57 protein-coding genes, 1 pseudogene and 1 riboswitch (1 of these 59 running past the window's edge) are annotated in these 53,771 nt (G+C 67.4%); of the genes and pseudogenes, 36 read left to right on the plus strand and 22 right to left on the minus strand.

The window, feature by feature from the left end; genetic code table 11:
• Positions 1–201 precede the first annotated feature (201 nt).
• Both H587_RS0115910 and H587_RS0115915 read right to left on the minus strand, forming a co-directional pair.
• On the minus strand, positions 202–1,401 hold the full coding sequence (locus H587_RS0115910; protein WP_027177071.1) for a sodium:calcium antiporter: 1,200 nt from the start codon (positions 1,399–1,401) through the stop codon (positions 202–204).
• A gap of 195 nt (positions 1,402–1,596) precedes the next feature.
• Positions 1,597–2,040 carry a DMT family transporter gene (locus tag H587_RS0115915; protein ID WP_027177072.1) on the minus strand — a complete coding sequence of 148 codons (444 nt, stop codon included), beginning with the start codon at positions 2,038–2,040 and terminating at the stop codon, positions 1,597–1,599.
• 160 nt (positions 2,041–2,200) lie between these two features.
• Here H587_RS0115915 and H587_RS0115920 point away from each other — a divergent pair, with 160 nt between their 5' ends.
• The 5 genes from H587_RS0115920 (at position 2,201) to H587_RS0115940 (ending at position 7,089) form a co-directional block, all read left to right on the plus strand.
• Positions 2,201–3,007 (plus strand): sugar phosphate isomerase/epimerase family protein, encoded by an 807-nt coding sequence (locus tag H587_RS0115920; protein ID WP_034609790.1) that lies wholly within the window; start codon positions 2,201–2,203, stop codon positions 3,005–3,007.
• Positions 3,004–3,432, plus strand: coding sequence for a PaaI family thioesterase (locus H587_RS0115925; RefSeq protein ID WP_027177074.1), 429 nt, complete (start codon positions 3,004–3,006; stop codon positions 3,430–3,432). Before H587_RS0115920 ends, H587_RS0115925 begins: the two co-directional genes overlap by 4 nt.
• A 409-nt stretch (positions 3,433–3,841) precedes the next feature.
• A complete protein-coding gene (locus H587_RS0115930; protein ID WP_245560905.1) occupies positions 3,842–4,282 on the plus strand; it encodes a cytochrome c family protein in 441 nt (146 codons plus the stop codon).
• A gap of 9 nt (positions 4,283–4,291) precedes the next feature.
• Complete coding sequence (locus tag H587_RS0115935; RefSeq protein WP_027177076.1) at positions 4,292–6,322, plus strand: methyl-accepting chemotaxis protein; 2,031 nt, start codon at positions 4,292–4,294, stop codon at positions 6,320–6,322.
• Between the two features lie 239 nt (positions 6,323–6,561).
• On the plus strand, positions 6,562–7,089 hold the full coding sequence (locus tag H587_RS0115940) for a diheme cytochrome c (RefSeq protein WP_027177077.1): 528 nt from the start codon (positions 6,562–6,564) through the stop codon (positions 7,087–7,089).
• A gap of 82 nt (positions 7,090–7,171) precedes the next feature.
• On the opposite strand, the gene H587_RS19265 is transcribed toward H587_RS0115940, so the two are convergent.
• Together H587_RS19265 and H587_RS0115950 are read right to left on the minus strand one after the other, a co-directional pair.
• Positions 7,172–8,713, minus strand: coding sequence for a hypothetical protein (locus tag H587_RS19265; RefSeq protein ID WP_051203059.1), 1,542 nt, complete (start codon positions 8,711–8,713; stop codon positions 7,172–7,174).
• A gap of 169 nt (positions 8,714–8,882) precedes the next feature.
• Positions 8,883–9,332 (minus strand): universal stress protein, encoded by a 450-nt coding sequence (locus tag H587_RS0115950; RefSeq protein ID WP_027177078.1) that lies wholly within the window; start codon positions 9,330–9,332, stop codon positions 8,883–8,885.
• 261 nt (positions 9,333–9,593) lie between these two features.
• Here H587_RS0115950 and H587_RS0115955 point away from each other — a divergent pair, with 261 nt between their 5' ends.
• The 3 genes from H587_RS0115955 (at position 9,594) to H587_RS0115965 (ending at position 12,031) form a co-directional block, all read left to right on the plus strand.
• Positions 9,594–10,451: a hypothetical protein gene (locus H587_RS0115955; protein ID WP_027177079.1), complete on the plus strand. Its 858-nt coding sequence runs from the start codon at positions 9,594–9,596 to the stop codon at positions 10,449–10,451.
• 120 nt (positions 10,452–10,571) lie between these two features.
• Positions 10,572–11,210, plus strand: coding sequence for a hypothetical protein (locus H587_RS0115960; protein WP_027177080.1), 639 nt, complete (start codon positions 10,572–10,574; stop codon positions 11,208–11,210).
• Between the two features lie 47 nt (positions 11,211–11,257).
• The gene (locus H587_RS0115965) at positions 11,258–12,031 is read left to right on the plus strand and encodes a hypothetical protein (protein ID WP_027177081.1); all 774 of its coding nucleotides are present in this window, start codon (positions 11,258–11,260) and stop codon (positions 12,029–12,031) included.
• Between the two features lie 92 nt (positions 12,032–12,123).
• Here H587_RS0115965 and H587_RS0115970 read toward each other — a convergent pair whose 3' ends face one another.
• The 4 genes from H587_RS0115970 to H587_RS0115985 are packed head-to-tail and all read right to left on the minus strand — an operon-like array spanning position 12,124 to position 14,534.
• Positions 12,124–12,498 carry a hypothetical protein gene (locus H587_RS0115970; RefSeq protein WP_027177082.1) on the minus strand — a complete coding sequence of 125 codons (375 nt, stop codon included), beginning with the start codon at positions 12,496–12,498 and terminating at the stop codon, positions 12,124–12,126.
• Positions 12,495–13,841, minus strand: a complete 1,347-nt coding sequence (locus H587_RS19270) for a terminase large subunit domain-containing protein (RefSeq protein ID WP_084630956.1) — start codon at positions 13,839–13,841, stop codon at positions 12,495–12,497. The genes H587_RS0115970 and H587_RS19270 overlap by 4 nt, the downstream gene beginning before the upstream one ends.
• 1 nt (position 13,842) lies before the next feature.
• Positions 13,843–14,130, minus strand: coding sequence for a hypothetical protein (locus H587_RS0115980; RefSeq protein ID WP_027177083.1), 288 nt, complete (start codon positions 14,128–14,130; stop codon positions 13,843–13,845).
• On the minus strand, positions 14,127–14,534 hold the full coding sequence (locus tag H587_RS0115985; protein WP_027177084.1) for a hypothetical protein: 408 nt from the start codon (positions 14,532–14,534) through the stop codon (positions 14,127–14,129). The genes H587_RS0115980 and H587_RS0115985 overlap by 4 nt, the downstream gene beginning before the upstream one ends.
• A gap of 197 nt (positions 14,535–14,731) precedes the next feature.
• On the opposite strand from H587_RS0115985, the gene H587_RS0115990 reads away from it, so the two are divergent.
• From H587_RS0115990 to H587_RS19995, 7 genes are all read left to right on the plus strand, one after another.
• A complete protein-coding gene (locus H587_RS0115990; RefSeq protein WP_027177085.1) occupies positions 14,732–15,199 on the plus strand; it encodes a hypothetical protein in 468 nt (155 codons plus the stop codon).
• 81 nt (positions 15,200–15,280) lie between these two features.
• Positions 15,281–15,601 (plus strand): hypothetical protein, encoded by a 321-nt coding sequence (locus tag H587_RS0115995; protein WP_027177086.1) that lies wholly within the window; start codon positions 15,281–15,283, stop codon positions 15,599–15,601.
• 634 nt (positions 15,602–16,235) lie between these two features.
• Positions 16,236–17,156, plus strand: coding sequence for a tlde1 domain-containing protein (locus H587_RS19990; RefSeq protein ID WP_051203061.1), 921 nt, complete (start codon positions 16,236–16,238; stop codon positions 17,154–17,156).
• Entirely contained in the window at positions 17,143–17,829 is a 687-nt protein-coding gene (locus tag H587_RS0116010; protein WP_027177089.1) for a hypothetical protein, read from the plus strand. Before H587_RS19990 ends, H587_RS0116010 begins: the two co-directional genes overlap by 14 nt.
• Positions 17,830–17,868: 39 nt before the next feature.
• Positions 17,869–18,300, plus strand: a complete 432-nt coding sequence (locus H587_RS0116015) for a hypothetical protein (RefSeq protein WP_027177090.1) — start codon at positions 17,869–17,871, stop codon at positions 18,298–18,300.
• A gap of 81 nt (positions 18,301–18,381) precedes the next feature.
• Positions 18,382–18,816, plus strand: a complete 435-nt coding sequence (locus tag H587_RS0116020) for a hypothetical protein (protein WP_027177091.1) — start codon at positions 18,382–18,384, stop codon at positions 18,814–18,816.
• Positions 18,817–18,836: 20 nt separating this feature from the next.
• The gene (locus H587_RS19995) at positions 18,837–19,256 is read left to right on the plus strand and encodes a hypothetical protein (protein ID WP_156904601.1); all 420 of its coding nucleotides are present in this window, start codon (positions 18,837–18,839) and stop codon (positions 19,254–19,256) included.
• 107 nt (positions 19,257–19,363) lie between these two features.
• On the opposite strand, the gene H587_RS0116030 is transcribed toward H587_RS19995, so the two are convergent.
• On the minus strand, positions 19,364–19,930 hold the full coding sequence (locus tag H587_RS0116030) for a hypothetical protein (protein ID WP_027177092.1): 567 nt from the start codon (positions 19,928–19,930) through the stop codon (positions 19,364–19,366).
• A 290-nt stretch (positions 19,931–20,220) separates the two neighbouring features.
• Between H587_RS0116030 and H587_RS0116035 the strand changes: the two genes are divergently transcribed.
• The 6 genes from H587_RS0116035 (at position 20,221) to H587_RS20000 (ending at position 28,990) form a co-directional block, all read left to right on the plus strand.
• A complete protein-coding gene (locus H587_RS0116035; protein WP_027177093.1) occupies positions 20,221–20,568 on the plus strand; it encodes a TraR/DksA family transcriptional regulator in 348 nt (115 codons plus the stop codon).
• A 24-nt stretch (positions 20,569–20,592) separates the two neighbouring features.
• A complete protein-coding gene (locus H587_RS0116040; protein ID WP_027177094.1) occupies positions 20,593–23,040 on the plus strand; it encodes a glycosyltransferase in 2,448 nt (815 codons plus the stop codon).
• Positions 23,041–23,168: 128 nt separating this feature from the next.
• Positions 23,169–23,630 carry a hypothetical protein gene (locus H587_RS0116045; RefSeq protein WP_027177095.1) on the plus strand — a complete coding sequence of 154 codons (462 nt, stop codon included), beginning with the start codon at positions 23,169–23,171 and terminating at the stop codon, positions 23,628–23,630.
• Positions 23,631–23,717: 87 nt separating this feature from the next.
• Complete coding sequence (locus H587_RS19280) at positions 23,718–24,497, plus strand: GGDEF domain-containing protein (protein ID WP_051203064.1); 780 nt, start codon at positions 23,718–23,720, stop codon at positions 24,495–24,497.
• Between the two features lie 16 nt (positions 24,498–24,513).
• A complete protein-coding gene (locus H587_RS21200; protein ID WP_027177096.1) occupies positions 24,514–26,097 on the plus strand; it encodes a sensor domain-containing diguanylate cyclase in 1,584 nt (527 codons plus the stop codon).
• A 223-nt stretch (positions 26,098–26,320) separates the two neighbouring features.
• Complete coding sequence (locus H587_RS20000) at positions 26,321–28,990, plus strand: PAS domain S-box protein (RefSeq protein ID WP_156904602.1); 2,670 nt, start codon at positions 26,321–26,323, stop codon at positions 28,988–28,990.
• A gap of 6 nt (positions 28,991–28,996) precedes the next feature.
• Here the strand turns inward: H587_RS20000 and H587_RS20730 are convergent, their stop codons facing one another.
• On the minus strand, positions 28,997–29,167 hold the full coding sequence (locus H587_RS20730) for a hypothetical protein (RefSeq protein ID WP_156904603.1): 171 nt from the start codon (positions 29,165–29,167) through the stop codon (positions 28,997–28,999).
• Positions 29,164–31,179 (minus strand): monovalent cation:proton antiporter family protein, encoded by a 2,016-nt coding sequence (locus tag H587_RS0116070; RefSeq protein ID WP_027177098.1) that lies wholly within the window; start codon positions 31,177–31,179, stop codon positions 29,164–29,166. Before H587_RS0116070 ends, H587_RS20730 begins: the two co-directional genes overlap by 4 nt.
• A gap of 132 nt (positions 31,180–31,311) precedes the next feature.
• Between H587_RS0116070 and H587_RS0116075 the strand changes: the two genes are divergently transcribed.
• Genes H587_RS0116075 through H587_RS0116085 form a run of 3 tightly spaced genes read left to right on the plus strand, consistent with a single transcriptional unit; the run spans position 31,312 to position 33,073 of the window.
• The gene (locus H587_RS0116075) at positions 31,312–32,001 is read left to right on the plus strand and encodes a DUF1538 domain-containing protein (RefSeq protein WP_051203069.1); all 690 of its coding nucleotides are present in this window, start codon (positions 31,312–31,314) and stop codon (positions 31,999–32,001) included.
• Positions 31,998–32,726: a DUF1538 domain-containing protein gene (locus H587_RS0116080; protein ID WP_027177100.1), complete on the plus strand. Its 729-nt coding sequence runs from the start codon at positions 31,998–32,000 to the stop codon at positions 32,724–32,726. The genes H587_RS0116075 and H587_RS0116080 overlap by 4 nt, the downstream gene beginning before the upstream one ends.
• A complete protein-coding gene (locus H587_RS0116085; RefSeq protein WP_034609799.1) occupies positions 32,723–33,073 on the plus strand; it encodes a P-II family nitrogen regulator in 351 nt (116 codons plus the stop codon). The genes H587_RS0116080 and H587_RS0116085 overlap by 4 nt, the downstream gene beginning before the upstream one ends.
• A 35-nt stretch (positions 33,074–33,108) precedes the next feature.
• Here the strand turns inward: H587_RS0116085 and H587_RS0116090 are convergent, their stop codons facing one another.
• From H587_RS0116090 to H587_RS0116100, 3 genes are all read right to left on the minus strand, one after another.
• The gene (locus H587_RS0116090; protein ID WP_051203072.1) at positions 33,109–33,750 is read right to left on the minus strand and encodes a class I SAM-dependent methyltransferase; all 642 of its coding nucleotides are present in this window, start codon (positions 33,748–33,750) and stop codon (positions 33,109–33,111) included.
• 67 nt (positions 33,751–33,817) lie between these two features.
• Positions 33,818–34,300, minus strand: a complete 483-nt coding sequence (locus H587_RS0116095) for an acyl-CoA thioesterase (RefSeq protein ID WP_027177103.1) — start codon at positions 34,298–34,300, stop codon at positions 33,818–33,820.
• 1 nt (position 34,301) lies between these two features.
• On the minus strand, positions 34,302–34,541 hold the full coding sequence (locus tag H587_RS0116100; protein WP_027177104.1) for a hypothetical protein: 240 nt from the start codon (positions 34,539–34,541) through the stop codon (positions 34,302–34,304).
• A 110-nt stretch (positions 34,542–34,651) separates the two neighbouring features.
• Here H587_RS0116100 and H587_RS0116105 point away from each other — a divergent pair, with 110 nt between their 5' ends.
• Positions 34,652–35,584, plus strand: a complete 933-nt coding sequence (locus H587_RS0116105; RefSeq protein WP_027177105.1) for a hypothetical protein — start codon at positions 34,652–34,654, stop codon at positions 35,582–35,584.
• Between the two features lie 19 nt (positions 35,585–35,603).
• Here H587_RS0116105 and H587_RS19285 read toward each other — a convergent pair whose 3' ends face one another.
• From H587_RS19285 to H587_RS0116120, 3 genes are all read right to left on the minus strand, one after another.
• Complete coding sequence (locus H587_RS19285; protein WP_051203073.1) at positions 35,604–37,118, minus strand: GGDEF domain-containing protein; 1,515 nt, start codon at positions 37,116–37,118, stop codon at positions 35,604–35,606.
• A gap of 140 nt (positions 37,119–37,258) precedes the next feature.
• Positions 37,259–38,023, minus strand: coding sequence for a bestrophin-like domain (locus H587_RS0116115; protein WP_027177106.1), 765 nt, complete (start codon positions 38,021–38,023; stop codon positions 37,259–37,261).
• Positions 38,020–38,409 carry a DnaJ family domain-containing protein gene (locus H587_RS0116120; RefSeq protein WP_027177107.1) on the minus strand — a complete coding sequence of 130 codons (390 nt, stop codon included), beginning with the start codon at positions 38,407–38,409 and terminating at the stop codon, positions 38,020–38,022. The genes H587_RS0116115 and H587_RS0116120 overlap by 4 nt, the downstream gene beginning before the upstream one ends.
• Before the next feature lie 159 nt (positions 38,410–38,568).
• Between H587_RS0116120 and H587_RS0116125 the strand changes: the two genes are divergently transcribed.
• On the plus strand, positions 38,569–39,021 hold the full coding sequence (locus H587_RS0116125) for a Fur family transcriptional regulator (protein ID WP_027177108.1): 453 nt from the start codon (positions 38,569–38,571) through the stop codon (positions 39,019–39,021).
• 111 nt (positions 39,022–39,132) lie between these two features.
• On the plus strand, positions 39,133–40,608 hold the full coding sequence (locus tag H587_RS0116130) for a catalase (RefSeq protein ID WP_027177109.1): 1,476 nt from the start codon (positions 39,133–39,135) through the stop codon (positions 40,606–40,608).
• 80 nt (positions 40,609–40,688) lie between these two features.
• Here the strand turns inward: H587_RS0116130 and H587_RS0116135 are convergent, their stop codons facing one another.
• The gene (locus H587_RS0116135) at positions 40,689–41,405 is read right to left on the minus strand and encodes a DUF3313 domain-containing protein (protein WP_027177110.1); all 717 of its coding nucleotides are present in this window, start codon (positions 41,403–41,405) and stop codon (positions 40,689–40,691) included.
• Positions 41,406–41,560: 155 nt separating this feature from the next.
• Between H587_RS0116135 and H587_RS0116140 the strand changes: the two genes are divergently transcribed.
• Both H587_RS0116140 and H587_RS0116145 read left to right on the plus strand, forming a co-directional pair.
• The gene (locus H587_RS0116140) at positions 41,561–42,973 is read left to right on the plus strand and encodes an MFS transporter (protein WP_027177111.1); all 1,413 of its coding nucleotides are present in this window, start codon (positions 41,561–41,563) and stop codon (positions 42,971–42,973) included.
• Between the two features lie 71 nt (positions 42,974–43,044).
• Positions 43,045–44,475 (plus strand): DUF1254 domain-containing protein, encoded by a 1,431-nt coding sequence (locus tag H587_RS0116145; RefSeq protein WP_051203074.1) that lies wholly within the window; start codon positions 43,045–43,047, stop codon positions 44,473–44,475.
• Between the two features lie 67 nt (positions 44,476–44,542).
• Here the strand turns inward: H587_RS0116145 and H587_RS19290 are convergent, their stop codons facing one another.
• The 4 genes from H587_RS19290 to H587_RS0116165 all read right to left on the minus strand — a co-directional run bounded on the left by H587_RS19290 (position 44,543) and on the right by H587_RS0116165 (position 48,150).
• Positions 44,543–44,992 carry a Ros/MucR family transcriptional regulator gene (locus tag H587_RS19290; RefSeq protein ID WP_051203075.1) on the minus strand — a complete coding sequence of 150 codons (450 nt, stop codon included), beginning with the start codon at positions 44,990–44,992 and terminating at the stop codon, positions 44,543–44,545.
• 209 nt (positions 44,993–45,201) lie between these two features.
• Entirely contained in the window at positions 45,202–45,621 is a 420-nt protein-coding gene (locus H587_RS20005) for a DUF3592 domain-containing protein (protein WP_051203076.1), read from the minus strand.
• A gap of 22 nt (positions 45,622–45,643) precedes the next feature.
• On the minus strand, positions 45,644–46,711 hold the full coding sequence (locus H587_RS0116160) for a hypothetical protein (protein WP_156904604.1): 1,068 nt from the start codon (positions 46,709–46,711) through the stop codon (positions 45,644–45,646).
• Positions 46,712–46,929: 218 nt separating this feature from the next.
• A complete protein-coding gene (locus H587_RS0116165; protein ID WP_051203077.1) occupies positions 46,930–48,150 on the minus strand; it encodes an MFS transporter in 1,221 nt (406 codons plus the stop codon).
• 80 nt (positions 48,151–48,230) lie between these two features.
• Positions 48,231–48,292, minus strand: a riboswitch (Fluoride riboswitch).
• Between the two features lie 350 nt (positions 48,293–48,642).
• On the opposite strand from H587_RS0116165, the gene H587_RS0116170 reads away from it, so the two are divergent.
• The 7 genes and pseudogenes from H587_RS0116170 to H587_RS0116195 form a co-directional block, all read left to right on the plus strand.
• Positions 48,643–49,635, plus strand: coding sequence for a hypothetical protein (locus tag H587_RS0116170; RefSeq protein ID WP_027177115.1), 993 nt, complete (start codon positions 48,643–48,645; stop codon positions 49,633–49,635).
• Between the two features lie 86 nt (positions 49,636–49,721).
• Entirely contained in the window at positions 49,722–50,180 is a 459-nt protein-coding gene (locus H587_RS0116175) for a HEPN family nuclease (RefSeq protein ID WP_027177116.1), read from the plus strand.
• 112 nt (positions 50,181–50,292) lie between these two features.
• A complete protein-coding gene (locus H587_RS0116180; protein ID WP_027177117.1) occupies positions 50,293–50,490 on the plus strand; it encodes a YodC family protein in 198 nt (65 codons plus the stop codon).
• On the plus strand, positions 50,487–50,756 hold the full coding sequence (locus tag H587_RS20395) for a DUF6953 family protein (protein WP_084630965.1): 270 nt from the start codon (positions 50,487–50,489) through the stop codon (positions 50,754–50,756). The genes H587_RS0116180 and H587_RS20395 overlap by 4 nt, the downstream gene beginning before the upstream one ends.
• A 291-nt stretch (positions 50,757–51,047) precedes the next feature.
• A pseudogene (locus tag H587_RS19300) lies at positions 51,048–51,898 on the plus strand (zinc metalloprotease HtpX).
• Between the two features lies 1 nt (position 51,899).
• Positions 51,900–53,243, plus strand: a complete 1,344-nt coding sequence (locus tag H587_RS0116190; protein WP_027177118.1) for a trypsin-like peptidase domain-containing protein — start codon at positions 51,900–51,902, stop codon at positions 53,241–53,243.
• A 149-nt stretch (positions 53,244–53,392) separates the two neighbouring features.
• Positions 53,393–53,771: the 5' portion of an XTP/dITP diphosphatase gene (locus H587_RS0116195; RefSeq protein ID WP_027177119.1), read on the plus strand. 221 nt of this gene lie beyond the right edge of the window; the window shows 379 of its 600 coding nt (coding positions 1–379); it begins with the start codon at positions 53,393–53,395; the stop codon falls past the right edge of the window.

A 53,771-nucleotide genomic window follows, 5' to 3' on the forward strand; every position in this document is an offset into this window, starting at 1 on the left:
GCCCCGCCCCCTTCGTCCGGCTTCGCCGGTTTCAAAAAAAGCAAGGGCCTTCGGCCCCCTTCGAAAAACAAAAGGCGGGAACCATGTCCCGCCTTTCCTTCTTCGTAAACCGAGAGCCTCCCCGCCTTTCTGTATACCGCCGAAGGCGGCCGACTTTCTGGGAACCGCCGAAGGCGGCGACGAAGGCGGCGACGAAGGCGGTTAGATGGTGAAGCCCCGTCGGAGTTCGAGGATTTCACGGCGGCGGTGGAAGGCCAGGACCGTGAACGAGGCCAGGTAGAGGGCGGAGAAGAACGGATGGGCCTGGCTCGGGGGAATGCCGATGTGGGCCTCGGCCAGGAACAGGGGCGAGACGAGCTGGCCCACGAAGAGGACGAAGAGCACGGCCGCCGCGCGCGGGCCCAGGGTCAGCCCGGCGAGCATGGCCACGGCCAGAAGCGACTGGGCCGCGGTGAGCAGCACCTCCTGCATCTGGAAATGGTCCAGGGGAATGGGCGAGAGCCCGCCGCTGCTCACGGCGTAGACCCAGGGGATCATGCCCACCAGCAGGGTCCACTGGTTGAGCTTGGCCGAAAGCAGGCTGCCCAGGGCCGTGGCCGCGTCGCCGCGCAGCACGAACATGATGGCCACGATGAACTCCGGGGCCTCGGAGGCGATGGGCGCCAGCCACTGGACCAGGAGGAACTCGTCCACGCCGAAAATCTTGCCCGAGGCCACGAGGCTTTCGCTGAAGGGCTCGGCGCAGGCCAGGATGACCCCGGCGGCGAAGAGGAACAGGGCGATGGTGGCGGCGCGGCGGCGGTTCTTGGGCAGACTGCCGATGAGGTCGGCGGTGCCGTGCAGTTCGCACTCCTCGCAGGGCCGCTTGCCCGCCAGGCGGATGTACCAGACATAGAGGCCCACGAGGACCATGCCGTCGTACCAGGTCAGGCTGCCCTTGAGGGGCACGAGCATGGCGTAGGCCGTGGCCAGGCCGAGGAAGAGCACCTCGGTGCGGCGTTCCGGGGCCAGGGTCACGCGGTTGCGGGTCTTGAGCCAGAAGAGTCCGGCCACGGCGGCCCAGGCCACGCCGATGAGCAGGCGGTTGGCCCCGGTCATGTTGGCGATGGCGTAGTGGGCGTAGCTGGACTCGGGATGCTGCCCGGCCATCCAGGTGAAGTACATGTCCACCGCGTACTCGGGGAGCACGGCGATGAAGGCCACCACGGCCAGGGCCAGGCTCTGGGGGATGTCCATCTGGGCCACGTCGCAGGCCCAAAGCAGCAGGAAGGACGCGGCCAGGATCGCCGTGCCCGCGACCAGGGCCATGACCGGCGCGGACGGATGGATCTCCAGCAGACGCAGGATCGGCCCGGGCAGGGCCAACAGAAGAGCCAGGGACAAGGGAAGATACTTGGACATGGTTCGGAACCTCCTCTCGGCCGGGGCGATAAAAAAAGCCTCCGGCATGAATGTTCATGCCGAAGGTCTCGCCAGCAGGTTCCGAACCCGCGACAGGGCCAGGCGGTGACGCCAGGATGTTGACCCTGCCCGATGCGGCTACTCCCCCTCGGGAAAGGTGATCCTGCCCCAAGGACGGGGCGCTGTCAAGACGGACTAGAAACGCTGGACCAGCACGGCCCCGGCCACGAGCAACGCCGCGCCCAGCATCCGCAGGGGGCTGGCCTCGCGCAGGGCGTAGCCCACGAGGCCGAAGTGGTCCAGGGCGATGGAGGCCGCCAGCTGCCCGGCGATGATCCAGGCCATCATGGTGGCCGCGCCCAGGCGCGGGGCGAGCATGACCGTCACGGCCACGAAGAAGGCCCCGAGCACGCCGCCGGTCCAGGACCACCAGGGGGCCTGGGACATCTCGGCGGCCGGGGGCCAGGGCAGACGCAGGATCAGGGCGTAGGCGGCCAGGGCCAGGGTGCCCACCGCGAAGGAGACCAGGGCGGCCTGCTCCGGCGTGCCGAGCGTCAGCCGCAGCCGGGCGTTGATCCCGGCCTGCACGGGCATCAGGGCCCCGGCCAGCAGGGCGAGGACGACCAGAATCTGCTTCATGCCTCCAGCCTTAGCCGGGGCGCGAGCGGTTGGCAAGCCCGCCCGGCTTCGCCGGTTCGTGCAAAGGTCACGAGGCTCTCGCCGCTCAATGAACCGGCGCAGCCGGACCGTTCGTCGAAAAGTCTGCCCAAAACCTCCGGTTTCGTGTCATGAGAGGATCATGGAAGTCGACGGACCCATGCTGCTCCTGTCCACGGGCTGCCTGTTCCAGCGTTCCCTGCCGGAGATCGCTGAAATCGCGGCCCAGGCCGGTTTCGGCGGCCTGGAGCTGATCATCAACGATCCGCTCATGGCCCCGGGGCCGGGCATGGACGCGGTGGACGCCATCCTGCCCGTCCGCAGCCTGCACGCGCCCTTCCGGGGACACGACCGCTGGGGCGGCTACGTGGAGTCCTGGCGCGCGGCCGTGGCCTTGGCCAATTCCCTGCCCCTGGCCGGGAACGTGACCCAGCACCCGCCGGGCAGGTCCGAGGCCGGGGCCGGACGCTGGTTCGCCCGGGCCGTGGACCTGCCGCTGCTGCTGGACGCCCGGGGCCGCGTGGGCCTGTCGCTGGAGAACCTGCCCTGGCCGCCGGACGCCTCGCCGTTCGGCCGCGACCCGTTGGACGAGCTGCTGGACGCCTGCCGTTCGCGCAACCTGTGGCTGACCCTGGACGTCTGCCACCTGGGCGTTTCCGGCCGCGATCCCCTGCGGGCCCTGGACCGCGTGCCCGCCGACCTCCTGGCCAACGTCCACTTCTCCGACGCCAGGGGATTCCAGGAACATCTCCTGCCCGGCCAGGGAAACCTGCCGCTGCATGGGATCCTGACCCGGCTTGCGGAGCGCGGCTACAGTCGTTACATCACCCTGGAAGTCCAGCCCGGCGCCCTGCCCCCCTCCAGCGTGGAGGCCGTGATCCGGCTCTCCGAACTGCGCGAATGGATGGAGCAATCCCTCACCGCCGGGCTACGGGAGGCCGCGTCATGAACGATCCCGCCGCTTACCTGGAAGCCGTGTCCCGGCCGGGCCAGAGCGTGAACAACCTCTTCAACTTCCTGGGCATCGAAGTGGTCGGCATGGACGACGAAAAGACCGTCCTGCGCCTCACGCCCCGGGCCGAGACCCTCCAGGGCGGCAGCGTCCTGGCCGGGGGGATCATGGCCACCCTCCTGGACGAGACCATGGCCCACGCCGTGCTGCGCACCCTCAAGCCGGGCCAGACCACGGCCACCGTGGAGATGAGCACCCGCTTCTTCAACCCGGTCACCGCCTCGGCCGTGGACGGACCGCCCCTCGTCTGCGAGGCCCAGGTGGTCCGCAAAGGCCAACGCATCGCTTTCGCCGAGGCCGAAATCCGCGACCACCAAGGCGCGGTCGTGGCCCGCTGCAGCGCCTGCTTCGTCATCCGCTAGCCCCCTTCGGGGGGTTATAGAAAGGCAAAGAGGCTCCCGGCTCTCTCCTCTTTCTCCTTTCACGGCGGCGTGAACATCCGTGGGGCCGGGGATGCCGCCTCCCTGTCTCATTGAAAACCGGCGAAGCCGGGCCGAAGGCCCCCCGGCTGCGCCGCCCGCCGCATCATGCCAAAAAAAACATTTCATCCAACCTCCCAGGTTTATGAAAGATTTTCCAACCCCTCGGCGACGTGCCACCATTCCTGCATTTCGTTACATTGACAGAACAACATCCACGCAATACGAGTCAATTTGAAGCGTTGTTCCTTTCGCGATTCTTCGTTTAAGAATGTGTGATCAAAGGCAGCGGCCGGAGACCAGCAAACGATGAATACTGGAGGAAGCCATGCACGAGATGAAATTCATCTTCATGTCTCTCCTTGCTGCTTCAATTCTTTTCCATTGCCAGGCAGAAGCCGCCGAACAAGCCTCTTACGTCGGTTCAAAGGTATGCTCCCAGTGTCACGAAAAAGAGCATTCCCGGTTCAGTAAATACTCCAAGAAGGCGCACTCCTGGAAATCCATCGCGGTGATGCGTAAAAAGCTCACCCCGCAGGAGTTGCAGGGCTGCTACGACTGTCATACCACCGGGCACCGCAAACCCGGCGGCTTCGTGAGCATCGAGCAGACCCCCGACCTCGCCGACGTGGGTTGCGAGACCTGCCACGGCCCCGGCTCGGTCCACGCCGCCTCCGGCGATCCCAAGGACATCCGCCGCACGCCCGAGTTGGCCGACTGCCAGACCTGCCACAACGCCGAGCGCGTGGCCGACTTCCGCTTCAAGCCCCTGATCGCCGCCGGCGCGCACTAGGAGGCCGGGATGAACATCCGCGATTCCATCAACGCCAAGCTGACTCTGCTCGTGGCCCTCATCGCCACCGCCGCCTTCGCCGGAGTGCTGCTCCAGAACTCCCTGGCCCAGCGTTCGCTCATGTCCTCCTCCATCAAGAAGGCCGCCGCCGAGGAGGCCGACGTGCTCTTCATGGGCATCGAAAAACCCATGGTCGTGGGCGACAGCGAGGGCACCACCAAGGAATTCCACGCCATCAAGGAGAAGTTCCCCCACGTGGCCGCCTACATGACCGCCTTTGACGGCAGCGTGACCTACGGCACGGACGAGGCGGCGCTGCGCCGCCCCGTGATCGAAGCCCTGCCCGACGCGGCCATCCGCCCTCTGCTGGAACGCGGACTCAAGCAGCCCATCCGCGAGTCCACATTCCTGGACAGCGGCGGCAGGCACCGCGTGGCCCGGGTCATCTCCATCCCCAACGCCCCGCGCTGCCACCACTGCCACGGCGCGAGCCAGCCCATCCTGGGCCAGATGGTCCTGCTCGCGGACGTGAGCGGCGAATGGGCGGCAATGAACCGCCAGGCCCTGACCTCCGCCGCCAGCGGCGCGGTGGGCCTGATTCTCCTGATCGCCGCCTCGGTGGTGGCCATCCGGCGCATCCTCATCTCCCGCTTCCAGTCCATCGCCGACGCCGCGGGCAAGGTCAGCTCCGGCGACTTCGACGTCCGCTTCGACGTCAAGGGTTCCGACGAACTGGCCAAGCTGGCCCACGACCTCGGCTCCATGGTCGGCCAGCTCAAGAACAAGCTCGGCTTCTCCGAGGGCGTGCTCAAGGGCATCCCCACCCCCTGCATGCTCGTGGGCCCCGAGGGAACCATCCTCTGGCTCAACCAGCTCATCTGCGACTTCCTGGAAAAGACCGGCCCGCTTGAGCAGTACGTGGGCCAGAAGCCCGGCGTGTTCCTCTGGAACGATCCCGTGCGCGTGACCCTGGCCGAGAAGGCCATCAAGGAACGCCGCCCGCTCAGCGGCGAACGCGAGTTCACCACTCCCTCCGGCAGGCGCGGCTACTCCAGCGCCCAGGCCACCCCCTTCTTCGACATGGACGGCGAACTCCTCGGCGCGATCTACTTCTGGAGCGACGTCACCGCGATCCGCACCCAGCAGAAGCGCATCGAAACCCAGCACGCCCTGCTGGCCCAGGCCGCGACCCGCGCCGACGAGATCTCCGACCGTCTGGCGACCGCCGCCGCACAGCTCTCGGCCCAGATCGAGGAGGCCAGCACCGGCTCCGGCCACCAGCGCGAACGGACCCAGGAGACCGCCGCGGCCATCGAGCAGATGAACGCCACGGTCCTGGAGGTGGCCCGCAACGCCGCCGACGCGGCGGGCAACGCCGATCAGGCCCGCGAACGCGCCCAGCAGGGCGAAACCATCGCCGACAAGGCGGTGGCCGCCATCGAGGCCGTGCGCGACGACACGGCCCGCATGGGCGAAAGCCTGCACGCCCTCGGCGATCAGGTGGAGGACATCGGCAAGGTCATCGAGATCATCACCGACATCGCGGACCAGACCAACCTCCTGGCCCTGAACGCGGCCATCGAGGCCGCCCGCGCGGGAGAGGCCGGACGCGGCTTCGCGGTCGTGGCCGACGAGGTCCGCAAGCTGGCCGAGAAGACCATGAACGCCACCAAGGAAGTCCACACGGCCATCGCCGGAATCCAGGACAGCGCCCGGGTCAACATCGAGCACATGGACCGGGCGGGCCAGGACGTGCAAAACGGAGCCGAGCTCGTGCGCCGCGCTGGCGACTCCCTCAAGTCCATCGTCGAGGTCTCCGTGGGCACCGCCGATCGCGTCCGCTCCATCGCCACCGCCGCCGAGGAGCAGTCCGCCGCCAGCGAGCAGATCACCCGTTCCGTGGACGAGATCAACCACATCGCGGAAGACACCGCCCACACCATGAGCCAGTCCGCCGAGGCCACCGCCGAGGTCGCCCGCATGGCCTCGGCCCTCAAGACCGTCATCGCGGACATGCGCACGGCGGGAGAAGACGAATAGCGGACAGGAAACCCCGGGGGCTCCCCGCCCCCGGACCCCTGGCCAGGGCACGGCCCTGGACCGGATAGTGGAGCGGGTTCCAGCGGGCTTTGCCCGCTGGAACCCGCTCCACGGTCGGCCCAAAAAGCAGAGAGTTTTCTTCCGTCTTTCTGAAACGGGGCGAAGCCCCACCGATCCGGTTGCCTCTTCCCCGGGCATGGTCTAGCGTAACGGGATCCCTCACCGGAAGGAGAACGCCCATGAACAAGCGGACTCTGCTCTCCCTGTGCGCGGCCCTGCTCCTCTGCGCCGCGTCTCCGACCTGGCTCCTGGCCGACGGCCACGGAAAGAACCGCGACCGCCGGAGCGAATGCGGAACCCTGCCCCGAAACGCGGCCTACGACGAAAGCTGCGGCGGCTGCCATTTCGCCTATCAGCCCTGGCTGTTGCCGTCCGGTTCCTGGAAGGCCGTCCTCGCGGGGCTGGACGACCACTTCGGCAATCCCGTGGTCCTGCCGGACGGCCGCGAGGCCGAGCTGGCCGCCTATCTTGAAGCCAACGCCGCCGACCGCTTCCCCTCCAGACGCGCCGAAAAGATCATGCGCGGCCTCGGCTCGACCACGCCCGCCCGGATCACCGACGTGCCCTACATCCTGCACAAGCACCATGAACTGGACGACGCCGTGCTCAAGCGGCCCTCGGTCGGCGGCCTCGCCAACTGTCCGGCCTGCCACACCACAGCGGCCCAGGGCGTCTACGACGACGACAACGTGATCATCCCCCGCTGACCGCCTTCGGCGGTTTTCAGAAAGGCGGGGAGGAATCTCTTCGCCTCTCCATGAACCGGCGAAGCCGGCCCCCTTCGGGGGTTTATGGAACGGCCGAGAGGCTCCCGCCGTTCGCCTTTCCATGCTCCGGCGAAGCCGTGCCGGAGCCTTCGCGCGAGTGTTTGCCCTTGAGGAAGTCCAGGCCCAGGGCGACGCCCAGGGCCTTGAGCGCGGAGGTTCCGCTTTTCGGCGTTCCTCCCGCGCCGCCCTCGTCCCAATACTGGGTGTGGCAGCACACGGTGCGCGACAGGAACCCGTCGGCGGGCGTGGCGGCCACGTCGCGGACGCCTCGGCCGAACACCGGGCCCAGCGGCCCGCCGATCATGTCCCCGAAGATGAGGCGATGGTAGGGGAAGTAGATGTTGGTCCAGCGCGTGGGCGCGAAGGGCGCGCCGTGGTGCAGGAGCCGCACGCTGCGCCGGACCGGCCCCTGCTCCGTCCCGATGTCGTAGTGCTGCTCGTAGCCCAGGGGCTCGTCGAGCACCGGCGGGCAGCAGGGGTATTCGTACTGCTCCTTCGTGGCCGCGAACTCCTCAGGCGTGCGGGCCATGAGCAGTTGCCCGTGGGCCAGGGGCGCGCCCAGGGTCACGAAGTCCGTCACCAGCCAGGGAACCCCCACGCCGACATTCTCGGCCCAGAGCCGGTGTTGGGCCTGCCGGTAGGCCTCGATCCCGGCCGGGCCCGAGTCGGCGTTCACCTTCTCCGCCTCCTTGCCGAATCCCTTGAGTTCCAGCTGCTTGCCCGGGTTGGGCGGGTCCGGCTTGCGCAGGTCCGTCCAGAGGTTGCGGATGATGTCGTAGCCGATCACCGAACCCAGGCTGTGGCCCACGATCACGATGCGCGTGTACTTTCCCGAGGCGTGCAGCGCCCGGAGGAGCTTCAGGCCCTCGGCGCGGATCGTGTTGCGCGCCGCGATGTTGCCCGGCGTGGGCGAGAGGTAGCGGGCCGCGTCCGCCACCACGCCGAGCACGACCTTCTTCAGCAGGATCGGCAGAACCAGCGAGGCCAGGCCGCTCAGGCCGGTCAGCAGGCCCGTGCTCCAGGTCGGAATGGGAATGAAGCGGAACAGGCTCAGGTCGACGATGCCGAGGGCGAACGCCAGCGCGGCCGCCAGCAGGGACCAGATCGCGTAATACGCGGGCCGCAGCGCTCCGGGCACCGAGGAGGGCCGCCGCCGGAGCAGCTCCCAGGCCCAGCCGAGCACGTGGCCGTAGGTCGAGCCCTCCATGTGGTGCGCCCAGTAGTATTCGTAGAAATCCGTCAGCGGCCGCCCGGCCCCGTGGTTGCGCGGAGCCTGGAGACAGCGGGTCTCCAGCAGCTCGTTCATGGCGTCGGGTTTGCTGCGGTACTTGCGCTTGTAGCGGGGATCGGGGTCCAGCACCGCCTCCACGAACCCGCGCAGGGTGTCCATGGGCCGCTGCTCGCCGACTCCGTGAATCACCACCACGGCCTGGCGCACCTTCCGGCTCTCGGCCGCGACCTCGCGGCTCCGCGCCGGACGTCCGCCCTCCTCGACCCCGGTCCGCTCTTCCCCGGCCTGCCCGGCCGACACCTCTTCCGGTTCCCCGGCGCGTTCGCTGGTCATGCGGCCTCCCATGGAGATGAGTCAGGACGTATGCATTGACGCATACCCCGTTCGGGGGATTATGGAAAGGCCGACATGTCCCCGCCTCTCGGTCTTTCTGAAAACCGGCGAAGCCGGTCCCCTTCGGGAGTTTATGGGAAGGCGGGGAGGGCGCTCGATTTCCGCCTTTCTATACCCCGGCGAAGCCGGTCTCCTTGACGATGAGCGTGGGGCAGGCGGTGTTGTGCAGGACGTAGTTGCTGACGCTGCCGAGCAGCAGGCCCGCCAGCCCGCCCAGGCCCCGGCGGCCCATGATCACCAGGGTGCAGCCGCGTTCCTTGGCCAGGGCGGACACGGCCGCGCCCGGGTCGCCGTGGAGCGTCTCCTCGGCCAGTTCGCCGGTGAAACCCTGGAACACGGCCCGGGCCTTCTCCATGACGACCTTGCCGTTCTCGTCCAGCTCGTTCAGCAGCAGCGGCGGCACGATGATGGCGTCGCCCACGAGATAGGCCGCGTTGGGCACCACGTGGACCAGCGTGACCCGGCCGCCGAAGGCTTCGGCCAGCGCGCGGGCGTGGCGGGCCGCCGTGAGCGAGGCGTCGGAGCCGTCCACGGGCACGAGGATGTCGTCGAAGGTCATGGTCCCCTCCTTTTTTCGGTTTGCGGCGCTTCCGCGCCACCTCCCTCATACCCCCTTCGGGGGTTTATTGAAAGGCGGAGAGCCGGAAGCCTTTCCCGCATTTCTATACTCCCCCGAAGGGGGCGAAGGCGGGGAGCCGGGGCTTGCTTCTCGTGGCACTTTTTTGCTAAGGAATCCGGTTTGGTGAGTTTCGGCTCGATTCCGCGCCATCGAGCGGATGCCGAGCGGTTCAGGTTTGCAACGCCGGGCTGTGAGGTATGTATGCTTGAGGACGCGTCGTCGGGCGGCACGCCGCCCCTGGGGCCGGAGTGCGCGGAACGCCTGAACGGGGAGATTCTCGCCCTGCGCGGCCCTGTCCGGGGCCTGTCGCTCCCCGCGCTGCGGGCCTTGCTCGGCCGGGTGAGCAACCGCGACCTGGCCATTCTCGTCCGCACCCCTCCCTTTGACCGCGATCTGCTCACATTCCTCGGCCGAGGCCTGGCCCCGGCGGCCTTCGACATGCTGCGCCGGGACTGCGACCGCTGGACCGGCTGCGCACCCGGGCACCTGGACGAGGCCGTCCGCGCCCTGACCGAGGCCCTCGACGCGGACGGCCTCCTGGCCCAGGCGCGCGACCGGCTGGCCGCCTACGACGAGTTCCATCCCCTGCCCCAGGGCGTGATCGACTTCATGAAGGAACTGGGAGCCGAGGAAGGCGACGACCTGCTCCGGGGTGGAGAGTCCAAGGCCCCCTTCGCGCTCTCGCCCGACGCCCCGCCGCCGGAACAGGCGGTGGAAATCCTGGCGATACGCCTGGCCTGCCGCCGAGCGGGGTTCCTGTTCATCGAGGAGCCCGCCAGAACCTCCGGCGGTTCCGCCCTGGCCGAGGTCGCGGACGTGGTGAACGCGGTGGAGGGCGGCGACCCGGACCGTCTCGCGCGCGCCCTGGCCGACGCGCAACGCCGGGGCGAGGCGGCCTTCGGGCTGCTGGAGACCGTGCTGGCGGCGGTCCTCTTCTCCACTCCCGAAAAACTCTTCCAGACCCTGAACGCGGCGGCCGCCGAACCGCTCGACCCCGGGCTGCTCCACGCCCCGCCTCCGGGCCGGTCCGCATGCGCGGACCGTGTCGCGGAGACGTAGGCGCGGGAAGCGGCGGCCGGGGGGACGCCGAGGATCCTCTCCCTCCCCCCTGGCCCGGTGGCCGGAACCGACCGGGCATGGCGGATGATGTTTCCCCACACGACAAACCTGGAGTGACTGATGCGTTCCCTGATCGTGTTCCTGTACCAGGAGGCGGAATCCGCCACCTTCATGCTCTTGGCGGCCCTGGGCCTGGCCCTGCTGGTCTGGCTCGTCGGCCTCCTCGTGATGTCCATCCGCAAGAGGGGCCGCCGCCTCCGCTTCGCGGCCTGGTGTCTCGGCGCGGTCCTGGCCCTGCTCGGCGCGGCGGGGTTCTTCCTGTACACGGACGCCCTGTACGAGAGTCATGAGGCGGGCCGCCTGGCCAGGCTGGACAGCCGGGTCCGGTCCATCTCCGCCCTTCCCGTGAGCATCGCCGACCTGGATGTGGACATGAAGTACTTCGCCGTCCGCATGGCCGACGAGCCCGGCTTCACCTTCGACGCGGTCCAGCCGGATCTGGCGGCGGAGTTGGAAAGACGGGGCCTGGCCCCGGACGAGGGCGAGAGCGTCTACGTCCTGTCCCGCACCGTGGACCGCTTCTTCGCCGGGCCCCACGAGTTCGTCACCGGCGGCTGGCTGCTGTATGTGCGCGACAAGGGCACCATCGACGACGGGTTCAATATCCGCGAGGCCGTGCGCTTCACCACCGGCGGCGACCTCCCGGATTGCGGGGACTGCCCCACGATCTACAGGTTCTTCCAGGCCCACCGGGAATAGTTCGGGCGGTCCCGACGAAACAATGCGATCCAAGGGGAAACGACGCCATGTGGAAACGCATCCTGCTGCTCATCGTCCTGGCCCTCGCGCTCGCGATCGCCGCGCTGTCCCTCCTCGAGCACCTGCATAACCTGGACGCGATCGTGTCCAACCGGGCCGGCGGCCTTGAAAACATCCCGAAAGCCGACGCCCCCCTGAAATCGGTCGCGCAGAAACTCGACTACAATCTGAAGTACATCGGGGAGGACGCCGCCAGGAATCCGTCCTTCTGGAATTTCCTGCGCTCCGAAAACGCGGAACTGACGCGCGCGTATCTCGTCGCGGCGGACGACTTCCTGCGGGCGCAGGGGGAGTTCGTGGACGTGCAGATGGGGATCGACGGATTCCTGGACACCATGCTCGCCGCCTCGAACGGCACGGACACCACCACCATCACGAGCAAGGAAACGTCCAGCGAAAACGAAATCTGCTGGCGCTCGCTGGCCCGCCACGCGCGGATCTGCGAGAACACCTCCGTGCGTGTGCGGCTCCTGGCCAAGGCGGCCGAGGACTACCAGGCCGCCGTGTCGAAGCTGGCGCCGCGCCTTAAGGCCCAGGGCCTCTCCGTCCCGGACCAGCGGGCCGGATACGCCAGGATGGAGGCTCTCCTGCGCGGCGAATGGGTGCGGCGGCGGGCGGACTTCCTCGTGCGCCACTTCCATGCCCCGGAACGCGGGGAAGCCGACCTGGTCCAGGTCAACGAGGATCTCCAGAAGGAACTCGACCGCATGGTGGAGTCATTCAAGAAACACGCCGCCGAGCAAGGCGTCTCCCTCGACTGACCCCCTTCGGGGGATTATAGAAAAGGCGAAAAGGCTTTCACCTCTTCGCCTTTCTGGAAACCGGCGAAGCACCGGGAGCCTCCTCCGCCTTTCTATGAACCGCCGAAGGCGGAGGCATCCAGCCGCGCCACCTGCACGACCGTCTGGCCGGTGAAGCCCATGAGGCGGGTAAACTTGGGCCAGCGGGGGTCGGGCCGGTCCAGGTCCGCGCGCAGGGCCAGGACGTGCGACTTGCCCAGCCGGGCGGCCTCGGCCCGCAGCCAGAGGGCGTCGCCTTGCAGGGAGCGCAGCACGCGCGGCCCGAAGCGCGACAGCTCCAGGTGGGCCTCCAGGTTGTCCGGCCCCTCGGCCAGGGCACCGAAGCCGTAAACGCCCCGGCCGTCGTAGAGCTCGAAGAAGCGGTAGCGATCCAGGTCCGGCAGATAGGCCAGGGCCGGGGGAATGTCGCGGCTCGCGCGGACGCTCATTTCTCCCTCCCGAAGGGGTTGAAGTCGTTGATGGTGCGCTGGGGCAGGCTGCCCGAGCGGGCCGGGCGGAAACCCACGGCCAGGTAGCGGAAGGCGTCCGTGGCGTGGCTCGTCCAGTCGTGCAGGGGCAGGGGCCGGAAGGCGTTCATCCGGTCCGAGTATTCGCGGCGGTAGTGGCGCAGGGCCTCCACGCCCTGCTCGCAGCGCCCGGCGTCGAAGCGGCAGCGCGGCAGCAGGGCGCGCACCGCGTTGATGCCGTCGGCCAGGGGAATGTTCGGGCAGACCTCGAAGCGCAGGCCCAGGCTTCGGGCCATCTCCAGCCGGGATTTGCCCGTGCCCAGCTCGCGCACGCGGATGTCGTGGGGCGCGATGTGGCTGCCGTAGGTATAGGGCTTGCCGTCCAGCACCTTGACGTAGTGGTCCAGGCCCATGCCGGAGTTCTCATAGTAGTCCACCAGCCGGATCTCGCCGCCGGGCGCGGCCTGGAAGAACCAGACCGCCGTGGAGTCGGACATGCCCAGGTCCCAGGCCGTGTGCACGGGCATGGCCGGGTCGTGGGGCGCCACGCCCAGGCGGCCGTCGCGCTCCAGGTCGGCCATGAGCCCGCCGAAGTAGGCCCCGCGCACCGCCGCCGTGAACGAACACTCGAATTCCTGTTCGTACTCCTCGGGGCTCATCTCCCGCTGGGCGGCGGCCAGCTCGTCCGGGTCCAGCAGGCCGGTGAAGCTCGCCCGGTAGAGCCCGGCGTACCAGTCCGGGTCGCGCTGGGCCCGGCGGAAGAGGTCGTGGAAGACGTTGCGGCCCTGGGGCGTGCCGATGAACAGGGCCCAGCCCTTGCGGTCGGCCAGGGCCGGGCGGATGACCTCGCTCCAGACCCGCAGCGGCATCTGGGCCATCTCGTCGAACACCGCGCCGTCCAGGTAGACCCCGCGCAGGGAGTCCGGATCGTTGGCCCCCAGCAGGCGGATGCGCGCACCGTTGGCCAAGTCCGCCCGCAGCTCGGACTCGCTGAAACGGGCCTCCACGCCGGAGTCCGGCCCGCAGTAGCGCTTGAGGTAGTCCCAGACCACGGTCTTGGCCTGCTTGCAGTAGGGCGCGATGTAGGCCCCGCGCCAGTCCGGCCGGTCCGTGGAGAGCGCCGCCGCGATGAGCCGGTTCACCGAGAGCACGGTCTTGCCGAAGCGGCGGTGGCAGACGAGCACGGAAAAACGTTTCAGCCGCGACTCGATCTCGGCCTGCCAGCGGTGCGGGGCGTAGAGCGCGGACGCCCTGGGCGCCGTTTCCGGGGCCGGAGCTTCAAGCGCCGGCACCGTCGAGGCCTTGGCCTTCTTCCTCGGGGCCATGTCAGCGGCCCTCCCGGCGGGTCTTGAGCTGGTCCTTGATCTCCTGGAGCATGGCCTGGATGCTCACGATCCGCTCTTCCACCCGCTCGACCTTGAGGGCCGTGGCCTGCCCCTCCTCCAGCCGCCGCTCCACGCGACAGATCTGATCCTCGGCGGCGCGCAGGCGCTCGCCCAGGCCGCTCACCAGGGCGGCGGCCACGGCCAGGGCCGAGGCCACGGAGAGCAGCGTGCCCAGGTCCAGGCGGCGCTCCAGCCGCCAGGTTCCAGACGGTTCGCGCGCGGGGGTCACTTGCCGCCTCCCAGGGCGTCGCGCACCCCGCGCACCGCGCCGGGCAGGTAGTCGCCCAGCTTCTTGACCCCGAGCACGGCGGCCACGATCCAGAAGGTGATCTCCAGGAACCAGTCCGGGAGCATCTCCCAGCTTCGCAGCACGCGCGCCGCGTCCTCGGGGCAGAACCCGCTCCAGACGAAGAACCCGATCCAGGCGAAGAACAGCACGTCGTCCTTCCAGCCCGCGTTCTCCAGCTGGCGCATCTCCCATTCGTGGTTGAACTCCGCGTCGGACTGGGCCAGGCGCATGCGGTTCTCCATGACCGCCTTCTTGAGGGCCTGGCGGTCCTTGAGATGGTCGGACACGCCGTTGACGATGGTGGTCAGCACCCCGGCCACGGCGCCGATCAGGGGAAAAGCCATGACGCAAACCTCCTCTGTTTGCGCCCAGCCTAGCCCCGGTTTCCGGCCCCCGCGAAGAAATGCAGCTGATTTGCAGGCGATTGCATCGAAAGAGCATCTTGACCGCCTTCGGCGGTTCATGAAAAGCCCCTTCCGAGGAACATGAAGAACCAGGGGGCCTTCGGCCCTTTTCAGGACGGAAAAAGGAGACGCCGTTCATGCCGCACCAGACAAAGAACACACCACTGCCGATCCGCCATCTCATGCTTCTGTGCCTGCTCATCCTGCCGTCCGCCCCGGCCTCGGCCCAGGACCTGTCGGGGAAATACTGCGTCGTCTCCGAATCGGAATGGACCCAATGCATTGAATTGAAGCCCGGCGGAAAATGCCTGATCATCAATGAGGCCTGGGATCCGACGGATGCGCCCGAAGCCCGCTATGGCCTGGAACGAAAGACCGTTGAGTGCGGCTACGCGATGCATGACGGCATGCTGGAGGTGACGTATGGCCGCGTCACCGATGTGTTCGCCCCGGGCGTGTATGACTGGCGGGAATTCGGCTGGAAGGGCTGGTCGCCGGGCCTGAAGCGGGCCGGTTCCGCTCCCGAGAAATCCATCCTGCACAAGACGTTGATCTACTGGCAAGAACCAATGGACGCCCTGCGCCTCGACGCCGATCCGCATTGACTCTCCCGGGGAGCTGCGGAAGGGTGTGCGTTCGCCACGAAGACACGGCGGTTGATATTCAAGAAAGAAGGCTTCGCTGAAATGAAAAAAGCCGCATCCCTCATCCTCTTCATGCTCATGGCAAGTCCGGCCCTCGCCCAGGATCTGCACGGCTCGTATTGCCTGGCCACTGAAACCGAGTGGAACGAGTGCATTGAGTTGGAACAAGGCGGCGCGTGCCGGATCGTCACCGAGGTTTGGGAGGCCACGGACGGCTCCGGGCCGCGCAAGGACCTGGAACGCAAGGGAAAGAAGTGCAATTACGAGGTTCAGGGCGATCAGGTGTTGCTGACCTACGAGGGACGGACGGAAACCCTGAAGGCCGCCTATTACGACTGGGCGGAGGAAATGTGGAAGGGCTAGGGGCCGGGCCTGAAGCCGGTGGAGCCCCGCGCCGGGCAGAGCGCACTGTATTCCCGGGTGTATTGGAAAGAACCCACGCACAAGCTGCGGGTCAGCGAGCCTCCGTGTCGATGACCGCGCGGATCGAAGGGAACGCCATCAGCTTCGACACCCCGGCGGAGTGGGATTATCCGGGGCATTTTCAGGGTATGATCTCCGCGCGGAAAGTAAGCGGCGTCTTGAGGCTCCAAAATGGCGTGGACGTGCCCTTGGACCTGCCCCGCCGGGCCGGCTATTGGGACGACCCGATTTCCCAATAATCGCCCGCCTACGCCCGCCTTCGTCCGCCTTCGGCGGGTTCTAGAAAGGCGGGGCCAGCGTCACCCTTTTGCAGAACGGGCCCCTCCGGGGCGTTACAGAAAGCCGCCTTCGGCGGTTCATGGAACAGCCAAGGAGCTCCCGTCTTCCCCCTTCGGGGGTTTATAAAAAGGCAGGGAGATTCCCGGCTTTCCGCCTTTCTGGAAACCCCCGAAGGGGGCAGGACGTGGCCTGTCAACGTGCGAATTCGCTGCAATGAGCTGCATATCCCCTGCTTTTCTTCTCCAGCCCCCAAAACGCCCCTTATGGTTCGTTGAAAACCTATAGGAGGCGGCATATGCTGCGGGACAGAAAAGGACGGAAATTGTGGATTCAGACGGAACGCGGGGAGTTTCAGCCCCTGGAGTCCTACGGGCAGATCAACGAACGCAGAAAGTCACAGTCCGGCCCGGACTGGTGGGTGGTGGCCAAGGAACCCGACTGGGCTCCGCCCAAGCGGCGGATGTCCCTGGTGGCGGGAGGCTTGAGCGGGCACACCAAGCCCAACTCCCACGGCGACCAGCAGCCCTACGATGAGCTGGGCCGCTACGCCGGGCCCGGAGAAGGGGCCTGGAGCGAGAAGCCCGAGGGGGAAAAGACCAGGGGCGGAAGCCTGCTTTCCGCCTTTCTGAAAACCTCCGAAGGGGGCGAAGCCGGTGGGGACATCCTGCTTGATGGGGGCGAGTTCCGAGCCGAGGCCCATTGGCTGGATGAGAATCCGCACTCGGCCAAGGCTCAATCGGGCAATCTGCCCAATGCCGGGCAAGCTCCGATGCGGGCGACGCCCGAGCCGCAAGAGGCGGATGAAAAGTCCTCGGAGAATGCGGCCCCCCAGCGCAAGCCGAAGATTTACATCTATGAACAATCCACTGGAAAGTTCTTCGACAGTGCTGGCAACTTGTTGGCCACAGAATATTCTGGAGCCGGGAAAGGAAAAAATAATCCTGACATGCAGCACGTGCCAAATATTGGCCCAACACCGCGTGGAGATTGGGAAGTGGTTGGCGTGGACCAGAAGAGGAAGGGGCATCGGCTCATTCTGCGGCCATTGCCAGGAAATACTGTATTTGAGACGGAACGTAGGCCAAAGACATTCCAAGTTCATGGCGATTTTTTGGACCCAGTGAAGCGCGGCACTGCGTCTCAGGGGTGCATTATCCTTCCGTCGCTGGTACGGCACCAACTCCAGCCAGGAGACATCATCCGTGTGGTTCGCTGAACTGTTCCGGGTCGTCCTGATAGCGGCCTGCATCCTGCTCCCGGTTGTTCCGGCCCGAGCCGATGAGACGTCGTTCGTCCTGGACGAGCAGCTCTTTCCACCCACCGGGGATGGGTTCAGCTTCGAAGGGAAGAGAGACACCCCGCTCGACGAACGGCTGTTCGTCCTGCCCTGGGTCACGCTGGAAAAGGACACCGAAGCGGACATCCTGCGCCGCTTCGGCAAGGCCCGATCCATCCCCGGCCTGGAGCGCTTCGCCTATTGCTACGAGGAGGCCGGTTCCGGCGTGGTGGCCGTGCTCTCGGGATTCCGCGGCGATGTGGTCCAGGTGATGCTGGCGGATTCCGCGCGAAGGCTGACGGACGCCCGGCTGTGCGCGCGCGTGCCCAAGGGGACCTTCACCACAGCCACGGCGGCCGGGCTGCGCCTGGGCATGACCCGCGACGAGGCCGTGCGGCTCCTGGGCGCGCCCATGCTGGAAACCCCGTCCCGGCTCTACTACGGCCAAACCCTGGAGATTCCCATGGACCCGGAGTCGCGGGAGCATTACAGCCGACTCCAGCCGAACTTCACGGACGATGACGCCTGGTTCTACGAAGAGCGCACCATCATCGTCCGTTTGGACAAGGGCCGGGTCTATTCCTTCACCCTCTGCCGGGTCACTTCCACCTGACCCCCTTCGGGGGTTCATGAAAAGGCAAAAGAGACGAACATGAAGTGCATCATGCTGGGTTCATTCCTGCTCATTGCGTCCACTGCCGCCTTGGCCCAGGACCTCTCCGGCGCCTATTGCGTGGTGACCGAATCCGAATGGGCGCAGTGCCTCGAGTTGCGGCACGGCGGCGAATGCCGGATCGTCACCCAGTTCTGGGACCCCACGGAAGGTTCCGGCCCCCGAAACAACATGACCCGCAAGGAGACCCCGTGCCGCTACGAGGTGAACGGCGACTTGGTGTCGCTGGCCTACGAAGGCCGCACGGAGGTGATGAAGGCCGCTGTTTACGACTGGGCGCAGTTTGCCGGACAGGGCTGGTCGCCGGGCCTGGAACTGGTCAATCCGACATACGAGAGAGGTTGGCTGGACCCCAGGGTTTATTGGAAGGAACCCAAGGACGCGTTGCGCCTCGACGCCGATCCGCATTGACTCTCCCGGGGAGCTGCGGAAGGGTGTGCGTTCGCCCCGAAGACGCGACGGTTGATATTCAAGAAAAAAGGCTTCGCTGAAATGAAAAAAGCCGCATCCCTCATCCTCTTCATGCTCATGGCAAGTCCGGCCCTCGCCCAGGACATGTTGGGAAAATACTGCGTGCTGACCGAGTCCGAGTGGAGCGAATGCATTGAGTTGAACACCGGCGGCGCGTGCCGGATCGTCACCGAGGTCTGGGAGGCCACGGACGGCTCCGGGCCGCGCAAGGATTACGACCGCAAGGAAACCACGTGCAGCTACGAGGTGAGGGGCGGTCAGGTGCTGCTCACGCACCACGGCGTCACGGAAGCCCTGAAGGCCGACTTCTACGACTGGAAGGAGGAGCTGCTGGACGGCTGGTCCCCGGGCCTGAAGCCGGTGGAGCCCCGCGCCGAAAAGAGCGTCCTGAGTTCCCGAGTGTATTGGAAGGAGCCCATGGACGAACTGCGGGTCAGCGAGCCTCCGCGTCGATGACCGCGCGGATCGAGGGGAACATGGGGAAAAGAATAGTCCTGCTTTTCATTCTGGCCCTGTTGTCGGCGGTCGCGGCCCATGCAGGATCGAAAGCGGCCGCCGGGAGCGGTTTCGCCGGGACGTATTCGACCATGTACTACAACAACGAGGGCGGCGACCTACTGGGCGAGGAGTTGCGCATCGTCCTCGGCAAGTCCGGCTACAAGGGAATCCTGCAATTCAGCGAAGGCCGCCCGAGCGATCCCGTGCTCATGGATGTGCGGATCGAAGGGAACGCCATCAGCTTCGACACCCCGGCGGAGTGGGATTATCCGGGGCATTTTCAGGGTACGATCTCCGCGCGGAAAGTAAGCGGCGTCTTGAGGCTCCAAAATGGCGTGGACGTGCCCTTGGACCTGCCCCGCCGGGCCGGCTATTGGGACGACCCGATTTCCCAATAAACCGCCCGCCGCCTTCGGCGGGTTCCAGAAAGGCGGGGGAGCCGGAAGAAGCAAAGGCGGAAGAGGCGCATGCCCCTTCCGCCTTTTTGCGTCCCTCGGAAGGATGGTCAGGAGGCGGCCCGGCGCAGGGCGGCTTGTCGCCGGTGCACGGCCTTGGGGTACCAGGTGGTGAAGACCAGGGTGCCGAGCAGCACGGCGTAGGTCAGGAACTCGTAGGCCAGGTCCGGCATGACCGGGGCCAGGGCCTTGTTCAGGGCGATTCCGGCGTTGACGGTGAAGACCAGGCCCCAGACCAGGCTGATGCGGGTGTTCGTGCGCAGGAACACCGGGTCGTTCCAGAGCGAGGGGTCGGTGTGGCCGCGGGCGTAGTCCAGGGAGAAGGGCTTGCCCATGCCGAGGGTGATCCAGACCCCCAGGCCCAGGGCCGCGTTGGCCAGCACGCCCATGAAGCGCACGGTCCACATGTTCTCGAAGACGAACACCGCGACCAGGGCGTAGCCGAAGAACAGCAGGCCCATCCAGAGGATCACGCCCCGATGCAGGCGCAGCACGCCCATGATCACCGTGAGCGCGAAGGCCGTGATCAGGCCGAGCTTGAGCCGGAACAGGCTGCCGTGGGCGATGAACAGAAAGGCCAGCCAGGGGGCGAATCCGAGCAGCAGCTTGAGGAACATGCGGGCTCCTTGCGGGTTGGGGGTCCGGTGTCGACGCGCTCCATTGCAACGACCATAGGCATATATGCCGCCCGCCCCCCGCAGTCCAGCCGCTTTCGCCCGCCTTCGTCCGCCTTCGGCGGTTTTCAGAAAGGCGGGAAGAGAAACGTTTCTCCGCCGTTCCATGACGTCCCGAAGGGACACGGAAACGTCACCGGATCGCGGCGATCCGTCACCGGCCTTCTGCTATTCCCTGCTCATTTGATGGACCCGGGAGGGTCCGCAACCGATCCGAGCAAGGAGGAACGGCCATGACCGAGCGGCAGAAGCGGCAGATTCGCGAACGGCTGAAGGAACGGGTCGCGGTGTTGACCATACGGGCGGAGCAGGCGGACCTGACCCTGGCCAACTGCCCGGACGAATCGGACCTGGCCACGGAGATCACCCGCCACAACCTGGACCTGGCCCTGCGCGAACGCGAGCACCGCGAACTCCGTGAGGCCGAGGAAGCCCTGAAACGGTTCGACGCTCCCGACTACGGCCTGTGCGAGGACTGCGGCGGCCCCATCGGCACGGCCCGGCTCCTGGCCCGGCCGAGCACGCGGCTGTGCGTCTGCTGCCAGGCCGAACGGGAAGAGCCCGCCCTGTCCGCCGCCTGACCGGCCGTTCCCGACGGAGGAAGCATGAGCGCCACGGGATTTCGCATCGACCTGCACGTGCATTCCAAGCACTCCACGCGGCCCTCGCAGTGGATCCTCCAGAAGCTCGGCTGCTCCGAGAGCTACACCGAGCCCCAGAATATCTACCGCCTGCTGCGCGCGCGGGGCATGGACCTCGTCACCATCACCGACCACAACACCCTCGCCGGAGCCCTGGAGATCGCCCACCTGCCGGGCGCGTTCGTCAGTGAGGAGATCACCACCTACTTCCCCGGCGACCGCTGCAAGCTGCACGTGCTCGTCTACGGCGTCACCGAGGCCCAGCACCGCGACTTCCAGGAGCTGCGCGAGAACGTCTTCGAGCTGCTGCCCTACCTGCGGGAGAACGGCATCGCCCACGTCCTGGCCCACCCCCTGTTCGCGGTCAACGAGCGGCTCACGCCCGAGCACTTCGAGCAGTGCCTCGTGCTCTTCAACACCTTCGAACTCAACGGCACCCGCGACGCCTTGCAGAACACGGTGCTCAAGGAGATCATCACCGGCCTGACCCGCCCCGGACTGGAGCGGCTGGCCGACAGGCACGGGCTCGAACCCTGGGGCGACACGCCCTGGGTCAAGGGCTTCACCGGCGGCTCGGACGACCACTCCGGCCTGAACGTGGCCCGGATGCACACGCGCTTCCCGGGCCCGGCCGACCTGGAGTCCGTGCTCGGCGGTCTGCGCGGCCGCCTGGGCGAGCCCCTGGGCACGGCCGCCACGCCCATGACCATGGCCCACAACATCTACAGCATCGCCTACCAGTTCTATAAAAACCGCGTGCCCATGCCCGGCGCGGCCGCCGACATCCCGGCCCTGCGTTTCGCGGACCAGGCCCTGGACCCATCCGAGGAGACTCCGGCCCCGGGCCTGCTGGCCCGCGTGCAGAGCTTCTTCAACCGCCGCAAATCGGCCCTCTACCTGCGCTGGGCCACGGGCGGCGAGGCCCACCAGGTGCTGCTCAAGGAGGCCGCCGCCATCGTGGGCGCGGACCAGGGCTTCCAGGCCGTGAGCCGGGGCGAGGTGCGCGACATGGCCCTCATGGAGAACGAGTGGTACCGCTTCGTGTCCCGGGCCACGGACCGCGTGCTCTCCCAGTTCGCGGACCGCATCCTGACCAGCCTGCTCCAGGCCCGGCTCTTCGACGTCTTCCACACCATCGGCTCGGCCGCCTCGCTCTACGCCCTGCTGGCGCCCTATTTCGTCTCCTTCGGCCTGTTCGCCTCGGAACGGGCCTTCTGCGACCGCTGCCTGGCGGCCTTCGGCGAAAAGCCCCGCCACCCCCGCAAGGAGGGGCTCGCGATCGCCCACTTCACGGACACCTTCCGAGAGGTCAACGGCGTGGCCCGGACGATCCGCCAGCAGCTCACCCTGGTGGGCAGGCACGACAAGCACATGCGGGTCATCACCTGCGGCCAGGACGCCCCGGCGGACATGGCGGGCGTGGCCGACTTCGAGCCCGTGGGGGCCTTCGAGATCCCGGTATACCCCCAGCTCCAACTCTTCTACCCGCCGTTCCTGAAGATGCTCGCGCACTGCTTCGAGGAGGACTTCGACCTCCTCCTGGCGGCCACGCCCGGGCCGGTCGGCCTGGCGGCCCTGGCCATCGCCCGCATCCTGAAGACCCCCATCCACGCCACCTACCACACGGCCTTCCCGCAGTACGTGGCCGCGCTGACCCGGGACACCAACCTGGAGGACGCGGCCTGGCGCTACATGCTCTGGTTCTACAACCAGATGGACGTGGTCTACGCCCCCTCGCGGGCCACGGTGGACGAACTGGTGGCCCGGGGCATCCCGGAACACAAGGTCAAGACCTATCCGCGCGGGGTGGACGTGACCCACTTCCACCCCTCCAAGCGCAACGGTTTCCTCAAGCGCTACGCCGCCGGGCCCGGCCTCAAGCTGCTCTACGTGGGCCGCGTGTCCAGGGAAAAGGACCTGCACGTGCTCACCGAGGCCTTCCGCAAGCTGCGGGCCATGCGCCGCGACCTGGAGCTGGTGGTGGTCGGAGACGGCCCCTACCTGGCCGAAATGAAGCAGGCCCTGCGCGGCCTGCCCGCCTGCTTCACCGGCGTGCTCGAGGGCGAGGATCTGGCCGCGGCCTACGCGAGTTCGGACATCTTCGTCTTCCCCTCGGCCACGGACACCTTCGGCAACGTGGTCCTGGAGGCCCAGGCCTCGGGCCTGCCGGTCATCGTCACCGACCGGGGCGGCCCCAGGGAGAACATCATCCCGGACCGCACCGGCCTGGTGGTGGCCGCCGGAGACCCGGACGCCCTGGTCCGCGCCGTGATCCACCTGGCCGACTCCCCCGAACGGCTTTCGCTCATGCGCGAGAACGCCCGGGCCGGCATGGAGCGCCGCACCTTCGACGAAACATTCCTCCAGACCTGGGACATCTACGGGTCGTCCCTGCGCGCCGGCGCGGCTTAGCGGCTTCGCCGCATTCCAGAAAGGCACGGGAGAGAGCCCCCCGGGAATCCACGCGCCCCGCCCATTCAATCAGGTCTTGAAATTCCCGCTTCAAGCTGTATCATCGGAGAAACATTGGAGTCCCGCCCATGCTTCCGCGTCTCGCCGCCCTCTCGGTCCTGCTCCTCGCCGCGTTCTGCGCCGTCGCCGCCCTGGCCGACGACCGCACGGGCTTCGCCGACAAGCCCGCGCCCACGGATTTCCGGGGCCTGCCCTTCGGCGCGGCCATCGCGGGCCTGCCCGGCCTGACCCCGGTGCCGAGCCAGAAGGATTCCTACTACCGCAAGGACGAGGAGCCGACCTACGGCAAGGCGAAGATCGTCTCCGTGGCCTACTACGCCCGCGAGGGCAAACTCTTCGCCGTGGGCATGGCCGTGGAGGGCGAGGCGAACATCTTTCTGGTCCAGGACCGGCTCATCCAGCAGTTCGGCCAGGGCAGCCAGAGGGGCGACCAGTACGGCTGGATCTGGCCTTCCTTCTCGGTGGTCCTCAAGCGCGTGAACAAGGACAAGGCGGCCGTGTACTTCACGCAGGAACGGGCCGGACGTTAGAAATCAACGCGGGGCGCTGGATTTTCCCCCAGGCCCTCGGGTAGACCGGATCAGGCCCGCCGCCGTCCGGGCGGGCGCGGAGGTTCCATGCAGCGCACCCGACCCGCCGTGTTCTACGGCCTCACCCTTCTGGGCCTGGCCCTGCTCTTCGCCCTGGGCTTCATGGGCTATTACGACCTGATCCTGAAGAACAAGGCCGAGACCGCGGCCTGGGCCGCCCAGGCCGGGCTCATCGTGGTGGGCGGCGGACTGCTCCTCTTGGCCCTGCAGGCCTTGATCGTGTTCCGCGCCTTCATCGGGCCGCTGGCCCGCGACGAGGAACGCCTGGACGAGCTGGACGAGGCCGTGCGCCGCCTCACCATCACCGACGAGCTGACCCACGTATACAACCGGGCCAAGCTGGAGGAATGCGTGCTGCGCGAGATCGAGCACGTGCGCCGCTACAAGGCCAAGGCCGCGGCCCTCATGCTCGACGTGGACGGCATGGGCGACATCAACCGGACCCAGGGCGACCGCGCCGGGGACCGGCTGCTGGCCGACCTGGCCCGCCTGCTCACCCGCCGGGTGCGCAAGAACGACCTCGTCTTCCGCTGGCGCGGCGACACCTTCGCCGTCCTCGCCCCGCACATCGACGGCCCCCAGGCCGAACGCTTCGCCCGCAAGCTGCGCGCCGAGATCGCGGCCACCGAATTCCAGGACGGCCTGCGCGTCAGCGTGAGCGTGTCCGCCGCCCAGATCGAGGCCGGGGACACCCCGGACGCCTTCCTGCTCCGGCTCAGGGAAGGCCTGGAACAGGCCACGGCGAAGCGGAACGAGGCTGGGGAGGAGTTCGAGCCCGCCGGAGAGTCCGGAGCGGTTCCGGCCTGACCGGCAACCTGACCGCATGACCTCCGGCCCCATCCCCTCCGGCTCGCGGCCGTGCGCCGGGCCTGGCCTGCCCGTGCGCTTCGCGGTTCTCTTCCTGCCGCTCTGCCTGCTCGTTCTCGGCGGGCTGTACGCCTACCGCTCCCTGGAGGCCGCCGGACGCGCCGAGACCGTGAAGGCCCGCCAGATGGGCCGCGTGAGTCAGGAGGTCCAGGTTCTGGAGACGGCCCTGGCGGCCAGCGCCGCCGACGCCGCCTTCCTGGCCGACATGACCTCCACCCTGCTGCGCGAGGCCGGGGAACGGGCCCCGGAAGACATCGCCGGGGTGCTCTGGTCCTTCGCCTTCGTCAACCGGGGCTACGCCCGCATCCAATACCTGGACGCTTCCGGCGTCGAGACCGCCAGGGTGAATCTCCACCCCCAGGGCCCGGAAATGGTCCCGGGCCCGCGTCTGGCCGACCGCTCCGACCTGCCCGATTTCCTGGAGGCCCGCGGCCTGCCCGGCGGCTCGGTGCGCGTCTCGCGCCTGGAGCTGAACGCCGAGGACGGCCGCCTGGACGCGCCGCCCACCCCGGTGCTGCGCTTCTCCTCCCCGGTCTTCGGCCCCGAGGGGGTCCGCGCCGGGGTCGTGGTCCTGGCCCTCAAGGGCGACCTGCCCCTCGAGCGGCTGCGGCTGGCCTCGGCCGTCCCCGGCGGCCCGTTCCTCATGGCCAACGCCCAGGGCTACTGGCTCCTGGGGCCCTCCCCGGACTCGGAATGGGCCTTCCAGCTCGATGGACGGCCGGAGGGCACCCTGAAGCAGCTCTGGCCCGACGCCTGGGAAGCCGCGCGCCGGGACGGGCAGGGGCAGATCCCGGTGGACGGGGGCCTGCTCACCTTCGACACCGTGACCCCGGGCCAAGGCTACACCCTGGGCGCGGACCTGCGCGTGCTGCCCGCCGAGGAATGGCTCCTGGCGGTGCACACCGCCGAGGACAGCTTCAACCCGCCGACCGGGCCGCTGTTCTGGTTCTTCACCGCCGGGCTGGCCGCGCTCCTGGCCGTGGTCTCCTGGTTCTGGGCCCAGGCCCGGCTGCGCCGCGACCAGGCCGAGGCCCGGCTGCGCGAGATGGCCACCATCGACGGCCTCACCCACCTCTTCAACCGCCGCCACTTCCTGGAGACCGGTCAGGCCGAGCTGGAACGCGCCCGGCGCTACGGCCGCGCCCTGAGCCTCGTCATGTTCGACGTGGACCACTTCAAGAAGGTCAACGACACCCACGGCCACGACGCGGGCGACGCCGTGCTCCGGGCCCTGGCCGACACGGCGCGCGCGGCCCTGCGCCAGGCCGACGTGCTCGGCCGCCTGGGCGGCGAGGAGTTCGCCGCCATCCTGCCCGAAACCGACCTCAAGGCCGGAATGGAGACCGCCGAGCGCCTGCGCCGGGCCGTGGAGAAACTCGAGGCGCCCCACGGCGGACGCGTCCTGCGGCTCACCGTGAGTCTGGGCGTGGCCCAGATCCGCGAGGGCGAAGACCTCGACGGCCTGCTCAAGCGCGCGGACCAGGCTCTCTACGAGGCCAAGAACTCCGGCCGCAACCGCTCCGGCTTCGCCGGTTCATAAAAAGGCGGGAGAGGCTTCCGCCTTTCTGAAAAGCCCCGAAGGGGCACGGCTTCGCCGGTTCATGGAAAGGCGGGGGAGGCTTTCGCCTTTCTGAAATGCCCCGAAGGGGCACGGCGTTCCGAAGAGCGGCGAAGCCCGGAAAACGCCCGGCTCCAAAGGCCGACATGAGGCTTGCTTCCTGTTCCTTATCCTGTGATACAATAGGAAAAAATTGGAAGCCGCCATGCCGCCCAAGACGAACACCACGCTCCAGCACTTCCTCGGCCTGTTCCTGCCGCTGGCGCTTCTGGTGTCGGGTGTCTCCTTCGCTTACTGGCTCCAGGACGGCAAAGCCCGCCTCGACGTCATCCAGAACCGCGAAATGGCCCGTGTGACCCGTGAGACCAAGATCATGGAGATCTCCCTGACCGCGCGGGCCGCCGACGCCGCCCTGCTGGCCATGCGTGTGGGCGCGGAGCTGGAGCACGGCGATGACCCCCAAAAAAACATAGAGGAACTGCTCCTCTCCTTCGCCGCCATCAAACGGGGTTTTCTGGTGGTCCGTTTCCTGGACACGTCAGGCATGGAGAAAGCCCGCGTGGACATCGGACCTGACGGGCCCAGCTGCGTCCCCAGGAACCTCCTCCAGGACAAGTCCGGGCGTCCGGCTTTTCGTCCAGCCCTGTCCCTGCCCTTCGGCCAGGTCCACGTATCGGAAATGGGCCTCATCGTCGAACAGGGCCGCATTGCGGAACCATTGACTCCGGCGCTGCACTACGCCAGCCCGGTGCGCGGCCCGGATGGCGACAAGGCCGGACTCATCGTCCTCAGCATGGACGGCAACGTGCCCCTGGACCGACTCCGCCAGGCGGAAGACGCATCCATAGGCCGTCCCCTGCTGGTGAATCACGACGGCTATTGGCTTTTAGGCCCCACCACGGAACAGGAATGGGGCTTCCTGCTCCCCGGACGCCCGAAGCCCACGGTGCGGGACACGTGGCCCGGGGCCTGGGATCGGATTCGCGGCCAGGGGCGGGGCCAGTTCCTGCTGAACGGCGCACTGTATACCTTCGATACGGTTGATCCCGGCGCCACCTCCGGCCTGCGTTCCGAAATCACGATGGTCCCCACGGAAAGATTCCTCCTGGTCTCGCGGGTTGGAGCCGGACAGCTCCGCCCCCCACAGAGCCTGACCTTCCTGGCCATGACCACCGCCCTGCTCACCTTGCTGGCCCTGTTCTCATGGATCTGGGCCCTGGCCCGAAGCCGCCGTGACCGCGCCCTGGATGATCTGCGGCGCAGCGAGGAGACGGCCCGGGCCATCCTGGACGCGCCCCAGGACGCGGCCTTCTTCCTCACGGATATGGACGGCCGCGTCCTCACCGCCAACGCCGTGGCCGAGGAACGTTTCCAATCCATTGCCCCTCTTGGGAACTCGGATATAAGCTTGTGGGATATTGGAACCTCGGAACTGATCGCGCGCCGCCGTGATCTGTTCGACTTCGCCGCCCGCACGGGCGAACCCATTCGCTTCGATGACGAGCGCCTGGGCATGATCCTGGACAATACCTTCTACCCCATAAGCGGGGAGGACGGGGCCACGCACCGGATGGTCATGCTCTCCCGCGACGTGACCGCCGAACGCCAGGCCCAGGAACGCCTGCTGACGCTCTCGCGGGCCGTGGAGCAGAGCCCGGCCATGGTCGTCATCACCGACGCCAAGGGCGACATCGAGTACGTCAACCCGAGCTTCACCGAGAAATACGGGTATTCGGCCGAGGAAGTCCTGGGTCAAAACCCCCGCATCCTCAAGTCCGGCCGCCACGACGCGGCGTTCTATCAGGCTCTCTGGCGAACCCTGGCCGAGGGCCAGGACTGGGTCGGGGAAATCTGCAACCGGACCAAGGACGGCCGGGAGATATGGGAAAAGGCGTCCATCTCGCCGGTGCTCGACGAGGCGGGCCAGACCACCCACTACGTGGCCGTGAAGGAGGACGTCACCGAGCAGCGCCGGGCCTTGCGGGCCCTGGCCGAGAGCGAGGAGAAGGTCCGGGCCATGAGCGAGGCCTCCCAGGACGGCATGGTCATGATCGACGACCAGGGTCGGGTGGCCTTCTGGAACCGCGCCGCCGAACGCATCTTCGGCTACTCCCGGCAGGAGATGCTCGGCCAGAAGCTGCACACCGTGGTGGCCATGGAGGAGGACGCGGGCAAGGCCCGCGAGGGCTTCCCGGACTTTTCCAGGACCGGCGCGGGCGCGGTGGTCGGGGTTCTCACGGAGCGCACCGCCCGGCGCAAGGACGGCTCCACCTTCCCGGCGGAACTCTCGGTAGCCGCCTTCCGGCTCCAGGACCGCTGGTGGGCCGTGGGCACGGTGCGCGACATCACCGAACGCAAGCGCGCCGAGGAACTGCTGCGCGAACTGGCCACCACCGACGGGCTCACCGGCCTGACCAACCGCCGCCACTTCCTGGAGCGCGGTCGGACCGAACTGGAGCGAGCCCGGCGCACCGGCCACCCCGTGAGCTGCATCATGTTCGACGTGGACCATTTCAAGAAGGTCAACGACACCTACGGCCACGACGCGGGCGACGCCGTGCTCAAGACCCTGGCCCGCACGGCCCGCGAAACCCTGCGCGGCATGGACGTGCTCGGCCGCATCGGCGGCGAGGAATTCGCCGCCATCCTGCCCGAAACGGACCTGGAGGCCGCCCTGCACGCCGCCGAGCGCCTGCGTCTGGCCGTGGCGTCCATGAACGTGGAACACGACGGCCGCCCCCTGCCCGTGACCGTGAGCCTGGGCGTGGCCCTGTCCTCCGGCCCGGACGAGTCCCTGGACGACCTGCTCCGGCGCGCGGACCAGGCCCTCTACCGCGCCAAGCAGGGCGGGCGGAACAAGGTGGTCGGGGAATAGGACCGCTCAGGAACGGCGCCGGTCGTCCCCGTCCCGCTCCCCCTCCCGGCCGCCGGGCTTCCCGCCGCTGTCGCCCGGGCGCCCGCCGTCCTCCGGGGCCTCGGTCCGCCCGCGCTCCCCGGGACCGCGCCGTTCCCCGCGCAGCACGCGCAGCAGCGTCTGAACCAGGATGCTCATGCCTCGACCCAGGCCCGCTTGCGGGCCAAAAACAGCCCGGCCTTGGCCGCGATGTCGGTTGAAGAACCGAAGACGTAGGCCACGTCCCCGGCCTCCAGGCGCAGGGTGCCGTCCGGGTTGGCCAGCATGTCCCCGCCCCGGCGCACGGCCACCACGGTGAGCCCGTGGGTCTTGCGCAGGCCGGTCGCCTCCAGGGTCAGGCCGTCGAGCATGCAGCCCTCCTCCACGGTCAGGCCGCTCACGTCGTAGCCCGTGAAGTAGCGGGACAGGGCGGCCAGGGGTTCGCTGGCGATGTTCACCTGGCGGAGCATGTCGTAGCTCTCGGAACGGATCTCCTCGGTAAAGCGCTCGATCTCCGCCCGGGGAACCATGTAGCGGGTCAGGGCGCGGGTGAATATCTCCACCGAGGTCTCGAACTCCTCGGGGATCACGTCGTTGGCCCCCAGGGCGCGCAGGGGCTCCACCTCGCTGACGAAGCGGGTGCGCACGATGATGTGGATCGACGGCTTGACGCGGTGCACGGTGTCGGTGATGCGCCGGATGGCCGCCGGATCCGAGACCACGACGACCACGACCCGGGCGTGTTGGATGCCCGCGTGCTCCAGCACGGCGGGCTGCGTGGCGTCGCCGTAGGCGATGGGCTCCCCGGCGGCCGAGGCCGTGCGCACGGTGTCCGGGTTCATCTCCAGGATGGTGTAGGGAATCCCGGCGGTCTTGGCGGCCCGGGCCAAGTGCCGTCCGCCCACGCCGAAGCCGATGATCACGATGTGGTCCCGGAGGTCGCAGCCCGCGTGGCAGACCTGCTCCATCTCGCGCTCGAAGGACCGCTTCCGCATCAGCGAAGGCAGCGGCAGGCGCAAGATGCGGTCCGCCGCCTGGGGCGAGATCGCGATGAGCAGGGGCGTCAGGGCCATGGTCAGGATGCTGGCCGAAAGGAACAGCTGGTAGGTGTCCGGGCTCAGAAGCCCGAAGCCCAGGCCGGTCTTGGCCAGGACGAAGGAGAACTCGCCCACCTGGCAGAGGGCCAGACCCACCAGGATGGCCGGCCGCAGGGGGTAGCCCAGGATGAAGGCCGCCAGCCCAGCCAGCAGGGCCTTGAGCAGGAGCACGGAAAGCGTGACTCCGGCCACCAGCAGCGGGTTGTCCAGCAGGAATTGAACGTTCAGGAGCATGCCCACGGAGATGAAGAAGATGCTCGTGAATACGTCCCGGAAGGGCAGGATGCCCTCGAGAGCGCTCAGCGAATACTCGGACTCGGACATGATCAGGCCGGCCATGAACGCGCCCAGGGAGAGCGAGAGGCCCATGCTGGACGTCAGCCAGGCGATGGACAGGCACAGGGCCAGGGTAGTCAGCAGGAAGAGTTCGCGGCTGCGGGTGCCGACAATGAGGCGCAGAATCCGGGGGACGATCTTGCGGGCCAGGAAGAAGACCAGAAGGATGAGGCCGCCGCCCTGGAGGGTCAGGTAGAGCAGGGAGGAGCCCAGGGCGGGCGTTTTCCCCGAGAGATAGGGCATGAGCAGCATCATCGGGACGATGATCAGATCCTGGAAGATGAGGATCGACAGGGAGACCCGGCCGTGCGGGCTGTTCATTTCGGCCCGCTGCTGGAGGATGCGCAGGACGATGGCCGTGGAGGAGAGGGCAACCAGGAAGCCGAAGAAGGTGGCCTGGCCCGGCTCGTAGCCCAGGGACACGGCCAGCCCGTCGAAAACGATGATGGTCAGGAGCACCTGGGCCGCGCCGCCCAGGAAGACCGGCTTCTTCAGCCGGGCCAGCTCGCCCAGGGACAGCTCCAGGCCGATGGTGAACAGGAGCAGGACCACGCCGATTTCGGCGATGGTCTCGACCTCATGCACGGCCTTGACCAGCCCGAAGCCGTAGGGACCGGCCAGCACTCCGGTGATCAGGAAACCGACGATGGGCGGAAGTTTGATCTTGTAACAGGAGTAGATGACCGCGATGGACAACCCGAAAATGATGACGAACTCGCGAAAAAAAGGTAGTTCCATGCAGGCTTTCATCCTCACCTCGGGGTCGTCTGTCAAGGGCTTTCTGTCTTTCACGACGTCCCGGCCCCGGGTCCAGCGCATACCACGACCGCCGGGAGCTCCGCCGGGCTCCGGCGCACGAGGGAGGTCAGCTTGGCGAAAATCCCCCGCGATTTCCTGGAAACGGCCGGTTCGCTGCTGCCCGTCACCCTGGTGGTGCTGCTGCTCCAGGCCGCCCTCGGCTTCCTGGACGCCGAGGGGCTGGCCCGCTATCTGGGCGGCACGATCCTGTCCACGGCCGGGCTGCTGCTCTTCCTGCGCGGCGTGAACATCTCCCTGCTGCCCTTGGGAGAGTTGGTCGGCGGACAGCTGCCGCGCGTGTCCTCGCTCTGGCTTCTGCTCTGCCTGGCCTTCATCGTGGGGGCCTCGGCCAACGCCGCCGATCCCTCGCTCCAGATCCTGGCCCAGCACATGAAGACCACCGCTGGCGAGGTAAACCCGGCGCTTCTCCTCCTGGTGGTGGTGGCTGGCATCGGAGTCTTCGTCAGCCTGGCCCTGCTGCGCATCGCCCTGGGCCTGCATCCGGCGCTGCTCCTGGGCCTGGGCTACGGGCTGGTGCTGGCGCTCTCCCTGGTCGTGCCCGAGGCCGCGGTGCCCATCGCCCTGGACGCCGGTGGCGTGGCCACCGGCCCGCTGACCGTGCCGTTCCTCATTTCCCTGGGGCTGGGCTTCGTCTCGGTCCTGGGCGGCCGGAACACCTCCTCGGACGGCTTCGGCCTGCTGGGCCTGGCGGCCCTGGGGCCGGTGCTCGGCGTCATGCTTCTGGGAACGGTGCTGGGATGAGCCTCCTGCTGGATTTCATCGACCTGCGGGGCACGGCCCGGGACGTGCTCCTGGGCTTGGCCCCCTTGGCGGCCATCGGGCTGATCTTCGGCCTGCGGGCCAAACTGCCGCGTGAACGCCTGCTGGCCATGGCCCGGGGCGCGGTGCTCGTCTTCGCCGGCTTGGTTCTCTTCCTCCAGGGCGTCAAGACCGGCTTCCTGCCCACGGGCGAACTGCTGGGCAAGGCCCTCGGAACCCCGGAACGGGCCGTCTGGCTCGCGCCGGTGGGCTTCGCCCTGGGTCTGGCCGTGGCCGTGGCCGAACCGGCGGTGCGCATTCTGGGCGACCAGGTGGAACGGGCTACCAGGGGCTCCATCCGCCGGAAGGTCATCATCGTGGCGCTCTGCCTGGGCGTGGCCCTGGCCGTGGGACTGGGCATGGGCCGCATGCTCCTGGGTCTGCCCATTCATTTCATCACCGTCCCGGGCTATCTGCTGGCCCTGGCCATGCTGCCGTTCTGCGGCCGGGTCTTCGCGCCCATCGCCTTCGACTCCAGCACCGTGGCCACCGGACCTCTCGTGGTCAGCTTCATCTCGGCCGTGGCCCTCGGCGCGGCCGAGGCCATGGATCACACGGACCCCCTGCTGGACGGCTTCGGCCTGGTGGCGGTGGTGGCCCTCGTTCCAGTGCTCTGCGTCATGGCGGCCGGAGTCGTCCACACATTGAAGACGAGGAGAACGTCATGAAACTCCGCAAGGATTTCGATCTGATCGTGACCATCGTGAACAAGGGCTGGAGCGACAGGGTGGTCGGCGCATCCAAGCGGGCCGGAGCCGAGGGCGGAACGATCATCTTCGGCCGGGGCACGGGCATCCGCGAAACCCAGACCTTCTTCGGCATTCCCATCGAGCCGGAAAAGGAGATCGTGCTCACGGCCGTGCCGGAGCGGCTCACCGAGCCGGTGCTGGAGGCCATCGTGGAGGCGGCCGACCTGGAGAAGCCGGGAACGGGAGTGGCCTTCGTGCTGCCGCTCAAGGCCGTGGCCGGAATCTGCCACCTCATGGGCGGTGAGGCCGCGCCGGGAGAGCGCTAGAAGACGCGCCCCGTCCGGGCGCCGGAGAACGGCTCCTAGGCCTTTTTCCGGAGCATCATCTGGAACACGTCGGATTCGTGGCCGTTCATCGTGCGGACAGCGACCTCCCGTTCCCACTCGACCTGGAAACCGGCGAGCAGCCGCCGCACCCAGGCCATGTCGTGGTGCCGGAACACGGCCCCCTCGGTGCGGAACATGCCGAACGTGCCCAGTTCCCGTTCGAATTCGCGGTACCGCGCCCTGTTCCTCTCGTCCCGCTGCAGGGGATAGTCGCTGACGAAGAGCAGGCCGCCCGGGGCCAGCAGCCGGTTGATCTCACGGATGACGCGTTCCTGGCCCGCGTCGGAGGGCACGCAGGTGAGAAGCGCCACCAGAAGGCAGGCGTCAAAGGAGCCGTCGCCGAAATCCGGCGACAGGCCGTCGAAGACGCGGAGGTCCAGGCCGTCGCCCAGGAGCTTTCCGCGCCGGACCATTTCCCCGGAGATGTCGATCCCGGTGACGTTGTCGTAGCCGAGGCCGGAAAGTTCGGAACAGACGCGGCCGTAGCCGCAGCCGTAATCCAATATCCGCGCCGAAACCGGAAGAAAGTCCCGAAAGACCAGGGTCGGGATGGGGTGGGAAAACGTCTTGGAAGAAGCGGCTTGGTCCCAATATTCCAGTTGGACATCCATGCTCATGCGGGTGCCTACCACTCCGCGCCCCGGGCCTCAACCCTCCGGTTCGCCCGGAGCGGGCCCATCCGGGTCAGCCCCGCTTCTTCTCCAGGCTCTTGGCCTCCTGGCGGAGCTTGCGGCGCATCTGGGCCTCGGACATGCGGCGGCGGTCCTCGTCGGTTTCCGGGACCATCGGCGGCACGGCGTGGGGCTTGCCGTCCTCGCCCATGCAGACGTAGGTCACGTAGGCCGAGTTCGTGTGGCGCACCTCGCCGGTCATGAGGTTCTCGGCCTCCACCCGCACGCCCACCTCCATGCTCGTCCGGCCGACCATGTTCAGGCTGGCCTTGAGGATGACCATCTCGCCCACATGCACCGGGGCCAGGAAGTCCGTGCGGTCCATGCTGGCCGTGACCACGTTCTTGCGGCAGTGGCGCTTGGCCACGATGGCCCCGCAGATGTCGATGTACTTGAGGACCACGCCGCCGTGGCAGTTGCCCGCCGGGTTGGCGTCCGAGGGCAGGATGAGGTGGGCCATGGTCACGGCGGTCTGGGCCGGGGTCTTGCCGTTCATGTCAGTCTCCCTTTGTTTTGCCGAACCGCACCCGGGCCTCCCAGACGAGCCGTCCCACGCGGCGGCCCAGGTCGGTCTCGCGGGTCTTGAGCAGGGCCTCGGCGGCCTGGCGGTTGCCCTGGGACTTGAGCAGGGTGGCGGACTCCAGGTCGCGCAGGTAGTTGGCGCATTCCCGGAGCACGGACGGCAGGTCCAGGGTCTCCAGTTCTCGCGGCACCCGCACCGATTTCACCTTGCGCATGACGAGCCTCCGGCGTTGTCGATCCGTATGACGCAATCGATGACAGACCGGCGCGCCCCCCGTCAAGTGCGGGACTGGCCTTTCGGCCCCCCCCGCGCTAGAATGGGGGAATGCATCGCCCTCTTTTCGTCCTCATCATCGCGTTGGCCGTGTTCGCCGTGGCCTCGGCCGGGCTCTCCGGCAAGGTGGAGCCCTTCTACACCTGGTACTGCTGCTTCGCCTGGTGGCCCGCCATCCTGGCCACCCAGGCGGCGGTCAAGCTCAAGGGCGGCCGGTCCACGCTCTTCGACGACCCGCGCCTGTTCGCCACCCTGCTCCCGCTCTCGCTGACCTTCTGGCTCGTGTTCGAGGCCTTCAACTTCCGCCTGGACAACTGGAGCTACCTCAACCTGCCCCAGGCCCTGCCCTGGCGCTGGCTGGGCTACGTCCTGTCCTTCTCCTCGGTGCTGCCCGCCCTGACCACGGCGGCGGACCTCCTGGAGCACACCGGACTCTTCGCCAAGTCGCGCGTCAGGCCCCTGGTCCGGCCCGACGGCCTGCGTCCCGTGCTCCTGTCCGCCGGAACGGCCTGCCTCGCGCTGCCGCTCATCGCGCCGACGCTTTTCTTCCCCCTGGTCTGGGGCGGCTTCGTGTTTCTGCTGGAGCCCTGGCTGTACAAGAACGGCGGGGATTCGCTGCTCGCGGACCTGGAGTCCGGACGGCCCCGGCGGCCGCTCCTGCTCATGACCTCCGGGCTCCTGTGCGGGTTCTTCTGGGAGCTGTGGAACTTCCGGGCCGGAGCGCGCTGGGTCTACGACATCCCGCTGGCCGCCGGGCCCAGGATCTTCGAGATGCCGCTGCTGGGGTTCCTAGGCTTCCCGGCCTTCGCCCTGGAGTGCTTCTGCCTGATGAGCGCCTTCTTCATCCTGCGCCGCCGCATCTCGGTCCTGCCCCCGGCAACGCGCAGGCTGGCCTGGGCCGCGCTCATCCTGGCGGCCGCGGCCTTCGACGTCTGGGTCATGCGGGGCATCGACCTCTGGACCGTGGCCACCGTGGCGGGGTGATCGGCCCGACCCTGAAGCCTCAAGCCCCGGCCGAAGCCTCGCCCTGCGATGGGCAGGCGTAGGCCACGGCCCGGTTGCGGCCCGCGCGTTTGGCCTCGTAGAGCGCGTGGTCGGCCCGGGACAGGGCCGCGTCCACGCCCTCTTCGCCCGGCAGCACCTCCGCCACCCCCACGCTGATGGTCATGGGACCGGCCAGACCCTCCAGCCGCATGCCCTCAACCCCGGCGCGCAGCCGTTCGGCCAGGACGAGCCCGCCCTCGCCGTCGGTTTCCGGCAGGAGCAGGCCGAACTCCTCGCCGCCCAGCCGGGCCGCCAGATCCTGGCCGCGCAGCAGCCCCCCGCACAGTCCGGCGAAGGCCCGCAGGGCCGCGTCGCCCACGTCGTGGCCGCAGGTGTCGTTGATCCGCTTGAAGTAGTCGATGTCGACCATGAGCACGGCCAGGGAGTGCCCGTTGCGCCGGGCGCGGCCGATCTCCCGCGCGGCCTCCTCGAAGAAGCGCGAGCGGTTGGCCAGCCCGGTGAGCGGGTCGGTGCTGGCCAGCCATTGCAGATGGACCTCCATCTCCTTGCGCCGGGTCACGTCCACGAGAATCGCCAGCACGGTCTCCCGGCCCCCGGCCACGGCCGTGGTCGCCACCAGGAGCATGTCCCGGGGCGGGCCATCCGGGGGAAAGACCCGAATCTCGTGCTCGGCCACCTCTCCGGCGGGCGGCAGGTCCGAGGTGAGCCGGGCGAAGTCCTCGGGCCGGAAGCAGGCCCGGATGGACGCGGCGTCGGAACAGGCCGCCTCGCCGAAGAAGCGGCGCGCGGCGGCGTTGGCCTGGAACAGCGCGCCGTGGCTGCGGGAGAGGACGAGCAGGGGCGCGGGCACGGCCTTCAAAAGCGTCTGGAGCATCCGCCGGTGTTCGTCGAGCTCCAGTCCGGCACGCTCGGCGGCCCGGGAGGCCGTCCATTCCTGGCGCTGGAGGCGGTTGGAACGGGAGAGCAGGAGCAGGAGCACGGCGTTCTCCGTGACCAGGGCCAGCAGCAGGCCCAGCTCCCAGGCGGCCCAGGGCTTGCCCGCGAGGTGAAAGGCCAGGGCCAGCCCGCTGCCCAGCAGGCTGACCACGGCGGCGGCGCGGAAGGCCAGGGGGAAACCCTGGGTGTAGATGATCGGCAGCACGAAGAGGAAGAACAGGGCCGCCTCGGTCTGGGGTGAAAGGAGCACGGCGCAGGCCGGAACGGCGGCCGCGCACCAGACCAGGCCCAGGGTGTGCAGTTCCCGGAATCCCCGCACCCGGCGCAGAAGCGCCAGACAGACCAGGGAGACGAACACCAGGATCGAGCGGGCCGTGACGGCCACGGCGAAATGGGGCGTGCCGAGGAAGCGCAGAAAGTCGTTGGCGTAGAACAGCGCATTGAGCAGCGCGGCCCAGAAGAAGGCCAGCCGGCAATAACGCAGCCATTCGGGCATGCGTTCCGCGCGGAACTCCGACTCGCGGGCCGGGTCCGCGAACTCGCCGCCAAGGGTGAAGATCGTCGTTTGGATCTGCATCGCCCCCCCCGGGAAACCGTCCGCGGCCTCCGCTCCGGCGGATGCCGCCGGAACCAAGGCGTGGTCAGGGCTACATCGGATCGGCCCGGGCCGCAAGGGGACGCCGCCGGAAACCCCGCCGCTCCGGGCTGCGCCCCGCCTCAGTGCGCGACCAAGGCCCTGATCCGTTCCAGGGATTCCAGGAAGCGTTCCGGCCCCAGGCGCAGGACGCCGCTGAAGGGCGTGTCCAGCTCCCGGATGAGCCAGATGTTGATGAGCACCATGAACAGCATCATGCCCATGTACCAGAGGTCGGCCAGCCCGTGGCCCAGGTCGGTGTAGAACAGCGCCACCAGGGTGAAGACGAAGCCCAGGTGGATGAGCAGCCAGAAGGGCCAGAGCAGGCTGCCGCGCACCTGTTCCAGCCGGGCGTGGCGCAGGCGCGAGAGGTCCTTGAGTTCCTCCAGCATGCGCACGTGGTAGACGGCCTTGGACCCGTCCTCGGGCCGGATGCGCTCCCATTCCCGCCAGAGCGCGTCGTAGCGTTCCTGGGTGGCCGGGCTGCGCTCGGCGCGGGCCATGGCCGCCCACTCCTCGCGGGCCACGGACTCCAGGTACCCTTCCAGGGCCTGGCGGAAGGGCTCGGAATGGGGCAGAAGCCGCGCCTCCCGGGCCAGGATCACGGCCGTGTAGGGCTCGTGGGCCAGATCCTCGGAGGTGTCGGTGAAATTGTTCCAGAGGGTGATGACCGCGAAGCTCAGGAAGAAGGTGTAGAGCGTGGCGAAATAGCCGATGTTCGTGGCCAGCAGGTTCTTCTGCATGGCGTCCAGGCCGTGGGGCCTGCGGCGGCGGATGACGAAGGCCCCCAGGGTTCCGGCCACGGCCGCGCAGACCAGGGCGATGATGTTCCAGGCCTCGGCGTTCACGCGCGCTCCTTCTCGCCCGTGGAGAGACGCTCCACGATGCGGTCGTGATAGAGTTCCGCCCGCTCGAAGGCCACGGGCCGCCCGCGGCGCATGTTCAGATCGCGGATCATGAAGTTCACCCGCCGGATCTGGCGGTAGCGCTCGCGCTCGTCGGGCATGGCCTTGAGCAGGTCCAGGGCCGTGTCGATCTCCCGGGCGCGCTCCAGCTCCGGCGGCAGGCAGCCCGCGTTCTTCAGGATGCGGTAGGCCATGCGCAGATCCTCGGGGATCATCGAGAGGTCTTCCTCCGGCAGGGGCCTGCCCTTGCCCTCGAGGTTCTCGAAGCCGCCCTCGCGCATGTGCTTCTGGATGGCCTCCTCGGCCAGACGCTCGATGAACAGAAACATCACGCCATTCTACTCCGCTCCCCCCTCCGCGCGCAATAGGGGGCCTTCGGCCCGTTCCAGAAAACGAAAAGGCGGGAACCGCCCCCGCCTTTTGTAGAGCTCGGCGAAGCCGACGAAGCCGGACTTGTGTCGGGGCCGCCTCGAAGGTAGAGAGGGGGCGTGAGCACGCATCCCGCCCATCTTCCCGAGACCCTTGCCGACATCCTGCGCGGCCGGGGTTTTCGCCTCACTCCCCAGCGCCTGGCCGTGATCCGCGCCCTGGGCCGGGACGGTTCGCACCCCTCGGCCGAGGAGGTCCACCGGCGGCTGCTGCCCGAGAACCCGACCATGAGCCTGGCCACGGTCTACAAGACCATCGCCCTGCTCAAGCAGGAGGGCCTGCTCCTGGAGATCGACTTCGGCGCGGCCGACAACCGCTACGACATCCTCCGGCCCTACCCCCACCCCCACGCCGTCTGCACCCGCTGCGGGGCCGTCGCCGACCCCGGCGACCCGGACATTTCCGAACTGGTCGCGCGCATGGCCCGGGACACCGGCTACGCCATCACCTCCCATCGTCTGGACTTCTTCGGTCTCTGCCCCAGGTGCCGCCGAAAAGCGGGCGGGAAATAATTTTTTTCGCTTGCAACGGAGAATGATTCTCCGTAAGGTTTCATTATCGAGAACTCGCCGGAACCGCGAGCCGGGCTCCGCGTTCTGCGGCGGCAAACCCGAGAGGTGCACATGGTCAAGAAGAACAAGCTCACCACCAACGCGGGCGCGCCCGTGGTCGACAACCAGAATTCGCTCACCGCCGGGAAACGAGGCCCCATGCTCCTGCAGGACGTCTGGTTCCTGGAGAAGCTGGCCCACTTCGACCGCGAGGTCATCCCGGAGCGGAGGATGCACGCCAAGGGCTCCGGGGCCTACGGCACGTTCACGGTGACCAGGGACATCACGAAATACACCAAGGCCGCGATCTTCTCCAAGGTCGGCAAGAAGACCGAACTCTTCGCCCGCTTCTCCACCGTGGCCGGAGAGCGCGGCGCCGCCGACGCCGAGCGCGACATCCGGGGCTTCGCCCTCAAGTTCTACACCGAGCAGGGCAACTGGGATCTGGTGGGCAACAACACCCCGGTGTTCTTCCTGCGCGACCCGCTGAAGTTCCCGGACCTGAACCACGTGGTCAAGCGCGACCCGCGCACGAACCTGCGCAGCGCCAAGAACAACTGGGACTTCTGGACCAGTCTGCCCGAGGCCCTGCACCAGGTCACGGTGGTCATGAGCGACCGGGGCATCCCGGCCACGTACCGCCACATGCACGGCTTCGGCAGCCACACCTTCAGCCTGATCAACGCCAAGAACCAGCGCTTCTGGGTCAAGTTCCACTTCAGAACCCAGCAGGGCATCAAGAACCTCACCGACACCGAGGCCGAGGCCGTCATCGGCAAGTGCCGCGAGAGCCACCAGCGCGACCTCTACGAGAGTCTGGAGCGCCGCGACTTCCCGCGCTGGGCCCTGTACGTCCAGGTCATGCCCGAGAAGGACGCCCTGAAGTGCCCCTACCACCCCTTCGACCTGACCAAGGTCTGGTACCACTCCGACTACCCGCTCATCGAGGTGGGCGAGCTGGAGCTGAACAGGAACCCGGAGAACTACTTCGCCGAGGTGGAGCAGTCGGCCTTCAACCCCGCCAACATCGTGCCCGGCATCGGCTTCTCCCCGGACAAGATGCTCCAGGGACGGCTCTTCTCCTACGGCGACGCCCAGCGCTACCGCCTGGGCGTGAACCACCACCTCATCCCGGTGAACAAGGCCCGCTGCCCGTTCCACAGCTACCACCGCGACGGGGCCATGCGCGTGGACGGCAACCACGGCGGCACCCTGGGCTACGAGCCGAACAGCTACGGCGAATGGCGGGAGCAGCCGGACTTCGCCGAACCGCCCCTGGCCATCGACGGCGCGGCCGACCGCTGGAACTTCCGCGAGGATGACGACGACTACTTCACCCAGCCGGGCAAGCTCTTCCGGCTCATGAGCCCGAAGCAGAAGGAGGCCCTTTTCGGCAACACCGCCCGGGCCCTGGGCGACGCGCCCGAGGAGATCAAGCTCCGGCACATCGGCAACTGCCTCAAGGCCGACCCCAAGTACGGCGAGGGCGTGGCCAAGGCCCTGGGACTGCCCGTTCCCGGCGGCAAGAAGGGCGGCAAGAAGAAGTAGGCGGCCCCTTCGGGGCTTTTCATCATTCGGCGAAGCCGTGCGCCTTCGGCGCGTTCCAGAAAACAAAAAGGCGGGAACCTCTATTTGGAGGCCACGGGCTTGGAGCCCCAGAGGACCAGAATGCGGCGCTGGATCAGGGCCGCCCAGTCGGTCATGGCCTTCTCGGCCTGGCCGGTCTCGGAGAAGTTGGCCGAGTCGTACTTGTCGCCCTGGCGGTCGTCGGAGAACAGGCCCATGGTCTTGCCGGAGGCCGCGTCGCTGAAGCGGATGGCCACGGAGCAGCCGCCCACGTTGGGGTCGCGGCCGATGGCCGCGCGTTCGCCGAGGGAGAGCAGGATGCCCACCGGCAGCACCGAGCTGATGCTGTTGCGCACCGGGTTGCTCGGCCGCACGTCGGTGACCGCCGCGCTGATGCGCAGCACGCCGGGGCCGGGCTTGTCGGCCAGGGGGAACTTGATGTCCGAGAGGGCCTTGGCCAGGGAGTTCTGGAAGAACCCGGCCAGGGCCTTCAACTCGTCGGGCTTGATCCCGCTGTCCTTGGCCATCTCGTCCAGGTTCCAGATCTGCACCTGGTCCACGATGATGGCCTTGTAGTTCTTGGGATTGAAGTCGGGATTGCGCCAGGCGCGCATGGGCTCGTGGCCCTGCACCGGGGCCAGGAGGGACTCCTCCTTGCCCAGGAAGCCGGATTCGGCGGTCCGGGCCAGGTCGTCGTCCTTGGAGGATTTGCCGCCGCAGGAGTTGAGAAGCAGACAAAGGGCCAGAATCGACAAGACGATACGCGCCAAGTTCCGCATGCGCTCCTCCCGGCGGGGGTTCGAAGTTCGCTCGCCCCTCTATGTCTCCATTCGCCCCCGGCTGTAAAGCCCGGAATGAAGGTTTTTTCATTTTCCGCAATCCGAAGCCTCCGCGGCGGCTTGCGCCCGGCGGCCTTTTGCGCGAAAATGACCCAATGTTCAAGCCTGCCGCCGGTTCTCCCGGGATGGTCCTGTTCACGGTCTGCATCGCCCAGTTCCTGGCCCCGTTCATGCTCACCTCCGTGGGCGTGGCCCTGCCCTCCCTGGGCCGGGAGCTGGGGGCCTCGGCCCTGCAGCTGAGCCTCGTGGAGCAGCTCTACGTCCTGTCCCTGGCCATGACCATGCTCACCTTCGGCCGCTGGGGCGACATCGTGGGCCGCCGCCGCATCTACCTGGCCGGACTCTCGCTCTACACGGTCATGACCTTCTCCCTGGGCTTCACCCAGGGCATCGGCTCGATCATGGCCCAGCGCTTCGTCCAGGGCCTGGGCGCGGCCATGTATCTCTCCGGCAGCCTGGCCCTGGTGGCCTCGGTCTACCCCCCGGAGGTGCGCGGCCGGGTCATCGGCGCGGTCTCGGCCGCCACCTATGTCGGACTCTCCCTGGGCCCGGTCATCGGCGGCTACGTCACCTCGCATTTCGGCTGGCGCAGCGTCTTCCTCATGGTCGTGCCCCTGGGGCTGGCGGCCGTGGCGGCCTGCCTGTTCGGCATGCGCGACGACGCCCACGAGGGCAGCGGCGAGCGCATGGACTGGACCGGCGCGCTGGTCTACGCCCTGGGCGTGGGCCTGTTCATGCTCGGCGCGGCCCACGCCGGGGAGATGCCCCTGGGCCCGGGCATGATCGCGGCCGGAATCGTGGTCCTGGCCCTCTTCCTGCGCCTGGAGGCGCGCGGAACGAGCCCGCTGCTGGACATGGCCCTGCTCCGCGGCGACCGCGCCTTCACCCTGGGCTGCCTGGCGGCCCTGGGCAACTACGCCGCCACCTTCGGGATCACCTTCCTGGCCAGCCTCTATCTCCAATACGTCAAGGGCCTCTCCCCGCGCGAGGCCGGGCTCGTGCTCCTGGCCATGCCCGTGATCCAGGTGGCCGTGACCCTGCAATCCGGCAGGCTGGCCGACCGCATGGACCCGGGGCGGCTGGCCACCATCGGCATGCTCATGAGCACCATCGGCCTGCTCCTGGCCGCCGCGACCTGCGGCCCGGACATGCCCCTCTGGCTCCTGGCCCTGGAGCTCATGCTCATCGGCGCGGGCTTCGGCGTGTTCGTCACGCCCAACTCCGCCTCGATCATGGGCAGCGTGGACCGGCGGCGCTTCGGGCTGGCCTCGGGCATGATCGCGGCCATGCGCACCCTGGGCATGGCCGCCAGCATGACCTCGGTGGCGCTCATCTTCTCCGTGTTCATGGGCCGGGCGGCCATCTCCCAGGAAACCCCGCCGGAGTTCCTGTCCGCCATGCGCGCGGGCCTGGCCCTCCTGGCGGCCTTCTCCTGCCTGGGGGTGCTCGTCTCGCTGGGCCGGATCGCCCGAGTCGGGCCGGAAAAGGGCCGACCCGGCGGGGAGTAGCCACGGGCCGCTCCCTGGGGTACTCTGCGCATATCGCGCCGCGCGGCGCGAAACCGTGAGGAGGTGGAGAGATGCGGAGGAATCGTTTGGGGTTCGCCGGCCGTCTGGCGGCGATCCTGGCGCTGGCCGTGCTGCTGGCCGCCTGCGCCGAAAAGAAGGCCCCCGCGCCCAAGGCGGGAGCGGGCCTCGACCCGGCCGAAGCCCGGGCCATCGCCACGGAGGCCTACCTCTACGGCTACCCCCTGGTGACGATGGAGATGACCCGCCGGGTCATGACCAACGTGGCCGCGCCGGAAAACGGACACGCGCCCATGAACGAGTTCGCCCACGTGCGGCGTTATCCCCCGGCGGGCTTCCGGGACGTGACCATGCCCAACGCCGACACCCTCTACTCCACGGCCTGGCTGGACCTCTCGGCCGGGCCCATGGTCCTCTCCCTGCCGGACACCCGCGGCCGCTACTACGTGATGCCCATCCTCTCGGCCTGGACCGGGGTCATCGCCTCGCCCGGGGCGCGCACCACCGGCACCGGCCCCCAGACCTACGCCATCACCGGCCCGGACTGGCGGGGCTCCCTGCCGTCGGGCATGAGCGAAATCAAGTCGCCCACGAATCTCGTCTGGATTCTCGGCCGGACCTCCTGCACCGGTTCGCCCTCGGACTACGAGGCCGCCCACGCGGTCCAGAACAAGTACCTGCTCGTCCCGCTCCCGGCCTGGGGCAAGCCCGCCCCGCCCGCCGCGCCCGGCCGGGTCGACCCCGCCGTGGACATGAAGACCCCGGTGCGCGACCAGGTGGACGCCCTGCCCGCCGGTCCCTACTTCCGCCTCCTGGCCAAGCTGTTGCGCGACAACCCGCCCGCGCCCGAGGACGCCCCCCTGTTGGCACGCATGGCCCGCCTGGGCATCGTGCCGGGACAGGACTTCGACCTGGGCGCCCTGCCGCCGGAACTGGCCCTGGCCGCCGCCGGAGCGCCCCGGGCCGGACAGGCCCGCATGGCCTCGGCCGCCAAGAGCACGGCCGAAACGATCAACGGCTGGTCCGTGGACCTCAAGATGGGCGTCTACGACTCGGACTACGGACGCCGCGCCCTGACGGCCCACCGGGCCCTGGCGGCCAACCTCCCCCAGGACGCGGTCTACGCCGTGTCCACCGGCTGGTACCGGGGCGAGGGCAAGTACGTCCTGCGCTTCCCATCCGGCCAGCTTCCGCCGGTGAACGCCTTCTGGTCCCTGACCCTCTATGACGGGGAGTTCTTCTTCGCGGCCAACCCGCTGAACCGCTTCTCCCTCGGCTCGCGCGACGCGCTCAAGCACGACGAGGACGGCTCCGTGACCATCCACGTGCAGCACGAGTCGCCCGGGCCGGACCGGGAAGCCAACTGGCTGCCCGCGCCCGAGAAGGAATTCAACCTCGTGCTGCGGCTCTACTGGCCCAAGTCCGCGCCGCCCTCGATCCTGGACGGCTCCTGGGCCCCGCCGGAGATCGAACTGGCGCGGTGAACCGGACGCCGGACACAAAAAAAGCCCCCGAGGAATCCCCCGGGGGCTTTCTTCCTTCAGCGCCCGTCTATTTCGCGGCGGCCTTGGCGGCCTTGGCGGGCTTGGCGGCCTTCGGGGCCTCCTTGGCGGGCTTGGCGCCCTTGCGCTTGGTCCAAAGCTTCATCTCGGTCATCTTCTTGCGCCGCATCCGTTGCAGCGACTTGCAGACCAGGGGCAGGTTCTTCTTGAACCCGAACTTCTCGCGATAGGACACCGCATCCAGACCGTGACTGGCCAGATGCTTCTTGGTCAGGATCTTGAAACTCTTGCCGCAGACGCAGCAGGAGATGGACTTCTCCTTGATGGATTTGCCCGGGGCGCAGGCCGGCTCCTCCTCGGAAGCGGCCTCCCCGACCTCGAGGCCCTTCAGGCTCGCGGTCAGGTTCCGCGTCATGCTCACGAGTTCCTCTTCAGTCATGGTGCGGACGCTCGCCTGAGCCTTCACGATCTCCAATGCAGCTTTCACGAAATCATCCATTGCATGTCTCCTGGGGTGATCATTATGTACTGTAAGATGGAATGTAGCATATTTTCATGCAAAGAACAGCATATTTTCAATGATGTCATTTTTTTTATGGAGCGCCGTTCAGGGACGTCCGCGCGGAACCAGCGCCGACCCGGCGGCCACGGTCGGGAGCGCCGGCCGCCCGGGCGACGCCTGACAACCCGGGGCGTGAGGCGTGAGCCTCATTTCAGCCGTTGAAACGCCAAGATCCCGGCGAAAACGAAGGCGGCCCCGAACGCCGAAAGCAGGAGCCCGAGGCCCCAGACTTCGAAGACGCTGTCGATCATGACCGTGTCCGGCGTGGCGGGATCATAGCGGAGGGGGACGCGGTCGCCTTCCTGGAACGGGCTGCGGCTGTAGGACCGGGCGGCGCGGGCCACATGCTCCGCCCCGTCCTTCGAGACATAGCGGATGATGGGCGAACTCATCTGAGCCCCGCCGGTCTTCACGGCGGACCTGACCCTGATCTCGATGACGGTTCCCTCCGCCGCGTCCATCTTGAGGTACTCCATGACCGTCGTCGCGAGAATGAAGAGGCCGGGGGCCAGCAGGCAGGCTCCGATGACGGCGAAGGCGAGGGCTCCGATCGTGTTTTTATCCATGCCGCGCATCCTTTTCAGCGCATCAGTCGGTTGGGGGCGGAGGGACGATCCCCGTGATGTTCTGGCGTTCGGCGAAGGCGAGGGCCTCGGCCAGAAGGGCTTCGTTCCTGCCTTCCCGCCGCATGTAGGCGTTGAGATAGGGCGCCAGCGCCCTTCGGGCGTTTTCCTGAAGATGTTCCGGCGGAGTCCTGATGATTCCGGATATCTGCGCCGCGATCATCTCTGTTTTCATGGACGGCAGCACCGCCTGCAGTTGATTTTCGATGTCCTCCGCCGGACGGGGCTCCGCGGAACCGACCGGGAAGGAGCGGGGTTCCGCCCCCGAGGTCCGGCTTCCGTCTGCGATCATGAATATTGCGAAACCGCCCACGGTCAGGAACAGCACCCCGATCGGAAGCGCGAAGAGCAGCCGCGGCCAGAAGCCCGGCGCCATGCCGCCGTGCAGGGACCAGCCCGCGTCAAGAACGGCGGCGCGAATCGGCAGCAGGAGATCGTCCGAATCGAACGTCGCCGTTTTCAGATCGACCCGGACGCCTGTCTCCGGTGAGTATTCCAAGGATGGAGCGGCTTCCGTCCTCCTCTCGGCGAACAGACCGGTGGAAAAGCCGAGCGAGAACTCAGCGGCGCCGAGGGCCGCGGACCAGGCGTGATTCCTTTCCTTCATGACGAAGGAGGCGCGGCGCCCTTTTTCGTCGAACGACAGGACGACCACCCGCTTCATGCCCCGGCCCCCGAGGCTGGTTCCCTGGAAGAACCTGATGGACGAATTCCAGGTCACGATGAGGGAATCGCCTCTGCGGGCGACGTCGAACAGTTTCTCCCCGTCGGCGGGGCGGGAGAAGGCCTCCTCGATCCGGCTGACGAGTTCCCGCATGGTCCTGGGGCGGACGTCGGGGGCGGGCCTGAACACGATGAAGACATCCTGGAGGACGAAGAACATGAAGGTGACGAAGACCCCGTAGAGGCCGAACACCAGGGCGCAGACGAGGCCGTGTTCCGAGAAAATCCTGCCGAGGTCGACCTTGAACAGCAGGACCGCGAGCAGGGCCAGCAGCGGCCCCCCGGCCATGACTCCCAGAAAGCTCAACATGAAGCATATCAGTTGAACCGCCATGAGCCCCCCGCCTGGAAGAGATTCCGCATCATAAAATCATATGCGGTTCCCGCGGACATGTCGAGCGCGCCCCAGCAACGGGGCCGCGCCCGCCCTGGCGCGGATTTCCAGGCCCGGCGGACGGGCCTCCTCGGGAAAAACCGGGGGCCCGGGTGGAGCGGGAACCACCCGGGGGCGACGGCGGCCGGAATCCATCACCGCCCGCGCGGAATGACGGCCAGACCGGCGACCACGGCCAGCAGCGCCGCCGTGCCGCCCAAGATGAAGGGCGCGCGCGGGCCGATGACGTCCCAGGCCAGACCGGCGGCCAGGCTTCCGGCCAGGGTCGCCAGGCCCGTGACCATGAGGAAGAAGCCCAGGGCCGCGCCCCGGCGCTCGGCCGGAATGGTCGAGGCCACCAGGGCCTTGCCCACGCCCTCGGTGCAGCCCATGTACAGGCCGTAGAGCGGGAACAGGCCCCAGATCCAGCCGGGGCCCGCCAGGGCGAAGCCGAAGTAGACCAGGGCGTAGAGCGTCCAGCCCCCGAGCATCATGCGCCAGCGGCCGAAGCGGTCGCTCAGGACTCCGGCCGGGTAGGCCGACAGGGCGTAGGTCAGGTTGAAGAGCACGTAGGCGGCCACGGCCTGCACGTCGCTGAAGCCGAGGCTCTTGGCCCGCAGCAGGAGCAGGGCGTCGGTGCTGTTGGCGAAGGCGAACAGGCCGAGCAGCGTCAGGGCGCGCCAGTATTCCCGGGGCAGGCCGCGCAGGGCCTCGCGCAGCGGGAGACGCGGGGCCGGGGTTCCGTCCGCCGCGCGTTCCGGGGCGGCGTCCCGCAGCCGGAAGGTGAGCCAGACCGCCGCCGCGCCGGGCAGGGCCGCCAGGAGGAAGATGAGCCGGTAGCGGCCGGGCAGCAGGGCCAGCAGACCCAGGGCCAGGAGCACGCCCACGATGGCCCCGGCCGTGTCGAGCATCCGGTGCAGGCCGTAGGCCCGGCCCGCCATGCCCCTGGGCGCGGCGTCCGCGATCATGGCGTCGCGGGCCGTGGTGCGCAGGCCCTTGCCCGCGCGGTCCAGGAGCCGGGCCGCGAAGACCACGGGCCAGGAGAAGGCCAGGGCCAGCAGCGGCTTGGACAGGGCGCTCAGGCCGTAGCCGGCCCGCACGTAGGGCGCGCGGCGGCCCAGGCGGTCGCTGTGCCAGCCCGAGAGGCCCTTCATGACCGAGACCACGGCCTCGGCCACGCCCTCCACCGCGCCCAGGACCACGGCCGGAGCGCCCAGCGCGGCCGTGAGGAACAGGGGCGCCACGGGATAGATCATCTCCGAGGCCACGTCGGTGAGAAAGCTGACCCAGCCCAGGGTCCAGATCGCCCGGGGCAGGCCCAACCGCCCGCCCTTCGCGGCTTCCGCCGCAACGCCGCGCGACACGTCGTCCGCCATGACCGTTTCCCTCGCCTGAAAACAAAAAACCACGCCCGGCGGCGTGGTCCGTCTTCCGCACGCACTCCCGCCGCATTCCCCATCCGGCAGGAGTCATCGGCATCACGAGCGGTTCAAGGGGGACTCCATCCCCTGCCCCGCCCTTCTAGCCCGGGGCCGGGAGGGGGTCAATGGAGGGGGGAGGATTGAACAGGCCCAATTGAGAGACGGGATCGGAAAAAAAACGGCCGGGGGACGACTCTACGACTTATTTTGTTTGGAACGGACTCTGTAGAATATATATTAAAATGCCGACACCCGCCCTCTTTGCACCTGCCGACCCTGGTCAGATTAAAACGATCCCGCGCCAGCCCGCTGAAAGAGGCAGCGGAAATTATCCTTGTATCCAAGAAATCGGGTGTGGTACAAGCCAGCCATTATTTACGATCGCGTTCGCGACCGGGAGAATCTGGCGTGCGGATCAATCTAATTATTACTCAATGAATTGAAGCGATGATCCAGTTTCTAGCCGACAACATCGACCAACTCGACCTCGCTCTCGACCAGCTTGCGATTGCCGATCGAAATTTTGATCGGTTTGCGTTCATGCTCATCGACAACGTCGTGGAGCTGACTCTACACAAATTCGCTCAGGATAAAGCTGGTGAGAACGAGATGTGGGGACGCTGGGGGGAGCCCAAGCACGACCAAAAAGTAATTAAAGAAGCTCTGAGTCAGAATTTCGATTGTAAGGTCAAGGCTGCTGGCAAACTTGGTCTGTTGAATAAGGCGATTTCCGAGTCAATTCTCAATCTTCACAGCTATAGGAACACTGCCTATCACAAGGGCCTTCGGCACGAAGGAATCCTGCATTCTCTTGCATTGTTCTATTTCAGAAACGCTTGTACGTTACTGGCAGCGTATGAGCCTGTGTGGTGGTCATGGAGCAGTTCCGACAAACCTTCCCACCGTGCCCAAAAATACCTAGGTGATCCCAGGCGTGGCGATTACAGAAAAGTCTTTGAGTTCGCCTATGCCAGGCTTGATAGTGTGGCCGCATCCATGCATGAAGATCTTGTCGGAGACCTATCCGAAGACCTCTCCAAGACCATCGACTCCATAGACGAAACCATTGACTTCTTGGTTGACGGTGGGCCGAAGAAAAAAAATCGCGACGACGTAATCATCGATTGTCAGGTATGGCCGTTTGCATTTACAGATGACGCAAAAGCATATGCCAAGGCAAATGGTTGCAAAGAAACAACGGTTGGCGGATTTCTCGATTGGATTACCAAGAACTATCCCTGGCCGCTGAGGAAGGATCCAGTCTCTGGCTGGCGTAAGCGGCTTGCCACACTCCGGCGCGAGAAAAATCGCCATAACGTCTTAAAGATATACTGCGATTTCATGCGACAAACGGAGAAGATTCGCGCACAAATTGTGGAGGCAGCTGCACAGCTTGATGCATATATACAGCAACAAATCGACGTTGCCCGTGGAAAGTAGCCATCTAGCAACCGGTTGCAGCGGGCGATCCGCTGCGCGGCCCGCCATTGAACCGGAGCGTTAGCAGGCCAAGACGGAGGTGCGGGATGGAGTACCGAGATGTGGTCAGGGATTTCGCTGAGCGTACGAAGAAGAATCTGGAGACCATAGATCGCCTCCGAGACTTGGGCGAGGAAGTTTATGAGACTACTCAGCTCATCAACTCCATGCTGGGCCTTCTGGTCTTTCCGCGCGAGGAGTTTGTCGACCGAATCCCGCAGATACCCTTCGCTGATCTCGCGCGTGCGGGGTGGCCCACGCCAAACGTGCGTAATAGATTCCCTCAAGCTCGTGACCTTCGCCAACTCATTCGGTATTTGAGGAACGCCATTGCACATTTCAACCTCGAATTCCTTTCAGACGGGGAACATCAGATCAGCGGTCTCCGCGTCTGGAATACCAGGCCGGGAAGCAGAGTAACGACTTGGGATGCCGAGTTATCGCTGGATGATCTCCGCAACATTGCTGAGCGTTTCACGAGCCTCCTACTTGCGGAGGCCGTCTAACAGCCCCCTGCTGCCGACGAGCGGCGGGGGGTACGGCAGAGTGATGGATTGTGCACCGTTCGCGGCTGAGCGGCATGGCGTTAAGCTTTGGATCAATCAACAAGGAGGACGTATGGTTATCAAAACGAAGTACAAGGTCGGTGACATCGTACAACTCCGCTCAGGAGGACCAGAAATGACTGTTAAAGAAATTCCAGATAATGATTTGTTCAGCAACTACTACATCTGCCAGTGGTTTGCTGGAAAGAAGCTGGCGAGTGGGAACTTCCAAGAAGAATCTTTGGAGCCTGTAAATCTGGAATCTAAATGACCACGCTGCAATCAGTTATTGAGTGGATGCATGGCAAGATCAGTCGAGACGGCTGCCTTTACCAAGATGATGTTGTTGATCATCTCGTCAAGACCAAGCAAGAAGCACTGCTTCGTGAGAATGCTGACGGCAACTTGGTCCTCGGAAAGGCGCTATTAGAAGCTTTCCGCAAGGCCACGGCGGATGAAATCGTATGGGTAAAACCAGATTTCTACTGGCGGCCTCGTGTACGAGAAGATGAACCTGGCCGTGAAGCGCGCGGATGACTCCAAATCCTAACAATTCGTTCAAGTCGATGCCGCTTCGCGGCTTAAAATGGGTCTAACCCACAGGCTGCACCACAAACGGCCCAAATGAGGTAAAAACCGCAGAAGTCGGACGGTATATTCCCCAGGGATTTCCGCTAGTTTTGTGATTGGTGCGCTTCGGGACTCTCCCCTTCGGCACCAGCCGATGCGCTTTTCGTTTTCCCTCCCGCCTAGCTTCCCCCCTCCCTTGACTCCGGCCCCCGGCTGGCTATCTTTTCCGGGCGTTCCAAAAGACCCGGAGGTCGTTGCGTGACCAGTCAATTGAAGACCTTTTTCCTCCTCGCCCTGCTCACGGGCCTGATCCTCTTCCTCGGCCAGCTCATGGGCGGCCGGACCGGCCTCGTCATCGCCTTCGGTTTCGCCCTGGTGATGAACTTCGTGAGCTACTGGTACTCGGACAAGATCGTCCTCTCCATGTACCGCGCCCGGCCCCTGGCCCCGGAGGACGCCCCGGCCCTGCACTCCATGCTGGCCGAGATGTCCGCCCGCGCGGGCATCCCCACGCCCCGGCTCTACCTCGTGCCCCAGGAGGCCCCCAACGCCTTCGCCACCGGCCGCAACCGCAGAACGCCGTGGTCGCCGTCACCGAGGGCCTGCTGCGCCTGCTCCCGCCCGAGGAGATCAAGGGCGTCATCGGCCACGAGCTGGGCCACATCGCCCACCGCGACATCCTCATCCAGTCCGTGGCCGCCGTGCTCGCCTCGGCGATCATGATGCTGGCCAACATGATGCAATGGGCCGCGATCTTCGGCATGGGCCGGAGCAGCGACGAGGAGGGCGGCGGCAACCCCCTGGCCGCCCTGGCCGTGGCCATCATCGCGCCCCTGGCCGCCACGCTCATCCAGATGGGCATCTCCCGCTCCCGCGAGTACCTGGCCGACGCGGCCGGGGCCGAATACTCCGGCTCCCCGCTCTCCCTGGCCCAGGCCCTGGCCCGACTGCACAACACCTCCCTGGAGGTGCCCATGCGGGCCAACCCGGCCACGGAAAACATGTTCATCGTCAGCCCGCTCTCGGGACGCCGCGTGGGCAACTGGTTCTCCACCCACCCGCCGGTGGAGGAGCGCATCGCCCGCCTGCGCAAAATGGCCGGGAGGTAGCATGCGCCGCACCACCCTCCCCGCCCTTGTGGCGGCGGCCCTGGTCCTGGCCCTGGCCCTTCCGGCCCGCGCCGACGACCCGCGCCGCACCCCGGTAGTCCTGGCCGTGGAGCGCGTGAGCCCGGCGGTCGTGAACATCACCACCTCGCGCGTGGTCCAGGCCGTGCCCGACCCCTTCGGCGGCGCGTTCTCCGGCCCGGCCTACGAACGCTTCCTGCGCGAGTTCGGCATCGAACGCATGCCGCGCAAGGCCCAGAGCCTGGGCTCCGGCGTCATCATCGACGGCGCGCGCGGCTTCGTCCTGACCAACGCCCACGTCATCAACGGGGCCACCGAGATCAGCGTGCGGCTCAAGGACGGCCGCGAACTGGCCGCCCAGGTCAAGGGCTCGGACCCGGACCGCGATCTGGCCGTGCTCCAGGTGGAGCGCGCGGGCTCCCTGCCCCAGGCCGAGATGGGCGACTCCACGGACCTGCTCATCGGCGAAACCGTGATCGCCATCGGCAACCCCTACGGCTTCACCCACACCGTGACCACCGGCGTGATCTCCGCCGTGGGCCGCTCCGTGGGCACCAGCGACGAGGTGCTCAGCGACCTGATCCAGACCGACACGGCCATCAACCCCGGCAACTCCGGCGGCCCGCTGCTGAACATCCTGGGCCAGGTCATCGGCATCAACACCGCCATCCACGCCGAGGCCTCGGGCATCGGCTTCGCCATTCCCATCAACAAGGCCAAGCGCGTGGTGGCCGAGCTCATCAACCAGGGCCACGTCACCCCGGTCTGGCTCGGGCTCTTCGGCCAGGATCTGGACCAGCCCACGGCCAGCTACCTGGGCCTCAAGTCCCCGCGCGGCCTGCTCGTCACGGACCTGCACGCGGGCGGACCGGCCCAGCGCGCGGGCCTGGCCCCCGGCGACGTGATCCTGACCCTGAACGGCCGGGGCGTGGACGACCGCGACCACTTCCTGAGCCTCATGCTCGACGTGGGCCCGGGCGACTCCGTGCGTCTCGGCGTGTCGCGCCAGGGCCGGGAAACGACCCTCCAGGCCAAGGCCCAGGCCCTGGACGACGCCGCGGTGGCCGCGCTGGTGGACGAACACTGGGGCTTCGCCGCCGACCAGCGCCGTCCGCGCACCGGCATCCTCGTGGGCCGCGTGGCCCCCAACGGACCCGCCGCGCGCATCGGGCTCAAGCCCGGCGACATCCTGCACCAGATCGGCAACCAAAGCCTGGAGACCCCGGACGACCTGGCCCGGGCCTTCACCCGCTACCACCTGCACAACACCCTGCTCCTCTCCGTGCAGCGCGGCCGCGCCCTCTACCACGTGCGCATGGCCCTCTAGCCGGCTTCGCCGGTTTTCAGAAAGGCAAAAAGACGGGAGCTTCTTGGCTGTTCCATGAACCGGCGAAGCCGGGAAGCCGGGGGGGGTTTACAGGGAGGCGGGAAGATGGGAATTTCTGGCGTTCCAAACCAGAGCGGGAGTTGGCGGACATGGACGTGATCGTGCTGGCCACGCGCAACGCGGGCAAGATTCGGGAGTTTTCGGCCCTCATGGCCGGGCTGGGGATCGAGGTGAAGGGCCTGGGCGACTTCCCGGACGTCGAGGACGTCGAGGAGACCGGGACCACCTTCGAGGAAAACGCCCTGCTCAAGGCCCGGGCGGTGTCCCAGGCCACGGGCCTGACCGCCGTGGCCGACGACTCGGGCATCTGCGTGGACGCCCTGGGCGGCGCGCCGGGGGTCTATTCCGCGCGCTACGCCGGGGGCCACGGCGACGCCGAGGCCAACAACGCCAAGCTGTTGCTGGAGCTCACGAACGTGCCGGACGAAAAGCGCACGGCGCGGTTCGTCTGCGTGGTGGCGGCGGCGC

This window comes from Desulfovibrio aminophilus DSM 12254, from assembly GCF_000422565.1.
Taxonomy (GTDB): domain Bacteria; phylum Desulfobacterota; class Desulfovibrionia; order Desulfovibrionales; family Desulfovibrionaceae; genus Aminidesulfovibrio; species Aminidesulfovibrio aminophilus.

What these genes read in the sequence shown, in the direction of transcription:
- H587_RS0115960 (WP_027177080.1), top strand. Translation starts at nt 10,572, where the DNA reads ATGCGTTCCCTGATCGTGTTCCTGTACCAGGAGGCGGAATCCGCCACC.
- H587_RS0116180 (WP_027177117.1), top strand. Translation starts at nt 50,293, where the DNA reads ATGGTTATCAAAACGAAGTACAAGGTCGGTGACATCGTACAACTCCGC.
- H587_RS0116165 (WP_051203077.1), bottom strand. Translation starts at nt 48,150, where the DNA reads ATGGCGGACGACGTGTCGCGCGGCGTTGCGGCGGAAGCCGCGAAGGGC.
- H587_RS0116015 (WP_027177090.1), top strand. Translation starts at nt 17,869, where the DNA reads ATGAAGTGCATCATGCTGGGTTCATTCCTGCTCATTGCGTCCACTGCC.
- H587_RS0115930 (WP_245560905.1), top strand. Translation starts at nt 3,842, where the DNA reads ATGTCTCTCCTTGCTGCTTCAATTCTTTTCCATTGCCAGGCAGAAGCC.
- H587_RS0116140 (WP_027177111.1), top strand. Translation starts at nt 41,561, where the DNA reads ATGTTCAAGCCTGCCGCCGGTTCTCCCGGGATGGTCCTGTTCACGGTC.
- H587_RS0116120 (WP_027177107.1), bottom strand. Translation starts at nt 38,409, where the DNA reads ATGTTTCTGTTCATCGAGCGTCTGGCCGAGGAGGCCATCCAGAAGCAC.
- H587_RS0116100 (WP_027177104.1), bottom strand. Translation starts at nt 34,541, where the DNA reads ATGCGCAAGGTGAAATCGGTGCGGGTGCCGCGAGAACTGGAGACCCTG.
- H587_RS19280 (WP_051203064.1), top strand. Translation starts at nt 23,718, where the DNA reads ATGCAGCGCACCCGACCCGCCGTGTTCTACGGCCTCACCCTTCTGGGC.
- H587_RS0115925 (WP_027177074.1), top strand. Translation starts at nt 3,004, where the DNA reads ATGAACGATCCCGCCGCTTACCTGGAAGCCGTGTCCCGGCCGGGCCAG.
- H587_RS0116190 (WP_027177118.1), top strand. Translation starts at nt 51,900, where the DNA reads ATGCGCCGCACCACCCTCCCCGCCCTTGTGGCGGCGGCCCTGGTCCTG.
- H587_RS0115935 (WP_027177076.1), top strand. Translation starts at nt 4,292, where the DNA reads ATGAACATCCGCGATTCCATCAACGCCAAGCTGACTCTGCTCGTGGCC.
- H587_RS0115970 (WP_027177082.1), bottom strand. Translation starts at nt 12,498, where the DNA reads ATGAGCGTCCGCGCGAGCCGCGACATTCCCCCGGCCCTGGCCTATCTG.
- H587_RS0116105 (WP_027177105.1), top strand. Translation starts at nt 34,652, where the DNA reads ATGCATCGCCCTCTTTTCGTCCTCATCATCGCGTTGGCCGTGTTCGCC.
- H587_RS20000 (WP_156904602.1), top strand. Translation starts at nt 26,321, where the DNA reads ATGCCGCCCAAGACGAACACCACGCTCCAGCACTTCCTCGGCCTGTTC.
- H587_RS0115950 (WP_027177078.1), bottom strand. Translation starts at nt 9,332, where the DNA reads ATGACCTTCGACGACATCCTCGTGCCCGTGGACGGCTCCGACGCCTCG.
- H587_RS20395 (WP_084630965.1), top strand. Translation starts at nt 50,487, where the DNA reads ATGACCACGCTGCAATCAGTTATTGAGTGGATGCATGGCAAGATCAGT.
- H587_RS0115910 (WP_027177071.1), bottom strand. Translation starts at nt 1,401, where the DNA reads ATGTCCAAGTATCTTCCCTTGTCCCTGGCTCTTCTGTTGGCCCTGCCC.
- H587_RS0115985 (WP_027177084.1), bottom strand. Translation starts at nt 14,534, where the DNA reads ATGGCTTTTCCCCTGATCGGCGCCGTGGCCGGGGTGCTGACCACCATC.
- H587_RS0116030 (WP_027177092.1), bottom strand. Translation starts at nt 19,930, where the DNA reads ATGTTCCTCAAGCTGCTGCTCGGATTCGCCCCCTGGCTGGCCTTTCTG.
- H587_RS0116175 (WP_027177116.1), top strand. Translation starts at nt 49,722, where the DNA reads ATGGAGTACCGAGATGTGGTCAGGGATTTCGCTGAGCGTACGAAGAAG.
- H587_RS0116090 (WP_051203072.1), bottom strand. Translation starts at nt 33,750, where the DNA reads ATGAGCATGGATGTCCAACTGGAATATTGGGACCAAGCCGCTTCTTCC.
- H587_RS0116035 (WP_027177093.1), top strand. Translation starts at nt 20,221, where the DNA reads ATGACCGAGCGGCAGAAGCGGCAGATTCGCGAACGGCTGAAGGAACGG.
- H587_RS0116045 (WP_027177095.1), top strand. Translation starts at nt 23,169, where the DNA reads ATGCTTCCGCGTCTCGCCGCCCTCTCGGTCCTGCTCCTCGCCGCGTTC.
- H587_RS0115940 (WP_027177077.1), top strand. Translation starts at nt 6,562, where the DNA reads ATGAACAAGCGGACTCTGCTCTCCCTGTGCGCGGCCCTGCTCCTCTGC.
- H587_RS0115920 (WP_034609790.1), top strand. Translation starts at nt 2,201, where the DNA reads ATGGAAGTCGACGGACCCATGCTGCTCCTGTCCACGGGCTGCCTGTTC.
- H587_RS0115915 (WP_027177072.1), bottom strand. Translation starts at nt 2,040, where the DNA reads ATGAAGCAGATTCTGGTCGTCCTCGCCCTGCTGGCCGGGGCCCTGATG.
- H587_RS21200 (WP_027177096.1), top strand. Translation starts at nt 24,514, where the DNA reads ATGACCTCCGGCCCCATCCCCTCCGGCTCGCGGCCGTGCGCCGGGCCT.
- H587_RS19270 (WP_084630956.1), bottom strand. Translation starts at nt 13,841, where the DNA reads ATGGCCCCGAGGAAGAAGGCCAAGGCCTCGACGGTGCCGGCGCTTGAA.
- H587_RS0116170 (WP_027177115.1), top strand. Translation starts at nt 48,643, where the DNA reads ATGATCCAGTTTCTAGCCGACAACATCGACCAACTCGACCTCGCTCTC.
- H587_RS20730 (WP_156904603.1), bottom strand. Translation starts at nt 29,167, where the DNA reads ATGAGCATCCTGGTTCAGACGCTGCTGCGCGTGCTGCGCGGGGAACGG.
- H587_RS0116095 (WP_027177103.1), bottom strand. Translation starts at nt 34,300, where the DNA reads ATGAACGGCAAGACCCCGGCCCAGACCGCCGTGACCATGGCCCACCTC.
- H587_RS0116080 (WP_027177100.1), top strand. Translation starts at nt 31,998, where the DNA reads ATGAGCCTCCTGCTGGATTTCATCGACCTGCGGGGCACGGCCCGGGAC.
- H587_RS19265 (WP_051203059.1), bottom strand. Translation starts at nt 8,713, where the DNA reads ATGACCAGCGAACGCGCCGGGGAACCGGAAGAGGTGTCGGCCGGGCAG.
- H587_RS0116130 (WP_027177109.1), top strand. Translation starts at nt 39,133, where the DNA reads ATGGTCAAGAAGAACAAGCTCACCACCAACGCGGGCGCGCCCGTGGTC.
- H587_RS19990 (WP_051203061.1), top strand. Translation starts at nt 16,236, where the DNA reads ATGCTGCGGGACAGAAAAGGACGGAAATTGTGGATTCAGACGGAACGC.
- H587_RS19285 (WP_051203073.1), bottom strand. Translation starts at nt 37,118, where the DNA reads ATGCAGATCCAAACGACGATCTTCACCCTTGGCGGCGAGTTCGCGGAC.
- H587_RS0116160 (WP_156904604.1), bottom strand. Translation starts at nt 46,711, where the DNA reads ATGTTGAGCTTTCTGGGAGTCATGGCCGGGGGGCCGCTGCTGGCCCTG.
- H587_RS19290 (WP_051203075.1), bottom strand. Translation starts at nt 44,992, where the DNA reads ATGGATGATTTCGTGAAAGCTGCATTGGAGATCGTGAAGGCTCAGGCG.
- H587_RS20005 (WP_051203076.1), bottom strand. Translation starts at nt 45,621, where the DNA reads ATGGATAAAAACACGATCGGAGCCCTCGCCTTCGCCGTCATCGGAGCC.
- H587_RS19995 (WP_156904601.1), top strand. Translation starts at nt 18,837, where the DNA reads ATGGGGAAAAGAATAGTCCTGCTTTTCATTCTGGCCCTGTTGTCGGCG.
- H587_RS0116040 (WP_027177094.1), top strand. Translation starts at nt 20,593, where the DNA reads ATGAGCGCCACGGGATTTCGCATCGACCTGCACGTGCATTCCAAGCAC.
- H587_RS0116070 (WP_027177098.1), bottom strand. Translation starts at nt 31,179, where the DNA reads ATGGAACTACCTTTTTTTCGCGAGTTCGTCATCATTTTCGGGTTGTCC.
- H587_RS0115955 (WP_027177079.1), top strand. Translation starts at nt 9,594, where the DNA reads ATGCTTGAGGACGCGTCGTCGGGCGGCACGCCGCCCCTGGGGCCGGAG.
- H587_RS0116145 (WP_051203074.1), top strand. Translation starts at nt 43,045, where the DNA reads ATGCGGAGGAATCGTTTGGGGTTCGCCGGCCGTCTGGCGGCGATCCTG.
- H587_RS0115965 (WP_027177081.1), top strand. Translation starts at nt 11,258, where the DNA reads ATGTGGAAACGCATCCTGCTGCTCATCGTCCTGGCCCTCGCGCTCGCG.
- H587_RS0116020 (WP_027177091.1), top strand. Translation starts at nt 18,382, where the DNA reads ATGAAAAAAGCCGCATCCCTCATCCTCTTCATGCTCATGGCAAGTCCG.
- H587_RS0115990 (WP_027177085.1), top strand. Translation starts at nt 14,732, where the DNA reads ATGCCGCACCAGACAAAGAACACACCACTGCCGATCCGCCATCTCATG.
- H587_RS0116085 (WP_034609799.1), top strand. Translation starts at nt 32,723, where the DNA reads ATGAAACTCCGCAAGGATTTCGATCTGATCGTGACCATCGTGAACAAG.
- H587_RS0116135 (WP_027177110.1), bottom strand. Translation starts at nt 41,405, where the DNA reads ATGCGGAACTTGGCGCGTATCGTCTTGTCGATTCTGGCCCTTTGTCTG.
- H587_RS0115995 (WP_027177086.1), top strand. Translation starts at nt 15,281, where the DNA reads ATGAAAAAAGCCGCATCCCTCATCCTCTTCATGCTCATGGCAAGTCCG.